This window comes from Caenispirillum bisanense, assembly GCF_039523075.1.
Lineage (GTDB): Bacteria > Pseudomonadota > Alphaproteobacteria > Rhodospirillales > Rhodospirillaceae > Caenispirillum > Caenispirillum bisanense.
In genome coordinates, this window is sequence record NZ_BAAAEP010000038.1 from 1 (window position 1) to 46,700 (window position 46,700).

The window sequence follows — 46,700 nt, forward strand, 5'->3', positions numbered from 1 at the left end:
GCCTCTACCACCAGCCCCGTCCAGCCGCCCGGCCAGCAGGTCGGCACCGCCCCGGCCAAGCCGGCGCCGGTGGGTGAGCCCCCGGCCCGCGCCGGCGGGCGCTTCGCCTGGCCGGTGAAGGGGCCGGTGCTGGCCGGCTACGGCCCGGCCGGTCCGGGCCTGCACAACGACGGCATCAACATCGCGGTCCCCACCGGCACCCCGGTCAAGGCGTCGGAGAACGGCGTCGTGGTCTATGCCGGCAACGAGCTGAAGGGCTTCGGCAACCTGCTGCTGCTCAAGCACGACGGCGGCTGGATGACCGCCTACGCCCACAACAGCGAACTGCTGGTGCCGCGTGGGGCGACGGTGAAGAAGGGCGACGTGATCGCCAAGTCGGGCGCCACCGGCAACGTCGACCGGCCGCAGGTTCACTTCGAGCTGCGCAAGGGCACCAAGGCCGTTGATCCCACCAAGTACCTGGAGGGCTCGCCCAGCGCTTCCCTCCTGCCCGCCGGCGGCGGCGGCGCCACGCAGCTGGCCGCCCGCTGACGGGCGGGCCGGGCGCCGCACCTTACCGCGATCCAAAAGACGACGCCGCCCCGGGGGGACCGGGGCGGCGTTGTGCTGTCAATCAGCCTGGGCTGCGACCTTCACCGGCCGGCGAAGGTCATGGCTTCCTCGGCGGCGCGGATCAGGGCGCGCGCCTTGTTGGCGCATTCCTGGTACTCGCTTTCCGGGTTGCTGTCGGCGACGATGCCGGCGCCGGCCTGGATGACCATCCTGCCGTCCTTCACCACGCAGGTGCGCAGGGCGATGGCGGTGTCCATGCTGCCGGAGGCGGCGATGTAGCCGATGGCGCCGGCGTAGAAGCTGCGGCGCAGGCTTTCCAGTTCGTCGATGATCTCCATGGCGCGCACCTTGGGGGCGCCGGAGACGGTGCCGGCGGGGAAGCCGGCCATCAGGGCGTCCATGGCGTCGTACTTGGGGTCGATCTCGCCTTCCACGTTGGACACGATGTGCATGACGTGGCTGTAGTTCTCGATGATCATCTTGTCGGTGACCTTCACCGTGCCGACCTTGGCCACCCGGCCGACATCGTTGCGGCCGAGGTCGAGCAGCATCAGGTGTTCCGACAGCTCCTTCGGATCGGCCAGCAGGTCGGCGGCCAGGGCGGCATCCTCGGCCGGGGTGGCGCCGCGCGGGCGGGTGCCAGCGATGGGACGCACGGTCACCGTGCCGTCGCGCAGGCGCACCAGGATCTCCGGGCTGGAGCCGACGATGGTGAAATCGCCCATGTCGAGGTGGAACAGGAACGGCGACGGATTGGTCCGCCGCAGCGCCCGGTACAGCTGGAACGGCGGCAGCGCGAAATCCAGCGTATAGCGCTGCGACAGCACCACCTGGAAGATGTCGCCGGCCAGGATGTACTCCTGGGCCCGCGCCACCATGGCGTGGAAGTCCTCGCGGCTCATGCTCGGCTGCGGCACCGGCAGCGGGCGGTCGGCGCGCAGCGGCTCGCGCCGGTAGGGCAGGGAGCGTTCGAAGTCCGCCACCGCATCGGCCAGCCGCTCCTGGGCGGCATCGTAGGCGGCGCGGGCGTCGACGCCGTCCTGCGGGCGCACCGGCGTGACCAGGGTGACGGTGTCCTTGATGCCGTCGAAGATGGCCATCACCGTCGGGCGCATGAACACCCCGTCGGGGATGCCGATGGTGTCGGGGTTGGTGTCGGGCAGGCGTTCCACCAGCCGCACCATGTCATAGCCCATGTAGCCGACCAGGCCGGCGGCCATGGGCGGCAGCGGCTCCGGCAGGTCGATGCGGCTGTCGGCGATGAGGCGGCGCAGGGAGTCGAAGGCGGTGCCGTCGGGCTCGAAGGCGGCCGGCTCGGTGCGGGCGCGGCGGTTGATCTCGGCGGCATCGCCGCGGCAGCGCCACACCACGTCCGGCTTCATGCCGATGATGGAGTAGCGGCCGCGCACGGCACCGCCCTCCACGCTCTCCAGCAGGCAGCTCATGGGCTGCCCGTCGGCCAGCTTGAGGTAGGCCGACACGGGTGTTTCCAGGTCCGCCACCAGCGTGCGCCAGACCACCTGCGGCTTTCCCTGCGCGTGGAGGGCGGCGAAGGTGGCAAAGTCCGGATGGGCGGTCATGGCGCTGCGAATCCTGAAATCAGCGGTGGGGACGATGGTCCTGGGGCCGCCCCGGAGGATCGGAGCGGCCCCAGGAGCCGGGATCAGAAGGAACGGTTGATGACCTCGCGGTTCACTTCGATGCCGAACCGCTCGGCATAGGCATTGAGGAACTGCGTCGCCAGGTCGTCGGCAACGGCGGTCTGCACCTGGCGCCGGGCCTGGGCGAAGAAGGGCGCCTCGGTCGGCTGCTGCAGCGGGTGGACGGCAGTCAGCCGCGCCACCACCCAGCCGTCGTCACCCTGGGCGACGGCGACGGTGCCCGGCTCGGCGCCGACGAACAGGTCGCCGACGATGGCGTCGGGCAGCATGCCGGCCGGCGTCGGCACCGCATCGGCGGCGCGGGTGAAGCGCGGCGTCTGCACCACCTGGGCGCCGGGGACGCCCTCGGCGGCGGCGGCCGGCGCCGTGCCGGCGCGCAGGGCCTCGGCCACCGCATTGGCCTGTTCCTCGGCGGCGGCGGCCAGGGCACGGCCCTGCCACAGCGCCTGCACCTGCTCGCGCACGCTGTCGAACGGCCGCGGCGTCGGCGGCGTCACCTCGTCGACGCGGACGATGAAGTAGCCCTGGCCGAGTTCCTGCAGCAGCGACTCGCGGCCGCTCTCCAGGTCGAAGGCGGTGCGCAGGAACTGCTCTTCCTCCGGCAGGCCGCTGACCGGGCGGCCCTGCGGGTCCTGGCCGCGGCGGTCGGTGGCGGCGACGGTGAGCAGCGGCAGGCCGGCCTGTTCGGCGGCTTCCTCCAGGGTGGCGCCGCCGCCAAGGGCGTCTTCCACCGCGGCGGTCACGTCATAGAGGGCGTCGATGGCGCGATCCTCGGCCAGACGGCGGCGCAGGTCGTCACGCACGTCCTCCAGGGCCGGGGTGGTGGCGGCGCGGATCTCCGCCACCTGGAAGACGTGCCAGCCGAACGGCGTCTGCACCGGCGCGCTAACGCCGCCTTCCGGCAGGGTGAACACCGCATCTGCGGCCTCGGCCGGCAAGCCGTCGCGGCTGACGGCGCCCAGGTCCATGGGGCTGGCGCCGGCTTCGGACGCGGCGGCGGTGAGGGTGCGGCCGGCCTGAGCGGCCTGGGAGATGGTCTCGGCGGTCTGCTGATCGTCGACCACCACCTGCTGCACGATGCGGGTTTCCGGCTGGCGCAGGTCTTCGATATGGGCGTCGTATTCGGCGCGGATCTGGTCGTCGCTGATCTCCACCCGCTCGGCCAGCTGCGACGGGCGCATCACCAGCGCCGTCAGGCGGCGGTACTCGGGCGCCGTGAAGGCGGGCAGGGAGTCCTGGTAGACCTCCTGCAGCGCCTCGTCGGACGGCGCCTGCGGCGCCGGCTGGGCGTCGGCGGCGATGAACACCGCCACCGCCTCGCGCTCCTCGCCCTGGTAGGCGACCAGCGGCGCCACCAGCGGCGCCGGCGCCACGGCACCGGCAGCGGCGGAACCCAGCAGGGCGTCGCGCACCATGTCGCGCTCCAGGTCGAGCAGGAAGCGCTCTTCATTCAGATTGTTCTGCTGCAGCACGCGGGCGAACAGCACGCGGTCGAACTGGCCCTGGGCGTTGCGGAAGGCCGGCACCTGCTGCAGCTCGCGGTTCAGCTCGCCGTCGCTGATGACGATGCCGAGATCCTTGGCCGCCGCCTCGACCACCGCCTGGCGGGCCAGCTGGGCGATAGTGGCATCGAGCAGCCCGAGTTCGCGGGCCCGTTCCACCGTCATCTCGGGGCCGACGGCGCGGCGCATGCGGTCCACTTCCTGGCGGAAGGCGGCCTGCACGGCCTGCGGCGACACCTCGACATCGCCGACCTTGATGGCGGCCGGGTTGCCGCCCACACCGCGCACCACGTCGCCGATGCCCCAGATGCCGAAGCTGAGGATCAGGAGAATGAAGAGGACTTTGGCGGGACCTGTGGAGGCACCCTTGCGAAGCCTGTCGAGCATGGTGCGGGGACGTGTCCGTCTCTGTGGAAAGTCTTTGGGTCCGGCATCTTATGGGGCGGGAGCCGGCCCGGCAACCCGAGAAAGTCCCCGCCGTCGGCAGGAGATGGCCCGCCCGGCGGCGGTGGTCAAGCGTTGGCGCCTGTGGTAGAGCTTCCGCCACCCGATTCAAGGAGGGATAGAACCATCATGACCGCGCGCCGTCCCCTGATTGCCGGCAACTGGAAGATGAACGGCCTCCGCGCCGACGGCCTGAAGCTGGTGGAGGGTCTGCTGACCCACCTGCGTTCCGGCCAGCAGGGCTTCGACATGCTCGTCTGCCCGCCCATGACCCTGGTGGGCGATGTTGCCGCCGCCGCCACCGGCTCCGCCCTGCTGGTCGGCGGCCAGGACTGCCATTCCCATGAGAAGGGCGCCCACACCGGCGATACCTCCGCCTGGATGCTGAAGGACATCGGCGCCAGCTTCGTCATCGTCGGCCATTCCGAGCGCCGGCAGGACCATGCCGAGGGCAACGCCGTGGTGAAGGCCAAGGCCGCCGCCGCCCACGCCGCCGGCCTGAAGGCCATCGTCTGCATCGGCGAGACGCTGGACCAGCGCGACCGCGGCGAGGCCCTGGCGGTGGTCACCAGCCAGCTGCTGGAAAGCCTGCCCGACGGCGCCACCGCCGACAACACGGTGGTCGCCTATGAACCCGTGTGGGCCATCGGCACCGGCAAGGTGGCGACCCCCGACGACGTGGCCGAGGTGCATGCCGAGATCCGCAAGCAGGCGCACACCCGCCTGGGCGACGAGGCGGCCCGCCTGCGCATCCTCTACGGCGGCTCGGTGAAGCCCGACAATGCCCGCGAACTGCTGGCCCTGGCGGACGTCGACGGCGCCCTGGTGGGCGGTGCCAGCCTGAAGGTGGAAGACTTCTGGGCCATCGCCCAGGCCTGCCCGTAAGCGCCTTCGTGCCGGTGCCGCAGGGCAGGGCGGATGATTTACCCCTAGCCTTGCGGCGCGCGGCGCACTAAAACAGCGCTCGACCATTTCGGACATGGCGGACGGGGCCGGCCCCCTTTCAGGATCGGCCCGCGTCCGCGTTTGGGTTTTGGAAGACCGATGATCACTGTCGTACTCGTCATCCATCTGCTGATCTGCATTGCGCTGGTCGGACTGATTCTCCTGCAGCGGTCCGAAGGCGGCGGGCTCGGCATGGGCGGCGGCGGCGGCGGTGGCGGCCTCATCAGCGGTCGCGCTGCCGGCAACGCGCTTACCCGCACCACCGGCATCCTGGCCGCGTGCTTCTTCGTCACCAGCATGACGCTGGCGCTGCTCGCCAACGAGGGCCGCTCGCGCGTCGACACCATCCTCGACCGCGCCCCGGCCACCACGGCGCCGGCCGGCGAGGGCGAGGCGGCGCCGCAGCCTCCGGCGAGCGATGCGCCGGCCGCTCCCCAGGCGCCCATTTCCGGCGGCTGAGTTATCCGCTTCGGAGGCGGCCCCACAGGCCGCCTCCCGCAGTTCTTACGTCTGTCGAGACGGGGCCGCCGCCGCGGTGCGCGGGGCGGGCCCATGTGATTCGAGGTAAGGTTAGGCTCCCATGACGCGCTTCATCTTCATCACCGGCGGTGTGGTCTCCTCTCTCGGCAAGGGCCTGGCCTCCGCCGCGCTCGGGGCCCTCCTGCAGGCTCGCGGCTACAAGGTGCGGCTGCGCAAGCTCGACCCGTACCTGAACGTCGACCCGGGCACCATGAGCCCGACCCAGCACGGCGAGGTCTACGTCACCGACGACGGCGCCGAGACCGACCTCGACCTCGGCCACTACGAGCGCTTCACCGGCGTGCCGTCCAAGCGGTCGGACAACGTCACCACCGGCAAGATCTATTCGACCGTGCTGGCCAAGGAACGCCGCGGCGATTACCTGGGCGGGACGGTGCAGGTCATCCCCCACGTCACCGATGCCATCAAGACCTTCGTCCTGTCGGACATCGACGACGAGGACTTCATGCTGGTGGAGATCGGCGGCACCGTCGGCGACATCGAGGGCCTGCCGTTCCTGGAGGCCATCCGCCAGCTCGGGAACGAGCTGGGCTCGCAGCGCACCATGTTCATCCACCTGACGCTGCTGCCCTACATCCCGACCGCCGGCGAGCTGAAGACCAAGCCGACGCAGCATTCGGTGAAGGAACTGCTGTCGGTCGGCATCCAGCCCGACCTGCTGCTGTGCCGCGCCGACCGCCAGATCCCCGACGGCGAGCGCCGCAAGGTGGCCCTGTTCTGCAACGTGCCGTATGAGAACGTCATCCCGGCGCTGGACGTCTCCACCATCTACGAAGTGCCGATCTCCTACCACGAGGAGAAGCTCGACGTTCAGGTGCTGAAGCACTTCGGCATCGAGGCGGCGCCGAAGGTGGACCTGTCGCGCTGGGAATTCGTGCGCGAGCGGGTGACCAAGCCGGAAGGCGAGGTGACCATCGCCGTGGTCGGCAAGTACACCTCGCTGCTCGACAGCTACAAGTCGCTGGCCGAGGCGCTGACCCACGGCGGCATCGCCAACAACGTGAAGGTGAAGCTCGACTGGATCGACGCCCAGGTGTTCGAGAAGGAAGACGCCGCCTATCACCTGGAGAACGTCGGCGGCATCCTGGTGCCCGGCGGCTTCGGCGAGCGCGGCGCGGAAGGCAAGATCAAGGCCGCCCAGTTCGCCCGCGAGCGCAAGGTGCCCTACCTCGGCATCTGCTTCGGCATGCAGATGGCGGTGATCGAGGCGGCCCGCAACATGGCCGGCCTCAGCAAGGCCAGCTCGTCGGAATTCGGCCCGACGGAGGAGCCGCTGGTCGGCATCATGACCGAGTGGCTGCAGGGCAACACCCTGGTGCGCCGCAAGGCCAACGACGACCTGGGCGGCACCATGCGCCTCGGCGCCTATGAATGCCACATCAAGCCGGGCACCCTGGCGCATCAGGTCTACGGCAGCGAGCGTATCATGGAGCGCCACCGCCACCGCTACGAGGTCAACATCAACTACCGCGACCGCCTGGAGGACGCCGGCCTGCTGTTCTCCGGCATGTCGCCCGACGGCCTGCTGCCGGAGATCGTGGAGCACCCGGACCATCCGTGGTTCATCGGCGTGCAGTTCCACCCGGAACTGAAGTCCAAGCCCTTCGAGCCGCACCCGCTGTTCACCGCGTTCGTCAAGGCGTCGATCGAGCACTCGCGCCTGGTGTGAGGGTTCGCCGTCCGTCCCGTGCGGACGGCGACCACCCTGCTGACTGCGGACCCCTTCGAGAAGGATGGCCTGAATGACCGCCGCCGCCCCCGTGCGTCACGTCTCCGCCGGCTCCGTCACCCTCGGCAACGACCTGCCGCTCGCCCTCATCGCCGGCCCGTGCCAGATGGAAAGCCGCGAGCACGCGCTTGAGGTCGCCTCGGCGCTGAAGGAGATGACGGCGGCCCTCGGCATGGGCTTCATCTACAAGTCCAGCTTCGACAAGGCCAACCGCACCAGCCTTTCGGGCAAGCGCGGCCTGGGGCTGGAAAAGGCGCTGCCGGTGTTCGCCGAGATCCGCGAGTCGCTCGGCCTGCCGGTGCTGACCGACATCCACACGGCGGAGCAGTGCAAGCCGGTGGCCGAGGCGGTGGACATCCTGCAGATCCCCGCCTTCCTCTGCCGCCAGACCGACCTGCTGATCGCGGCCGCCGAGACTGGCGCCGTGGTCAACGTCAAGAAGGGCCAGTTCCTGGCGCCGTGGGACATGAAGAACGTGGTGGCGAAGCTGGACGACAGCGGCAACCGCAACGTCATTGTCACCGAGCGGGGGGCGTCGTTCGGCTACAACACGCTCGTCACCGACATGCGCGGCCTGCCGCAGATGGCGCACGACACCGGCTGCCCGGTGGTGATGGACGCCACCCACAGCGTGCAGCAACCCGGCGGCCAGGGCCAGAGCAGCGGCGGCGACCGCCGCTTTGCGCCGGTGCTGGCGCGCGCCGCCGTGGCGGTCGGCATCGCCGGCGTGTTCATCGAGACCCACCCGGACCCCGATTGCGCGCCGTCGGACGGCCCCAACATGATCCCCCTGCGCCAGATGCCGGAGCTGCTGGCCCTGCTGCAGAAGATCGACGCGGTCGCCAAGCAGCACCCGGTGGTGCTGGGCTGACAGTCTGTCAGGAGGCCCTGCGCCGACGCAGGGCCTCCAGTGCTGCATCGGCGAGAAAGGCGCTGCGGTTCGTCGTCACCGCATCGATTGCCGAAAGCAGCGTCGTATCAATGGTGATGTTGATGCGCGCTGTCCGTCCGGCAACGCTGGCGGTCGCCAGAAGTATCGCCGCGACCTGAATATCTGCATCGGCCTCGACCTCCTGAAGGAGAGTTGGGCGGGGGAAGGTCTCTCCGTCCTCGGCCATGCCCTTCAGGTGCAAGGCGAGAGCCTGCTGCGCGTCCACGAAGCAGTCCTCCACCGTTTCGCCGGCGGCCGCACAGCCGGGAAGGTCGGGGAAGAAGGCGCCAAAGCCCCCTGCTTCGCCGGTTTCGATGACGACGGGGTAGGTATGCTGCATGGGGATCCTCTTGCGGCAGGACAGGGCGCAGGCGATGGTCGCGTCACGGCAAACTATACACACATCTCCACATCGCGCCATACCGCGACCACCCATACCCCTCCCGGGGCGTTTTCATTCTGTCACCCGACGTTGCCTTGCCAACCGGCCGCCGGGGGGCTATGACGGAACCCGTTCAAAGACCCACCCAATCCATTTCGAGGGCTGGACTCGCCATGACTGCCATTATCGACATCCACGGCCGTGAGATTCTCGACTCCCGCGGCAATCCGACCGTCGAGGTCGACGTGATCCTGGAGAGCGGCGCCTTCGGTCGCGCTGCGGTGCCGTCGGGTGCGTCCACCGGCGCCCACGAGGCCGTGGAACTGCGCGACGGCGACAAGGACCGCTACCTCGGCAAGGGCGTGCTGAAGGCCGTGGACAGCGTCAACGGCGAGATCTACCAGGCCCTGTCCGGCATGGAAGCCGAGGACCAGCTGGTCATCGACCAGACCCTGCTCGACCTGGACGGCACCGAGAACAAGGCGCGGCTTGGCGCCAACGCCATCCTCGGCGTGTCGCTGGCGGTCGCCAAGGCGGCGGCGGAAGAGGCCGGCCTGCCGCTCTACCGCTACATCGGCGGCGCCTTCTCGCACACCCTGCCGGTGCCGATGATGAACATCGTCAACGGCGGCCAGCACGCCGACAACCCCATCGACATCCAGGAATTCATGATCATGCCGGTGTCGGCCGACAGCATCGCCGATGCCGTCCGCATGGGCTCCGAGGTGTTCCATAACCTGAAGAAGAAGCTGCACGCCGCCGGCCACAACACCAACGTCGGCGACGAAGGCGGCTTCGCGCCGAACCTGAAGTCGGCCGACGAAGCGCTCGGCTTCATCATGCAGGCGGTCGAGGCGGCGGGCTACACCCCCGGCGACGACATCATGCTGGCGCTCGACTGCGCCTCCACCGAGTACTTCAAGAACGGCAAGTACGTGATGGAAGGCGAGGGCAAGACCTTCTCGGCGGAAGAGAATGTCCGTTACCTGGAAGACCTGTGCAACCGCTACCCGATCCTCTCCATCGAGGACGGCATGTCGGAAGACGACTGGGAAGGCTGGAAGATGCTGACCGACGCCCTCGGCGGTCGCGTGCAGCTGGTGGGCGACGACCTGTTCGTCACCAACCCGGAGCGCCTGGCTGACGGCATCGCCAAGGGTGTCGCCAACTCCATCCTGGTGAAGGTCAACCAGATCGGCACCCTGTCGGAGACCCTGCAGGCGGTCGAGATGGCCCACAAGGCCCGCTACACCGCCGTGCTGTCGCACCGCTCGGGCGAGACCGAGGATTCCACCATCGCCGACATCGCGGTTGCCACCAACTGCGGCCAGATCAAGACCGGCTCGCTGTCGCGCTCCGACCGTCTGGCGAAGTACAACCAGCTCATCCGCATCGAGGAAGAACTGGGCAACGCCGCCGTCTACGCCGGCCGCAGCATCCTGCGCGGCTGATCGCCGGGCTGGTACGGGACTGAAGGAAGGGGCGGTGCCTGCGGGTGCCGCCCCTTTCCTGTTGCGTCCGTGCTCTGATCCTTCGCCGCCCCGTGCAGGGCTTCAGGTGACGCAACGGCTGGCTGGGGCAGTGGCGCCACCTCAGGTAGACAATTGCCTATCTATCTATCATAGTTCCTGGTGCTGACAGGGAGTCAGAGATATCCAGGGAGGTATGGATGGCGAAAGACACTAACAAGCAGAAGAATGTCGACAAGCTGGGGGCCTACAGCTCCTCGCAACTCAAGGCGCTGGAGAAAGAGGCCACCAAGAAAGATTTGGTCCCGGGTTCCAAGGAGTTCAATCAGTACATTCAGGACGCGATCCAGAAGAAGACCGGCGGCAAGTCGCTCGGTCATGCCAGCGGCTCGCGCGGTTCGGCTCAGAACAACGCCACCTCGGGTCTGTTGAAAAAGAAAAAGGAGTAGCGGTTCCTACTCCAGGGGTCTGTCACAGGCCGCCGGACGAGCGCCCCGCGGCTCCCGGCGAGTAATGGAGGTTGCGGGGGAGGCGGTTCCGGTGGACCCTGGTGCGCCATAGCCACCAGCCCGGCCGGATTGCCCATGCCCGTCTCTCCCGACCTTCTGCCGCCCGACCCCATGACGCCCTATCCCATGCCCGGCCAGCGGCGGGTCGGGTTCCTCAAGCCGCTGCTGTCCAACCCGCTGATCGAGGTCGGCGAGTACACCTACTACGACGATCCCGACGGGCCGGAGCACTTTGAGAAGAACGTGCTCTACCACTATGATTTCATTGGCGATCGTCTCCTCATCGGGCGGTTCTGCGCCATCGCCTGGAAGACCACCTTCATCATGAACGGCGGCAGCCACCGCACCGCCGGCCCGTCCACCTATCCCTTCCTCATCTTCGGCGGCGGCTGGGCCGGGCGGTTCGAGGGCGAGATCGAGTTCCCCCACAAGGGCGACACCCGCGTCGGCAACGATGTCTGGCTCGGCTACGACAGCCTGGTGATGCCTGGCGTCACCATCGGCGACGGCGCCATCGTCGCCTCGCGGGCGGTGGTGACGGCCGACGTGCCGCCCTATGCGGTGGTGGCGGGCAATCCGGCGCGGGTGGTGCGCATGCGGTTCCCCGACGCCGACATCGAGACCCTGCTGCGCCTGCGCTGGTGGGACTGGTCGGTAGAGGCCATCACCCGCCACCTGCCGCTCATTTCCGGCGGCTCGGTGGCGGCGCTGGCGGAGGCGGCGGCGCAGGAGGGGCGGTGACGCCGGCGGCGGAGTCGGAATCCGCCCGGCGGCACCCACATGGCCTGGATGGGCGGCGCCTGCCGCCGTGACAACCGGAGCCCTACCCGTGCCGAGTCCCGTCCTGCCCCGCCGCCTGCAACTGCTGCCCGCCCTTGCCGTCGCCCTGTCGGCGGCGCTGCTGCTTCCCGCCGCCCCGGCGGCGGCCGACACCCCGGAGGCGGAGCGGCCACGGTGGGCGGCGACCCTCTACGGCGGGCCGATCTCCACCAACGACACGTCGGACATCCTGCTGGAAGGCAACCTGCGCTACCGCGGGCCATGGGTGGTGATGGGGGCCCTGCGCCGCGACGTGCTTGATCTGTCGGACAGCGTCAGCGTGGTGCTGGAGGGGCAGGCCGGGCAGCACTTCAACAGCTCCAACCACCAGGAACTGAACGCCCTCTACGGCATCACGTGGCGGTGGGACGGCGGCAGCCTGACCGGCCTGCACGGCCTGTCCTACGCCACCAAGGTGCCGCGCTTCGTGCAGGAGGAAGACGACCCCAACGGCAGCCCGTCGCAGTGGATGTCCTACCTGGGTGGGGAACTGGCCTTCGACCTGCCGGGGCGGGAGCGCACGGCGGCGGTGTTCCGCTATCACCACCGCTCCAGCATGTTCGGCACCTTCCCCGGCGTGCAGGATGAAATGAACCTGTTCGCCCTCGGCCTGCAGGTGCGGTTCTAAAGGCGAAGCGCTTACAGCGGCAGGCGGGGGCCGATGGTGGCCGCCTCCCACGCCAGCAGGAAGTCGCCCTGCCGGCTCAGCCACGCCATCTGCTCGCGGCCGGTGATGTCCAGGCGGGCGGCGAACTCGCCCATCAGCCAGATGTGGCGGATGGCGACGAAGGCATGCACCGCCTCCAGGTCGGCGCGGCCGATGGGCCGCAGGCGGCGGTAGCCGTCGACGAACCCATGCCACACCCGATGGCGCCGTCGCCCGAACGACACCTGCGCCCACAGGTGGACGGCCAGGTCGTAGGCGAGATAACCGAAGCCGCTGTCGTCGAAGTCGAACAGCATGGCCTGCTCGCCGCCGCCGGGACCGCCCGGCTGCAGGCGGGCGTTCAGCCCGTGGCAGTCGCCATGGCAGCGGGTGCGGCTGAGCGGCTCCAGCGCTGCCACCGCCGCCGCCAGCCGGCCGACCAGGGGTCGCAGCACGGCCCTGGCGTCGTCGGTCAGGATCGATGCGGAGAGCAGGCGGTCGGCGGGGCGGTGCAGCAGGTGGTCGAGGTCGAGGCGGACCCGTCCCGCCTCCCGCTGCGGCCAGCGGTCGGCGGCATCGTGAAGGCGGGCCAGCGTCATGCCCTGCAGCGCCGCGTCATCGGCCGAGTCGAGGTCCGGCACGCGGCCTTCGGCATGATCGAACAGCACGGCAGGGCGGATGCCGTCCGGGCGCGGGAAGCCGGTCACCATGCGGCCGTCGCGGGCCGGGCGGGCCGCCGCCACCGGCACGCCGCAGCCCTTCAGGTGGGCGAGGAAGGCGGCTGCCGCCTCGGCATCGGGGTCGCCGCGGCCCCGGTGGCCGGAGATGCGGAGGATGGCGCGGTCGCCGGTGGCGGTGGTGACGGCGTAGACGTCGTTGAAGCCGCGGTTCAGGAGCGCGCAGCGGACCGGCGCGGCCACGGCGTAGTGCGCCGCCACGAACGCGGCGGCGGTGTGGGGCGCGGCGACGGCATGGGCGAAGGAAGGCGGGGGCTGCACGGCCGGCGGTCCTCTCTGCAACGGGAGCCCTGCTGCAACGGTCGGGGCGGCGGCGCGGTCCGGCAAGGGCCGCTTGCGGCCTTGCCGAAGGTCATAGCCCGACTTTCGGGTGAGCCTTCTCCGCCACACCGCGCGACTCGTTGAATCTGCTCATAAAGAGGAATTGACGCGGCAATCGCGGCGTGATTCTCTCTATCCCATGACCCTGATGAACGAAATACGCCGCCGCTTGCGCTATGCCGTCACGCCCCTGATCGGGATGGGGGCGGTGGTGTATTTCAGCTACCACATCGTCCAAGGTGATCGCGGCCTGATCGCCTGGGTGCATCTCAAGAACGAGATCGCCAAGGCTAAGGAAATCCGCGACGACGTGCATGCCGAGAAGGTGGAGCTGGAGCGCCGCGTCATGCTGCTGCGCCCCGACAGCCTGGACCCCGACATGCTGGAAGAACGCGCCCGCATCATGCTCAACATGGGCCGCGTCGAAGACCGCGTGCTGCCGGCCGACCGTCTCTAGACCCCGGCGCCGCCCCCGCGATTTCGCCCCGCCGGCGGAGCATCCCGATCCGGGGCTCCGCCGTTTTCGTCTCTGCATCCGCCTTTTCTCCCGCCCGTCGGCCTACCCGGACGGGCGGTGAGGGCAGGGCGGCCCGGGTTATTTCCATAAACTTTCTGCCGGCGCCGGCGCACGATCCGGCGCATCCGGCCGCCTGCGTGCGACACAGCATGTCCTTTGCCGCACTGCGCTCAGCATCATTCCTCTGCGATGCCAGCAACTTAACCGTATTTCGGTTAACATCGCTTTGTGCATTGCAAAACAAGGACTTACCGCGAAGCCGCACTTGCAAAACGGCCCGTGATCGATAATTTCAGAGGATCACCGGCCGGCCCGCGGCCGCCATCCGCCGTCATTCCGGGGAGGAAACATGGCTACTCAACGGCGCAAGCCCAGGTCCCCCGCCCGCCAGGGCGACGTCTCCATCACCCCTGACGACCTCAAATCCTACTACCGCGACATGCTGCTGATCCGCCGCTTCGAAGAGAAGGCGGGGCAGCTGTACGGCATGGGCCTGATCGGCGGCTTCTGCCACCTCTACATCGGCCAGGAAGCGGTGGTGGTGGGCGTGCAGGCCTGCGCCAACCCCGGCGACACCATCATCACCAGCTACCGCGACCACGGCCACATGCTGGCGACCGGCATGGACCCGAAGGGCGTGATGGCCGAACTGACCGGGCGCCGCGGCGGCTATTCCAAGGGCAAGGGCGGCTCCATGCACATGTTCAGCCGCGAGAAGGGCTTCTACGGCGGCCATGGCATCGTCGGCGCCCAGGTGCCGCTGGGCACCGGCCTCGCCTTCGCCCACAAGTACCGGGAAGACAACGGCGTGTGCTACTGCTACCTGGGCGACGGGGCCGTCAACCAGGGCCAGGTGTACGAAAGCTTCAACATGGCCGCCCTGTGGAAGCTGCCGGTGGTCTACATCATCGAGAACAACAAGTACGGCATGGGCACCTCGGTGGAGCGCCACTCGGCCCGCCCCGACCTGCACGAACGCGGCCATGCCTACGGCATTCCCGGCAAGGCGGTGGACGGCATGGACGTCACCACCGTGCGCCAGGAAACCCAGGACGCCATCGACTACGTGCGCGAGGGCAACGGCCCCTACATCCTGGAAATGAAGACCTACCGCTACCGCGGCCACTCCATGTCGGACCCGGCCAAGTACCGGACCAAGGAAGAGGTCTCCAAGATGCGGTCGGAACACGACCCCATCGACAACGTCCGCAAGAAGCTGCTCGACGGCGGCATGAGCGAGGACGCGCTGAAGGAGATCGACCGCGAGGTGAAGGCCATCGTCTCCGAGGCGGCGGAATTCGCCCAGAACAGCCCGGAACCCGATGTGTCCGAGCTGTACACCGACATTCTGGTCGACGCCTGAGGCGATAGGAGCGCACCGTAACCATGGCTACCGAAATTCTGATGCCCGCCCTGTCGCCGACCATGACGGAGGGCAAGCTCTCCAAGTGGCTGAAGAAGGAGGGTGACGCCGTCGCCGCCGGCGACATCATCGCCGAGATCGAGACCGACAAGGCCACCATGGAGTTCGAGGCGGTGGACGAAGGCATCCTCGGCAAGATCCTGGTGCCCGAGGGCACCGAGGGCGTCGAGGTCAACCGCCCCATCGCCGTGCTGCTGGAGGAAGGCGAGGACGCTTCCGCCGCCGAGGCCGCCGCCGCCAAGGGTGACGCCCCGGCCACCACGCCGGTCCCCGCCAAGCCGGAGGAGCAGGCGCCGCCGTCCGGCCGCAACACCGCCCCCGCCGAACAGCCGGGCGCCGCCGACCTGGGCGACCTCTACGAGCCGGTGATCGAGACCACCACCGCCTATGCCCCGCCCATGGAGGCGGAACCGACCTACGAAAAGTTCAAGCGCCAGACCGTGCGTGAAGCCCTGCGCGACGCCATGGCCGAGGAAATGCGCCGCGACGAGGCGGTGTTCCTGATGGGCGAGGAAGTCGGTCAGTACCAGGGCGCCTACAAGGTCAGCCAGGGCCTGCTGGACGAATTCGGCGACAAGCGCATCATCGACACGCCGATCACCGAAATGGGCTTCGCCGGCCTGGGCGTCGGCGCCGCCTTCGCCGGGCTGAAGCCGATCGTCGAGTTCATGACGTTCAACTTCTCCATGCAGGCGATCGACCAGATCATCAACTCGGCGGCCAAGACCCTGTACATGGCCGGCGGGCAGATGGGCTGCCCCATCGTCTTCCGCGGCCCCAACGGCGCCGCCGCCCGCGTCGCCGCCCAGCACAGCCAGGACTATGCGTCGTGGTACGCCCACTGCCCGGGCCTCAAGGTTCTGGCGCCGTGGTCGGCCGCCGATGCCAAGGGCCTGCTGAAGGCGGCCATCCGCGATCCCAACCCGGTGGTGTTCCTGGAACACGAGATCCTCTACGGCCAGAGCTTCGACGTGCCCGACGTGGAAGACTTCGTGCTGCCCATCGGCAAGGCCAAGGTGGAGCGCGCCGGCAAGGACGTGACCATCGTCGCCTACTCGCGCATGGTCGGCGTGTCGCTGGACGCCGCCGCCCTGCTGGCGGAAGAGGGCATCGAGGCGGAGGTCATCAACCTGCGCACCATCCGCCCGCTCGACGTCACCACCATCATCGCCAGCGTGCGCAAGACCAACCGCATCGTGGTGGTGGAGGAAGGCTGGCCGTATGCCGGCATCGGGTCCGAGATCAGCGCGGTGATGATGGAGCAGTGCTTCGACTGGCTGGACGCCCCGGTGCGCCGCGTCACCGGCGCCGACGTGCCCATGCCCTACGCCGCCAACCTTGAGAAACTCAGCCTGCCGCAGCCCGAGAAGGTCCGGGATGCCGCCAAGGCCGTCCTCTACAAGTAAGCCCGGCGAAGGAGACAACGCACCATGGCGACGCAGATCCTGATGCCGGCGCTTTCGCCCACCATGACGGAGGGCAAGCTGGCCAAGTGGCTGAAGAAGGAAGGTGACACGGTGGCGGCCGGCGACATCATCGCCGAGATCGAAACCGACAAGGCCACCATGGAGTTCGAGGCCGTCGACGAAGGCGTCCTCGGCAAGATCCTGGTGGCGGACGGCACCGATGGGGTGCAGGTGAACCAGCCCATCGCCATCCTGCTGGAGGAGGGCGAGGACGCCAGCGCGCTCGATCAGGCGGCCGCCTCGCCGGCCCCCGCGAAGGCCGAGCCGGCCGCTCCCGCCGCCGAGGCGCCGAAGCCGGCCCAGGCCCAGGCTCCGGCCGCCGCGCCGGCTGCCAAGGGCGACCGCGTCTTCGCCAGCCCGCTGGCCAAGCGCATCGCCCGGGAGGCGGGGCTCGATCTCGCCCAGGTCACCGGCAGCGGCCCCAAGGGCCGCATCGTGAAGGCCGACGTGGAGAAGGCCAAGGCGGAGGGCACCGGCAAGGCCGCTCCCGCCGCCGCCGCTGCGGGCAAGGCGGAGACCGCCCAGGCCGCGCCGCAGGCTCCTGCCGCCGCCAAGGCGGTCGCCAGCGCGACGCCGGAGCAGGTGGCCATGGGCCGGCCCTTCCGCCTGGAGCCCAACTCGGGCATGCGCAAGACCATCGCCCGCCGCCTGACCGAATCCAAGCAGACGGTGCCGCACTTCTACCTGACCATCGACCTGCGCATCGACGAACTGCTGAAGCTGCGCAAGCAGCTGAACGACAAGGGCGGCGACGCCTTCAAGCTGTCGGTCAACGACCTGGTCATCAAGGCCGTCGCCGTGGCGCTGCGCCGCGTGCCGGCCGCCAACGCCAGCTGGACCGACGAGGGCATCCTGTACTGGGAGGACGTGGACGTCTCCGTCGCCGTGGCGACCGATGGCGGCCTCATCACCCCCATCCTCAAGAAGGCCGACCAGAAGGGCCTCGCGACCCTGTCCAACGAGATGAAGGACCTGGCCAAGCGCGCCCGCGCCGGCAAGCTGAAGCCGGAGGAATACCAGGGCGGCGGCTTCTCGGTCTCCAACCTCGGCATGTTCGGCATCCGCGAGTTCGCGGCCATCATCAACCCGCCGCAGGGCTGCATTCTGGCCGTCGGCGCCGGCGAGCAGCGCCCGGTGGTGGTGGATGGCGCGCTGACCGTCGCCACCATGATGACCTGCACCCTGTCGGTCGACCACCGCGTGGTGGACGGCGCCGTCGGGGCGGAATTCCTGGCCGCCTTCAAGGCGATCGTGGAAGACCCGCTCACCCTCATGCTGTGACGCCGACAGGCGGGAAGGAGACCTGATCCATGGCCGAAAACACCTTCGACCTGGTCGTCGTCGGCGCCGGTCCCGGCGGTTACGTGGCCGCCATCCGCGCTGCCCAGCTCGGCATGAAGACGGCGATCGTCGAGCGCGAGCACCTGGGCGGCATCTGCCTCAACTGGGGCTGCATCCCGACCAAGGCGCTGCTGCGCTCGGCGGACATCTACCGCACCTTCAAGCACGCCAAGTCCTTCGGCCTCAGCGCCGAAGGGGTGGGCTTCGACCTCGATGCCATCGTCAAGCGCTCGCGCGGGGTGGCGGGGCAGCTGTCGGGCGGCGTCAAGCACCTGCTGAAGAAGAACAAGGTCACCGTCTTCGACGGCCACGGCAGCCTCGCCGGCAAGGGCAAGGTGCATGTGGAAAAGGACGGCAAGGCGGTGGCCGACATCTCCGCCAAGCACATCATCCTGGCGACCGGCGCCCGCGCCCGCACCTTCCCGGGCCTGGAAGCCGACGGCAAGCTGGTGTGGACCTACCGCCACGCGCTGGTGCCCAACACCATGCCGAAGAAGCTGCTGGTGGTCGGCTCCGGCGCCATCGGCATCGAGTTCGCCAGCTTCTTCGCCGCCTTTGGCACCGAGGTGACGGTGGTGGAGGTGCTCGACCGCATCGTGCCGGCGGAGGACGAGGAAATCTCGGCCTTCCTCAAGAAGGCGCTGGAGAAGGACGGGCTCAAGATCAAGGTCAACACCAAGGTCGCCGAGCTGAAGAAGGGCACCGACAGCGTCACCGCCGTGCTCGACGAGAACGGCAAGAAGAGCGAGATCACCGTCGACCGGGTGATCCTGGCCGTCGGCATCCAGCCCAACGTCGAGAACATCGGCATCGACGGCCTGGGGCTGACCCAGGACAAGGCCGGCTTCATCCAGGTGGACGGCTACCTGCGCACGGGCGTCGAGGGGCTTTATGCCATCGGCGATCTGGTGCAGGGGCCGTGGCTCGCCCACAAGGCCAGCCACGAGGCCATCATCTGCGTCGAGAAGATCGCCGGCCTGCCCGACGTCCACCCCATGGACCGCAGCCGCATCCCCGGCTGCACCTACTGCCACCCGCAGGTGGCGTCGGTCGGCCTGACGGAGAAGAAGGCCAAGGAGCAGGGGTACGAGGTGAAGGTCGGCCGCTTCCCGTTCATCGGCAACGGCAAGGCCATCGCCCTGGGCGAGCCGGAGGGCATGGTCAAGACCGTGTTCGACGCCAAGACCGGCGAGCTGCTGGGCGCCCACATGATCGGGGCCGAGGTGACGGAATTGATCCAGGGTTATTCCATCGCCAAAACCCTGGAGACGACGGAGGCGGAATTGATGCATACCATCTTCCCGCACCCGACGTTGTCGGAAATGATGCACGAGTCCGTGCTTGACGCCTTCGGGCGCGCAATCCATTTCTAGGGCACCATGAGCGACACCCCGATCACCACCCCCGCACCGCAGCCGGACGCCGAGGCGAAGCCCGCGCACCAGCGCAAGCCGTCGTGGATTCGCGTCAAGGCCCCGACCTCCAAGGAATACGGCGAGACGCGCCAGCTCATGCGCAAGCTGTCGCTCAACACCGTGTGCGAGGAAGCGGCCTGCCCGAACATCGGCGAATGCTGGAAGAACCGGCATGCGACGGTGATGATTATGGGGGATACCTGCACCCGGGCGTGCCGGTTCTGCAACGTCAAGACCGGCCGCCCGAACCGCCTCGATCCCGACGAGCCGAAGAACGTCGCCGAGGCGGTGCGGGAAATGCACCTGCGGCACGTCGTCATCACCTCGGTCGACCGCGACGACCTGGACGACGGCGGCGCCGACCATTTCGTGAAGGTGATCGGGGCGGTGCGCGAGCATGCCCCCGGCACCACCATCGAAATCCTGACGCCCGACTTCCGCAACAAGGAAGGCGCCATCCGCAAGGTGGCGGAGGCGCGGCCGGACGTGTTCAACCACAACCTGGAAACCGTGCCGCGGCTGTATCAGGCCATCCGCCCCGGTGCCCGCTACTTCGGCTCCCTGCGGCTGCTCGATACGGTCAAGGATGCGGCGCCCGACGTCTTCACCAAGTCCGGCATCATGGTCGGCCTGGGCGAGACGAAGGAAGAGGTGCTGCAGGTGATGGACGACCTGCGCTCCGCCCGTGTCGACTTCCTGACCATCGGCCAGTACCTGCAGCCGACGCCCAAGCATGTGGCGGTCGACCGCTTCGTCACGCCCGACGAGTTCGAGGATTACGCCCGCATGGCCCGCGCCAAGGGCTTCCTCATGGTGTCGGCGTCGCCGCTGACCCGGTCCTCCTACCACGCCGACCGTGATTTCGAGCAGCTGAAGGCGGCGCGCCTCGCCCAGCTGGGCAAGACCGCTCCGGCGGCGGAGTAACGGCGGCATGCCCACGCACGCCGAGAAACGCTTCCTGCCCTATACGCCGCCCGAGCTGTACCAGCTGGTGGCCAATGTGGAGAGGTACCCCGAGTTCCTGCCGTGGTGTCTGGCGTCGCGCATCAAGCGGCGCGAGGGCCATGTGTTCTGGGCCGACCTGGTGATCGGCTTCAAGATGGTGCGGGAAAAGTTCACCAGCCGGGTGGCGCTGTCGCCCGAGCAGTGCCGCATCGACGTCACCTATACCGACGGCCCGTTCAAGTACCTGAACAACCACTGGGTCTTCGAAGAGGCCGAGGGCGGCACGCTGATCGACTTCTATGTCGACTTCGAGTTCCGCTCCATCGTCCTGCAGAAGATCATGGGCGCCCTGTTCTCCGAGGCGGTGGCGCGCATGGTCGCCGCCTTCGAGAAGCGCGCCCATGCGCTCTATGGCGAGCGTCCCGGCGGGCGCATCGTCAGCACCCGCTGACGCTTACAGAGTGGTCAGCTTCCGCTGACGCCGGCGTTCCTCAGTCTCCGCTCACCACGTCCACCGCCTCGGTTTCCTGCCGCAGCAGGTCGAGCGCCGCCCTGACGCTGGCAAGGCGGACGGCGGCGCGCGAGCCGGGGAACAGGAAGCGCTGCGCCCGCGGCGGCTGCCCGCGGCGGCACACCCCGATCCACACCGTGCCGACCGGCTTCTCGGCGCTGCCGCCGGTGGGGCCGGCGACGCCGGTCAGCGACACCGCCAGATCGGCGCGCGAGCGGGCGATGGCGCCGGCTGCCATGGCCTCCGCCACCGGCTGGCTGACGGCGCCATGCGACTCGATCAGCGCCGCCGGCACGTCCAGCATGTCGCTCTTGGCGTCGTTGGAATAGGTGACGAAGCCGCGCTCGGTGACGCTGGAGTAGCCGGGCACCGAGGTCAGGCAGGCGGCCACCAGCCCGCCGGTGCAGCTTTCGGCGGTGGCGATGCGCATCTTGCGGTCGGAACAGCGGCCGAGAACGTCGCGCGCCTGATCCAGCAGGGCGGCGTCGAAGGATTCGGCCGGGTCGAACAGGGTGTCGGGCATGGGCCTCACGTCCACAGGAAGATCAGGAACAGCCACAGCAGCGGCGTGCTGAAGCCGGCGGCCAGGATGTCGTCGATCATCACGCCGAACCCGCCGCTGACACGCCGGTCGGCCCAGCTGATGGGCCAGGGCTTGAGCATGTCGAAGATGCGGAACAGCACGAAGCCGACCAGGTAGGGAACCAGCTCCGGCGGGGCCACCGACAGGGTGATCCACTGCGCCGCCACCTCGTCGATGACGATGCGGCCGGGGTCCTTCAGGCCGGCCAGCCGGCAGTAGACGTCCGACGCCCACCAGCCGATCAGGAACACCGCCACACCGGCCGGGACCAACATCCACGGCGCGCCCAGGGTTGCAATGACCCAGGCGAAGGGCAGGGCGGCCAGCGAGCCCATGGTGCCCGGCACAACCGGGCTGAGGCCGGCGCCGAACCAAGTGACAACCATGGTCAGCGGCCAGGGCAGCGGTATTTGTCGCGCCGATACCGAATCGCGCGCATGAAGCGGATCGAAAGACGAAGTCATGAAGTCTATGGATTCCGGCAGGGTGAGCGGTTTTCCTTGCAACCTTCTACAGCCCACGGCTAGAGTGTGGGCGCCTTGCGAAGGGTGGTCTACCATGCCGCATTCGGATGGGCGCGTCGAGTGACGGTCGGACTTGCCTCCGCTGTGGGGCTGCCGGGGTCACCCGGACCGTGAGGGCGGTCCGGCCGAGGGGCGCGATCCCTGCGGTAGAGGGGGTGCCGAAGGTACGTTGCTGTTGGTAACCTGCCGGTGCCGGCGGGTGTCCCTCGGGTGTCGCGGTCCTGCTGGTCGGGACGCCCGGCGCGGGATGCTTGCCCATTCGCGAGGCCGGAGAGACAGTTGCCAACGGGAAGACCATGTCGCAATTCGATCCGCAACAGCGTAACCTGAGCAGGCTCGGCCTCTTCCTGCGCCGCGCCTTCCCCGAACGGCAGATCATCCTGCGCTCGGGCGAGCGGCTGCGGTCGCTGCGGTTGTCCACCGCCAGCCAGGTGGCCCTTGTGGCCGCCGGTCTGGCCGTGGGCGGCTGGGTGACGTACTCGTCCTACTTCGTGATTGATCACGACCGCATCGTCGCCGCCAAGGAAACCGAGATCAACCGCGCCCGCGCCGCCTACAAGGGGCTGCTGGCGCAGGTGTCGGTCTACAAGGAACGCATCGGCTCCATCACCTCCAGCCTGGAACGCAACCACGCGCACATCGTCTCGCTGGTGGACCAGAACACCAGCCTGGACGAGCGCCTGGCCACCATGCGCGAGGAACTGGCCTCCACCGCCGAGGAGAAGGAGCGCATCGAGAAGCAGAGCGCCGACCTCGCCGGTGAAATCAAGAAGCTGAAGACCGAGATCGCCAGCGCCGCCCGCCAGGGCGACGAGCCCGCCGTCGCCGGTGCCGGCGCCGCCGCTGCCACCTCGGGCGTCGAGCTGGCGGCAGTTGAGGTCGATCCCGGCGACGTGGTCGGCCTGCGCCGCGCCCGCGCCGACCGCGAGCGCGAAGACCTCTACGCCCAGCTGCAGATGCTCGAAAGCGACCTCGGCCGTTCCCCCACCACCGAGATCGTCGCCACCGACCTGGACGGCATCGAGGTGGAGCTGCGCCGCGTCATCCTGCAGCGCGACCTGGCGCAGGCGGAACGCGACGGCCTGACCAAGCGCATCGGCGACCTGGAAAAGCAGCTGGCGGAGATGGAGAACACCCAGCTGGCGCTGTTCACCCGCTTCTCCGAACTGGCGTCGGACAAGATCGGCGAGGTGGAGAAGTCGCTCGCCCGTACCGGCATCGACCTGCCGGCGCTGGTGGAGAAGGCCAACCGCCGCTACGGCCAGGGCGGCCCCTTCGTGCCGGACGATGCCCTGCGCGAGCGCGAGACGCCGCTGACCCGCAGCCTGGACCGCGTCAGCCTGCGGCTCGACCATCTGGACACCCTCGGCCGTGTCGCCCGCCAGCTGCCGCTGACCGCGCCGCTGGCGGAGGACTTCCGCATCACCTCCACCTTCGGTCCCCGCCGCGACCCGGTGAACGGCCGCAGCGCGGTGCACGAAGGGCTGGATCTGGTCTCCAAGTACAAGAGCCAGATCATGGTGACCGCGCCTGGAAAGGTTGTTTACGCCGGATGGCGTGGCCGGTATGGTCGTATGGTCGAGATCGATCACGGCATGGGGATCCGCACCCGCTATGCTCACCTGGCGAAGATCACCGTCAGGAAGGGCCAGCGGGTGGACCGCGGCGACGAGGTCGGGCTTCTCGGCAACAGCGGGCGCTCCACCGGCGCGCACCTGCACTACGAGGTGCTGGTGGACGGGGAGCCTCAGGATCCCATGAAGTTCATCAAGGCCGGCAGCGATGTTTTCAAAGGCTAGCAAGACCCCGGCGCGGGACACCCGCGGCGACAACACCGCAGTGAAGTCGGTTCCCTCCATCATCAGCGCCGACCTGACGGTCACCGGCGATCTGGTCAGCCGCGGCGAGATCCAGGTCGACGGCACCATCGAGGGCGACGTCGAGTGCCGCATCCTGATCATCGGCGCCCATGGCAGCGTCACCGGCGAAATCACCGCCGATGATGTCCGCATCCACGGCTCGGTGTCCGGTCAGGTGCGCGCCAAGTCGGTGTTCCTGGCGGCGACCGCCCACATGGTCGGCGACATCACCCACGAAAGCCTCGCCATCGAGCCGGGCGCCTTCATGGAAGGCCACTGCCGCCGCATGCAGGAGGTGCCGGCCACCGCCGTCACCGTGCCGCTGGTGCTGGCCGACAGCAAGAAGTCCGAAGCCGCAGCCGCCGAGCCGGAGAAGGCCGTGGGCTGACCCGCCCGCCGCTCCGCCAGCCGCAGCAAGATCAAGGGCCGGTTCCCGTCGGGGAGCCGGCCCTTTCCTTTGTCGTGACACTGTGCGGCGGTCCGCGTCAGAACGGCGACGGCGTTTCCTCCAGCGCCTGCTGGAACACCGCCGCATCGACGTTGCCGCCGGAGCACACGACGGCGATGGTGCGGCCGTCGCGCGGCACCTTGCCGGACAGCACGGCGGCCAGCGCCACGGCGCCACCCGGCTCCACCACCAGCTTCAGCAGGTGGAAGGCCATGGCCATGGCGTGGCGCGCCTCGGCATCGCTGACGGCGATCCCGCCCGCCACCAGCCGGCGGGCGATGGGGAAGGTGATGTCGCCGGGGGTGGCGGCCATCAGGGCGTCGCACTGGGTGCTGCCGCCGGGGGTGTTGCTGACGTGGTGATCGGCGGCCAGCGACCGCGCCATGTCGTCGAAGCCCTCCGGCTCCGCCGCCATCACCTGGGTGTGGGGGCTGCGCTCGGCCAGGGCGAGGGCGATGCCGGCCAGCATGCCGCCGCCGGACACCGGCACCAGCACCTGATCGACCACCGCTGCGCCGGCCTCCGCCGCCTGCTCGGCCAGTTCCAGGCCGATGGTGCCCTGGCCGGCGATGACCAGCGGCTCGTCATAGGGGCGCACCAGCGTCGCGCCGGTCTCGGCGGCGAGGGCGGCACCGATGGCCTCGCGGCTTTCGGTCCAGCGGTCATAGGTGACGACGCGGGCGCCCTGGGCCTTGGTGGAGGCGATCTTGATGGCGGGCGCGTCGGCGGGCATGACGATGGTCGCCGGCACGCCGTAGAGCCGCGCCGCCGCCGCCACCGCCTGCCCGTGGTTGCCGGAGGAGAAGGCGACGATGCCCTTCGCCCGCTGCGCCGCCGGCAGGGCGGAAACGGCGTTGTAGGCACCGCGGAACTTGAAGCTGCCGGTGCGCTGCAGCGGCTCGGCCTTGACCAGCAGGCGGCAGCCGAGGCGGTCGTTCAGCAGCGGGCTTTCCAGCAGCGGCGTGCGGACGGCGGTGCGGGCGAGGCGGTCGGCGGCGGCGGCGATGTCGGCGAAAGTGGGCTCGGTCATGATGCGGGGGTCACCAGATCGGCAAGGGGGGCGAGGGTGGTCAGCTCCGCCTCCGGTCCGGCCGGCAGCCGGTCGCGCGGCTGGCCGGTGCGGTTGACCCAGATCGCCCGGAAGCCGAAGGCCGCCGCGCCCGCCACGTCCCAGCCGTTGGAGGACAGGAACAGGATGCGCGCCGGTTCCAGGTCCAGGCGGTCGCAGGCGAGGCGGTAGACCCGTGGATCGGGTTTGTAAACCGCCAGTTCATCCACCGACAGGGCCACTTCCAGCAGGTCTTCAAGCCGGGCATGACGCACCGCCGCCTGCACCATGGCCGGCGAGCCGTTGGTCAGCACGGCGCGGCGGATGCCCTTGTCCGCCAGCGCCCGCAACACGGCCGGCACCTCGGGATAGCAGTCGAGCCGCAGGTAGAGGTCCATGAGGGCGGAATACAGCCGGTCGTCGGGATCGGCGATGGCGAGGCTTTCAAGGGCGAAGCGCAGGGCCTCGCCGGTCACCTGCCAGAAGTCGGCATAGCGGCCCATCAGGCTGCGCAGCCAGGTGTATTCCAGCTGCTTCTGCCGCCACAGGGCGGCCAGCGGCTGCCAGCGGTCGCCCAGGTGGTCCTGCAGGTGGCGGGCGGCGGCGGCGACGTCGAACAGGGTGCCGTAGGCGTCGAAGACGCAGGCGCCCACCGGCACGGGCGCGGCGGCGGAAATGGTCATGGCGGCGGAGCCTCCCCGGCGGTTGCGGCGTGGTGGGTCATCCACCGTAGCCGACAACCGCCGGGGAGGGAATCAGCCGCCGTCAGCGCCGCAGGTCGCCCTCGATGTTGAAGGCGATGTCGCCGACGCCCAGGCGCTGGCGGTAGACCTGCACCCCTTCCAGCACCCGCTGCACGTAGTTGCGGGTTTCCGAGAACGGGATCAGCTCCACCCAGTCCACCGGGTCGACGCCCGGCGTGCGCGGGTCGCCGAACCGCTGCACCCACTGGCGGGAGCGCGACGGGCCGGCGTTGTAGGCGGCGATGGCGAGGATGTAGGAGCCGCCGAACTCGTCGATCAGCGACCGCAGGTAGTTGGAGCCCAGCGCCACGTTGAAGGCCGGATCGGTCAGCAGCCGCGCTTCGGAGAAGTCGAGCGACAGCTTGCGCGCCTCGCTCTTGGCTGTCGCCGGCATCAGCTGCATCAGCCCGCGGGCGCCGACGCGGCTGATGGCGCCGGTGTTGAAGTTGCTCTCCTGGCGGATGATGGACATCACCAGCGCCCGCTCCAGCCCGTCGGCACTGGGGTGGTGGGCGACGGGATAGCCGCTGTCGAGCAGCACCACCCCTTCCTGCGCCGCCCGGCGGGCCAGGGCGACGGAGGTGTGGGTCTGGCCGATGGCGTCGGACAGGCGGGCGGCCAGCAGCTTCTGGCCCGGCGTGCGGCCTTCCGCCTGCAGCTGCAGCAGGAACACGGCGGCATCGTCGGCGCGGCCGATTTCCGCCAGCCCCTGCGCGACGCGGACGATCTCCTTCTTCTCGAAGGCGGCGATGTCCTCGGTGGTGGGCTGCGGGTCCGGGGGCAGGCGGCGGGCGGCCTTGTCCCCCAGCCTGCCGGCGGCAAGCTGGCCGTAGTAGGTGGTGCCGTGCTCGGCCGCCTTCATGTACCAGCTTTCGGCCTTGGCGGCGTTGCCCATGGCCTCCTCCGCCCGGCCGGCCCAATAGGCGCCGCGCGACAGGCTGATGGGGGTGGTGACGTTGGCGTAGAGCTTTTCGAAGTGGGGCAGGGCGTTCTGCGGCTGTTTCAGGAACCGCAGGGCGATCCAGCCCGACAGCCATTCGCCGTCGGCCAGGGCGGACCCGGCCTGCGCCTCGTGGCCGTTGATGTAGCGGTAGGCGTTGGCGTAATCGCCCACGTCCAGCGCCTCGCGCGCAAGGATGGCGCGTTCCCGCCACCACAGTTCGGGGCGTCCCTTGTCGGCATTGCGATGGCCGAGCAGCTCGATGGCGCCGGCGGTCATGCCCTTGGTGCGGCGCCAGCGCAGGCGCTCGTATAGCAGGCCGGGGTCGTCCGCCAGCCGTGCCGGCACCCGCGACACCGCCGCATCGATCCCGCCGGCGTTCTCGATGAGGGCGATGCGGGCCTGGGCGAGGGCGCGATGGTCGGCATCCACCAGCCGCATCATGCGGCGGGCGCCGTCCAGGTCGCGGTCCCACAGCATGCGGTCGAGGCGGGCCACATGGTCCTCCGCCCGCAGGTGCTGGCCGAAGCGGGCTTCGAAGGACTTTTCCTGGGCGCTGCCGAAAGTGGCCTCGCGCCAGGCCTTGCGCACCGTCGCCGTCAGCTCGTCGCGGCGGCCGAGCTGGTCGAGGGCCTGCGACAGCGCCATCCAGCCGTCGGCGCTGACCGGCTGCTTGTCCTGGAACCAGGCGTAGATCTGGGTGGCGTCCTCGCGCAGGCCGATGGCTTCCTCGGCCCGCCGCAGCAGGGTGGTGCGCTGCGGCCAGTCCGGGTTGTCGGAGGCGAAGCGGGAGATCTCGGCAAAGCTCAGGCCCGACCGCGGCTCCAGCATGCGGCGCCACTGCAGCGCCTTGGCCAGCGCCGGGTTGCGCGCCGCCTTGGCGGCGGTCAGCGCCTCGTCCCAGGCGCCGCGGTCGGCGGCGGCATAGGCGCGGGCGTAGATCGCCTCGTCGGCCGGCGACAGTTCATCGGCCCGGGCGGGCAGGGTGGCGGCAATCACGGACAGGGCCACGACGGCGGCCCGCAGCACGGCAAAGCGTGTTGTCACCTTGACCTCGACAGCGAAAACGTTCGGAATTCCTGGGCTTGCCTGGGCCGGGCCATCAGCGGCGCGCGCCTTCCCCAGCGCCGCCGGATGCCCGCGGTCCATCCGCCCGAACTTTCGCACAGAACCCGCGCCACCGGCAACAGGATGCGGCGGTTGCAAACATGAAGATGCGGTAACGATGGATGCTTGCGGCGGACCCCCGGGCCGTCTAGTTTCATCGTCTTTTCACGGCTTATCGCGTGCGCACGGAGCAAGACATGTTCAAGGGGTGCATCACCGCGCTCATCACGCCCTTCCGCGACGGCAAGGTCGACGAGAAGGCGTTCCAGGAATTCGTGGCATGGCAGATCGCCGAAGGCATTCACGGCGTCGTGCCCATGGGCACCACCGGCGAATCGCCGACGGTGCTGCATGAGGATCATGCCCGCGTCGTCTCCCTGTGCGTCGAGGCTGCCGGCGGCAAAGCGCCCGTCATCGCCGGCACCGGCTCCAACTCCACCGACGAGGCCATCTGGCTGACCCGCCGCGCCAAGGACGCCGGCGCCGACGCCGCCCTGGTGGTGACGCCGTACTACAACAAGCCGACCCAGGAAGGCCTCTACCAGCACTTCAAGGCCATCCACGATGCGGTGGACATTCCCATCGTCATCTACAACATCCCCGGCCGCAGCGTCGTCGACATGAGCGTCGACACCATGGCCCGGCTGGCCAAGCTGGCGAACATCGTCGGCGTCAAGGACGCGACGGCCGACCTCGTGCGGCCGCTCAAGACCCGCGTCGCCATCGGACCGGACTTCTGCCAGCTGTCGGGCGAGGATGCCACCGCCACCGCCTTCCTGGCGCAGGGCGGCCACGGCTGCATCTCCGTCACCTCCAACGTGGCGCCGAAGCTGTGCTCGCAGATGCACGAAGCCTGGCAGCGCGGCGACCTGGAAACCTGCTTCGCCATCCGCGACCGGCTGATGCCGCTGCACGACGCCATGTTCGTCGAAACCAGCCCCGGCCCGGTGAAGTACGCCGCCAGCCTGCTCGGCAAGTGCGACGGCTCGGTCAAGCTGCCGCTGGTCGAAGTGTCCGAAGCCACCAAGGAGCGCGTGCGCAACGCCATGGTGAGCGCCGGCATTATCAACTGACGTCATGGCAAAGAAAGAAAACCCGAAAAGCGAGCTGATCAGCCACGGCACCGTCGCCCAGAACCGCAAGGCCCGCCACAACTACGAGATCGTCGACACGGTCGAGGCGGGTCTTGTGCTCATGGGCTCGGAGGTCAAGAGCCTGCGCCTGGGCCGTGCCAACATCGCCGAAAGCTTCGCCGCCCCCCAGGGCGGCGAGCTGGTGCTCATCAACAGCTACATTGCGTCCTACGCCGGCAGCAAGACCTTCGGGCATGAGGAACGGCGCAAGCGCAAGCTGCTGCTGCACAAGCGCGAGCTGAACCGCCTGCACATGGCGGTGGCCAAGGACGGCATGACCATCGTGCCGCTGTCGCTGTACTTCAACCAGCGCGGCCTGGCGAAGGTGCAGCTGGGGCTCGCCAAGGGCAAGAACGTGGTCGACAAGCGCCAGTCGGTGAAGAAGCGCGACTGGGAACGCCAGAAGGCCCGCATCCTGCGCGACAAGGGCTGACCCCTCCGCCGCAGAGGGTGGCAGACACAAAGAGACCGGGCCGGCGATCCCCTCGCCGGCCCGGTTTCGTTTCTCCCTACGCCGCCACGGCGGCGTTGAGGTAGCCGGTGAGGGTGTTGACCACGTTGTCGCCCAGGGCGGCCACCGCATAGCCGCCTTCCATCACGAACAGGGTCGGCAGGCCCATGCGGCCGATGCACTCGCCCATGCGGCTGTAATCGGGCGTGGCGAGCTTGAAGTGGCTGATGGGGTCGTTCTCGTAGGTGTCGACGCCCAGGCTCACCACCACCACGTCGGCGCCGAAGGCCTTGATGCGGCGGCAGGCGTCGTCCAGCGCGTCGGCATAGCCGGTGCTCCAGCCGGTGCCCCAGCGCATGGGATAGTTGACGTTGAAGCCCTCGCCGGCGCCTTCGCCGGTCTCGTCGGCATAGCCGAGGAAGAACGGGTACTCCTGCAGCGGGTCGGCATGCAGCGACAGGAACAGCACGTCGGGGCGGTCGTAGAAGATCGCCTGGGTGCCGTTGCCGTGGTGATAGTCGACATCCAGCACCGCCACCCGGGCGGCGCCCTGGTCGCGCAGGTACTGGGCGGCGATGGCGGCGTTGTTGAGGAAGCAATAGCCGCCATAGAGGTCCGCCGCCGCATGGTGGCCCGGCGGCCGGCAGAGGGCGAAGGCGTGGCGCTTGCCCTGTTGCACCAGCCGGGCGGCGGTCAGCGCCACGTCGGCGGAGGCGCGGGCGGCCTGCCAGGTGCCGGCGGTGATCGGCGTGCCGGCGTCGAGGGAGTAGTAGCTCAGCAGGCCGTCGATGGCTTCCGGGATCTTCTGCCGCATGGTCCGCACCGGCCAGTTGAGCGGCAGCGCGTCGTAGGGGCCGTGGGCGTCGATCCAGCGGTCCCAGGCGGTGCGCAGGAACGCGACGAACTCCGGCGTGTGGACGCGGGTGACGGCGGCATCGGGGAAGCTGTCGGGCGCCAGCAGCGGGCCGAAGCCGGCGGCCTCCACGGCGGCGCGCACGGTTTCCGCCCGCTCCGGCTTTTCCACCGGCGGCTGCATCTGGCCGCCGATCAGTTCATAGGCGCCGTTCTGCAGGGCATGCAGCTCGGAAAACACGACGTCCATGCGGAAGCTCCCGTTGTATTTGTTTGACAGGATGCTCCGAGAGTGTCGGGTTTCCGGGCCGAACTCAAGCGCCGGGATAGGAAATCTTCAACACCTCCAGCACCTCCACCGCCGTCGGGGTGCGTACTTCCACCTCGTCGCCCACCTGCGCCTTCAGCAGGGCGCGGGCCACCGGCGACAGCCAGTTGATCTTGCCGGCGTTGAGGTCCGCCTCGTCGACGCCGACGATGGTGACGGTGCGTTCCTCGTCGCGGCTGTTCACATAGGTGACGGTGGCGCCGAAGTAGACGCGGCTGCGGTCCGTCTGGGCCGAGGGGTCGACCACCAGCGCGTTGTCGAGCCGCTTGCGCAGGAAGCGGATGCGCTTGTCGAGGCGGCGCAGTTCCCGCTTGCCTTCGATGTAGTCGGCGTTCTCGCTGCGGTCGCCCAGGCTGGCGGCCCATTCCACCACCCGCACCACCTCTGGCCGGCGGTCGCGCCAGATGTGGTTCAGCTCGTCCAGCAGGGCCTTGTGCCCGGCGGGGGTCATGTAGAACTTGCCGCCGGTGGGCAGGGGGCCGGCGTCGTCGTCGTCGTCATCGTCGTCATGACGGGCGGCCATGGGCGAGTCGCTCCCTTGGCTGGGGTGGGTCGGGGGACCCGTACTGCCGTAAAAGCAGCAGTCGATGCAAGCGGTTCATGATTCCTCAACGGTTGCGGGGGTACTCCTTGTCGAAAGTCAAACTGCGCCCGGTCAACCGGGCGCATGCTGCGTCGGTCGGCTGACCGTCGTGAGCCGGAGGGGAACGCCATGCTGTCACTGATGTCGCGCGGACGCATCCGCACCCGTATCGCCGTTGCCGTTCTGGTGCCCATCCTGGGGCTGATCGTATTCGCCGCGATGCAGCTCAACCGCTCCTACCAGGGCATGGTCGAGACGGCGGCGCTGCGGCAGGTGGCGGGCGTGGCGCCGGCCATTTCCGCCCTGGTGCACGAACTGCAGAAGGAGCGCGGCGCGACCTCGGGCTATCTCGCCTCCCGCGACGATGCCTTCCGCCGCCTGCTGGAGGACCAGCGTCGGCTGTCCGACGGCGCCCTGGCGACTCTGCGGCCGCAGCTGGCCGAACTGCGCCGCGCCAGTGCCGACCGTATTCTGCTGACCCAGGTGGACAAGCTGGAGCAGCGGCTGGGCGATCTGGCCGCCACCCGCTCCGGCGCCGACAGCGGCAGCACCGAAGTGCCGGCCGTCATCGCCTGGTACACCGGCACCATCGCCGCCAACCTGGAGGTGATCGGCCGCATGGGCGTGGTCGCCTCCAATGCCGAGGTGACGCGCGGCGTCGCCGCCTATCTCGGCTGGCTGCAGGCCAAGGAACGGGCCGGCATCGAGCGGGCCACCGGATCGGCCGGGTTCGGCGCCGGCGCCTTCCCGCCCGCCCTGCACGAGCGCTTCATCGGCCTGCAAGGCGCCCAGCAGGCCTTTACCGCCACCTTCGAGACCTTCGCCACCGACGCCTGGAAGGAAGCCGCCGCCGCCGTCGCCCGCAGCCCGGTGACGCAGGAGGTGGACCGCATGCGGCGCATCGGCATCGAGAGCATGGGCGGCCCGACCCAGGGCGTCGAGGCGCCGGTGTGGTTCAAGACCACCACCGCCCGCATCGACCTGATGAAGCAGGTGGAAGACCGCATCGCCGCCGACCTGATCGCCCAGCTGGAGGATCTGGCCGGCACTGCCCGCACCGGCTTTACCGTCACCCTGCTGGTGTCGCTGGCCTTCGTGGCGGCGACGCTGCTGCTGGTGACCGTCATCGTGCGCGGCATCGTCGGCCCGGTGCGCGCCCTGACGCGGGAAATGGCGCTGCTGGCCGATGGCGACACCTCCATGGTGCCGGCCGGACTCGACCGCACCGACGAGGTGGGCGACATGGCCCGCGCGGTGGAGGTCTTCCGCGACCACATGATCCGCGCCGACCGTCTGGCCGAGGAACAGCGGCAGGCGCAGGAGGCCCGTGCCGCCCGCGCCGCCCATATCGAGGACCTGACCGCCGATTTCGACCGCGTGGTGACCTCGCTGCTCGACACCGTGGCGGCCGCCGCCGGCGACCTGGAAACCACGGCGGAAACCATGTCGGCCATCGCCGAGGAAACCAGCCGCCAGGCGCTCGCCGTCTCCGCCGCCGCCGAGGAAGCGAGCGTGAACGTGGAGACGGTGGCCGCCTCGGCGGAGGAACTGCACGCCTCATCCACCGAAATCGGCCGCCGCGTCACCGAGAGCAGCACCGTCACCCGCAAGGCCGCCGCCCAGGCGGAGGAAACCGCTGGCGTCGTTTCCCGCCTGGCCGACAGCGCTCAGAAGATCGGCGAGGTGGTCAGCCTGATCGCCGACATCGCCGACCAGACCAACCTGCTGGCCCTGAATGCCACCATCGAGGCGGCACGGGCGGGTGATGCCGGCAAGGGCTTTGCCGTGGTGGCGAGCGAGGTCAAGGCCCTGGCCGGCCAGACCGCCAAGGCGACCGAGGACATCAGCCGCCAGATTGCCGAGGTTCAGACCGCCACCGGCCACGCCGTCGATGCCATCGCCGCCATCGGCGACATGGTGCGCGACGTCGACCATGCCGCCTCGGCCATCGCCTCGGCGGTGGAGGAGCAGAACGCCGCCACGGCGGAAATCGCCCGCAACATCGGCCAGGCCTCGGCCGGCGCCAACGACGTGTCGGCCAACATCGGCGGCGTCACGGCGGCGGCGGGCGAGGCGGGCAAGGCGGCCGGCGGCGTGCTGCACGCCTCGGAACGCCTCACCCGCGACAGCACTCAGCTGCGCGAGACGGTGCGCCGCTTCCTGGCCGACGTGCGCTCGGCCTGAGGGAAGGGGCGGCGCCTCCGTCGCGGGCGCGGTCAGCCCTCGGCCGGCGGCAGGCTCTGGCGGTGGCGGCGGATGATGGCCGCCACCCCAGCCACCGTCGCCGCCCGTCCGTCGACGTAGCGGGTGGCGTGGCCGCAGTAGGTCAGCGCCCGCTGGTAGGGGCCGCGCAGCACCTCCGAACACACCAGCAGCACCTCGCGGCCGCCGGAATGGTAGTGGTCGTCCATGGCCCGCACTTCGTGCCCGATCAGCAGGCCGGAGAGGAACGGCGCGATATGCTCCGGCTTCAGCCCGCCGTAGAGGTAGCGGGAGCGGGCGGTGAACACGTGGTCGAGCAGGCCGCCGTCGTGGGTGGACTGCTCCAGCCCCTGTTCGAAGGCGGCGTCGTTCCACGGCGCCTTGCGGTCCGCCGGCTTGCCGAGGATGGTGTGGTCGAGCAGGGTGTTGTAGATCTCGCCCGTCATGTTGGTGGTGAAGCGGATCAGGCAGCCGTCCTTGGCCTCGGCCCATTTGCTGTGGTTGCCGGGCAGGCAGAGGATGGCGTCGCTGTGGTCGGTCAGCGACAGGGCGCCGAAGATCTGCACTTCCTCGCCGCGCATGACGTCGATGCGGCCGTCGTCCTCCTCCACCCGCACGCCGGGGATGATGAAGGCGTCGGGCATGTTGGGCACTTCGACCACGCAGGTGGCGAGGTCGTCCGGCCCCTGCGGCAGCGCCGGCTGCGGCGCCTCCAGCCAGCCGATCTGCGAGCCGACCATGCCGGCCATGTAGACCGGCGGCCGCACCGCGCGGCGCGGGTTGTCACGCCAGCGCGACAGCACCGCCCGGCAGTATCCCGGCAGCTCCTGGCGGGCGAGGTCGCGCATGCCGCGGCCCTCGGGGATTTCGCCCTGCACCTCGCCGGTGTCCAGGTTCACCAGCCAGGCGCGGAAGTTCTTTGCACCCCAATCGACAACGATGGCCGCGGCCTCGGTGTCCGCCATGTCACCCTCCACTCCTTGGTCTTGTCCCGCCCTGGCGCAACGTCGTGGACCCGGCGGGAGATCGGGGCGTTATTAGCACCACACGGACCGCGCGAAAAGGCGCGCCGCGTCGCTGATTAACGCAGGTTGAAGGAGGTAGTCTTGGGTATCATCGCATGGATCATTTTCGGCCTCATCGCCGGGGCCATCGCCAAGCTGATCATGCCGGGCAAGGACCCGGGCGGCTTCATCGTCACCATCCTGATCGGCATCGTCGGCGCCGTCATCGGCGGCTTCATCGGCCAGGCGCTGGGCTTCGGCGGGGTGGACGGCTTCAACCTGGGCAGCATGGTGATCGCCGTCCTGGGCGCTATCGTGCTGCTGATCGGCTACCGCGTCATCAAGGGCCGCGCCTGAGGCGGCATGACGGAGCGGGGGCGGGCATCCGTCCCCGCCGTTGCCTCAGGTGACGGTGATGCAGGTGCAGGGTGCCAGCGTCGCCACCCGGTTGGAGACCGAGCCCAGCATCAGCCCGTCGCCCAGGCCGGTCTTGCCGAGCACGATGCAGTCGATGGCGTGCTCCTTGGTGTAGTCCAGCAGCACCCGCGACGGCTTGCCGCGCTTCACGGCGCCCTTGATGCCGGTCGCCCCCAGGTCGCGGGCGCGGGCCACGCCCATGTCGACGATCTCCCGCGCGATCTGCTTCAGCGCCTCGTCGGGGGCCGACAGGCCGGCGCGTGGCCGCACCAGCGAGTGCGAGCTTTCGAAGTGGCCGTAGTGGCGGTAGACCGACACGATGTGCAGGCAGGCATCGAACTTGTCTTCCAGCTGCACCGCCAGTTCCAGCGCCTTCATGGCCCGGTCGGAGCCATCCAGCCCTACGAGGATGTTGTTGAAATACACGGGCTTCCTCCCTGGTCTTGAGAAGTCTCCTCAGCGGAAGGCGAGGTCGCGCAGGAACAGCGCGATCTGCGGGAAGGCGATCAGCAGCACCGACGACAGCAGCAGCATGACGATGAACGGCGGCGTGCCGCGGATCACCTCCACATAGGGCCGGCGGAAGATGGCGATGCCGGTGAAGATGTCGCAGCCGAAGGGCGGCGTCGCCGAGCCGATGGCCACCTGCAGCGTGACGATGGTGCCGACCAGCACCGGGTCGAGCCCCGCCCCCTGCACCAGCGGCGCGAAGATCGGCACCAGCACCAGGATCACCACGATGGGGTCGACGAACATGCAGCCGATGAAGAAGGCGATGGAGATGGCCACCAGCACCATGGTCGGGCCGGCATTCTCCAGCCCCAGGCTGCCGATGATCGCCTGCGGCACCATGGCGAAGCTGATGATCCAGGAAAACGCCGCGCCGGCGCCGACCAGGATGAACACCACGGCGGTGATGAGACCGGTGGACAGGGCGATCTCCGGCAGTTCGCGCAGTGTGACGGCGCGGAAGATCAGCACCTCCAGGATCAGCGCGTAGGCCACCGCCACGGCGGCGGCCTCGGTCGGGCTGAAGATGCCGCCGTAGATGCCGCCGATGATGATGACCGGGAACCCCAGCGGCCACAGGGCGCCACGGATGGCCTTCAGGCGCTCGCCCCAGGTGGCGCGGGGCTGGGTGGGGATGCCTTCGCGGATGGCGAACACCACCGAATAGGCGGCGAACATGGCCAGGATCATCAGCCCCGGCCCGATGCCGGCGATGAACAGCTCGGCGATGGAGGTGCCGGAGATGACGCCGTAGATGATCATGCCGATGGACGGCGGGATCAGGAAGGCAATGTCGCTGGCGTTGATGGTCAGCGCCATGACGAAGCTGTCCTTGTAGCCGGCTTCCACCATCTTCGGCCGCAGTGGCCCGCCCACCGCCACCACCGTCGCCTGGGTGGAGCCGGAAACGGCGCCGAACAGGGTGCAGGTGACGGCCGCCGTCACCGCCAGCCCGCCCTTCAGATGGCCGACGAAGCGCAGCACCAGGTCCAGCAGCCGGTCGGCGGTGTGGCCCTTGGTGACGATGTCGGCGGCCAGGATGAACATGGGCACGGCAATCAGCGCCGACGGGCTGACGCCGCCGATCATCTGCTGCACGATGTTGGTAGTCGGCATGCCCGGAAAGAAGGCGATGAAGGCGATGATGGTCGCCGCCAGCAGCGGAATCATCATGGGGAAGCCGAGCAGCAGCAGCCCGATCATCACCCCCAGCATGACTGCGGTCATGGGGTTGGTCTCCTCTGCGGCCGGCTATTCGCGGTCGGCGCCGCTCTGCGCCATGGTGTCGTCGATATCTTCGTAGGTATCGATGGTCTCCCACGACAGCCAGACATCGTCGCTGTCGCGCAGATTGCGCAGCACCGTCAGGGCGTACTGGATGCCGGTGAGGAAGAAGCCGAAGGGCACCCACACATAGGTCAGGTACAGCGGCACCTGCAGCGCCGGGGTGACGCGGCGGGAGGTGGCGACCGACATCACGTATTCCAGGCTCACCCACGCCAGCCAGAACATGACGGCGCCGGTGACGGCGGCGATGACGATCATCAGCCCCTTGCGGGCGCGGTCGCCCAGCTGGTCGTAGAAGGCGGACATGCGGATGTGGCGGCCGCGGCGGGTGGCGTAGCCAAGGCCGACGAAAGTCACCAGCACGATCAGGAACTGGTTCAGCTCTTCCGAGAAGTACAGGCTCTGGCCGAAGATGTAGCGGCTGACCACATTGGAAATGGTGTTCAGGAACATCGCCAGAATGCCGTAGGCGAGGATGAAGCTTTCAACCTTCGCCAGGATGCGATCAAGCAGCGTCACCGCCGCCAATGCCGGATGGCGTCGCCCGCCGCCCTCCGGCGGACCCGAGCGTCCGTCCATGCGCCGTCCTCCTGTGTCTCCCCTTGCCCCGGGGGCCGCAACTCCCACTAGCAACGTCGAACCGGCGTTCCCGTTGCGGCGTTGTGGATGATGATCGGGCGCGCCCGCCCCATGACCGGCAACGCCGCACAAGGCTAGGTCAGAACACTCGCAGGATCAACCGCCATGACCGCCAGATGGCCGCAGCCCGCCTCCAGACATGCGGAGGATGGGTGCGGCAGGGCACCAATATCACCCCTCGCTTCGCCGCGACTCGTTGCTGTGCGGGGTGAAGCGGCAATTTCACGCAGCCACGCAACGGGCCGGATTGGACTGTCACGGGCTGATCATAATTCTGTCGGTGGAGAATTTATCCTTGCGCCGGTTTTTCCGGCGTTGCTAGCATGGTGGACCCAGAGCGCAAGCTCGCCCCTTCGGTCGTCGCGCAGGAAGCCCGGCGGCCGCGGCTCCCGGCACCGCCTTCGGCGCGGCGCGCTGCCCCCACCGGCGGTCGCGGGGAGCCGCCCACTCGGACCCAACCGAAGGAGAGCCTTCCCATGACCATCCGCACCCTCGGCACGGCGATCACTGCCGCCGCCGCCATCGTCGCCGCATCCGCCAGTCTGTCGGCGGCCCAGGCCGAGACCTGGAAATTCGCGCTGGAGGAGATCGAAGGCAGCGTCCAGGACCAGTACGCCAAACGCTTCAAGGAACTGGTGGAGGAGCGCACGGGCGGCGAGGTCACCGTGCAGATCTACCCCTACGGCGCGCTCGGCACCTCGTCGCAGCTGACGGAACTGGTGGCCAACGGCACGCTGGAATTCGCCAATGCCTCGCCGGGCCATCTGGCGACCATGGTGCCGGAAATCGGCGTCTTCAACCTGCCCTACATCCTCAGCAGCCAGGAGGAGGTGAACAAGCAGGTGCTCACCGAAGGCAGCACCGTCTACGAGATGCTGGCCCCGCGGTTCGAGGACAAGAACCTCAAGCTGATCACCATGTACCCGGAAGGCGAAATGGTGTGGACCACCAACCGCGAGGTCCGCAGCCCCGACGACATGCGCGGCTTCAAGATGCGCACCATGACCTCGCCGATCCTCACCGAGTCCTACAAGGCCATGGGCGCCGACCCGACGCCGATGCCCTATGGCGAGGTCTACGGCGCCCTGCAGCTGGGCCAGATCGACGGCCAGGTGAACCCGGTGTTCGCCATCGAGGAAATGAAGTTCTACGAAGTGTCGGACTACATGATCTGGGCGGGCGAGCAGGAATTCACCACCACCGTGGTCACCAACGCCAACTTCTTCAACGGCTTGCCCGATGATCGCAAGAAGGTGGTGGAAGAGGTGACGGCGGAACTGGCCGACTTCATCTTCGAGGTGAAGCAGCAGTACGCCCAGGAACGGCTGGAGAAGATCAGGCAGGCCCGGCCCGACCTGCCCATGATCGAGCTGTCCGAGGAAGAACGCGCCCGCTTCCAGGAGGCCGCCATGCAGGCCCGCGACGTCTACATCGGCATGACCGGCGGTGCCGGCGGCGAGGGCGAGCAGGTGCTCGAAGCCCTGACGCGCGAGATCGAGCAGCTGGAAACCGACGGCTGATCAGGCTCTGGAGCCCTGCGGCGGCGGCGACGCCATGCCGCTGCCGCAGGGCGATCCCGGTGGTATCAGTTCAGGTTGAGACCCGCCGGCGGTGCCGGGCGGCCGCGGCGACGGGTCGGCGGGGCCAGGGCGCGGCAGGCGAGGTCGTTGATGCGCACCAGCCGCATGGCCAGCGTGCCGCCGCATTCCAGCGGCCGCAGGGTCAGGGTGCGGCAGGTGATGGTGTCGGCCACGCGCAGCAGGCGCGGCACCAGCGCCGGCGGAACATCGCTCAGCAGCCCTTCGCGGGCGGCGGAGGCCAGCGCCAGCCACAGCGCCGTATCGGCGGCGATGGCCCGCGTCAGCTGGTCCGGCGTGGTGGCGCAGGCGATGCGCTCGCTGGCGTCGAACAGGGCGACGGCGATGTCGTGGGCGGTGATCGGGGCCGGGTCCGGCGCCTGCGGGCCGGACGCCGGACGAACATGGATGGCGTACATCAAAGCCTCCCGGATGAGCATGTGAAACGGCGGAAGCGCGGGTCGGTTCTCAGACCGGCGCCACCATCCGGGGAGGGGGCAGCAGCGGCCGCATCGGCAGCGCGTGCAGGCGGCGGTCCGCTTCGGGCCAGCCGAGGGAGGTCGACAGCCGCGCCGGCGGCTGCAGCACCGAGGTGGCCCGCCCGAAGCCTTCGCCAAGGGCGGTGCCGCGTTCGGTCCCGTCATCGTCGCTCATGCTGGCGGCCCGTTCGGCGGCGAGCACGTCGCCATCGATCAGGTCATCCACCACCGCCATGTCCAGGCACGCCTGCCCGACCGCCGCAACGGCGGCGGACGGCCGCAGCTGCGGCACCAGCAGCGCAAGCAGGACGATCAGAATGACGATGGCCGGTCGAAGCATGGGCGTCGCGGACCTCCTGGCCGCGATCATAGGCGCGGCGGGGCCCGCTGCCTATCCCTTTCGACCGGCACCGTCTTCACGAGTGCGTCAGCGTGACAAATGGGAGACACCTGCCGCCGCCTTGGCCTCGCGCCGGCGGGCGTGCAGCACCGGCTCGGTATAGCCGCTCGGCTGCTGGCGGCCGAGGAACACGAGGTCGCAGGCAGCGCGGAAGGCGACGCTGGCGGCGAAGTCGGGCGCCATCGGCCGGTAGGACGGGTCGCCGGCGTTCTGGCCGTCCACCACCGCCGCCATGCGCTCCAGCGTCGCCCGCACCTGGTCCGCCGTGACGATGCCGTGGTGCAGCCAGTTGGCGATGTGCTGGCTGGAGATGCGCAGGGTCGCCCGGTCCTCCATCAGGCCGATGTCGTTGATGTCGGGCACCTTGGAACAGCCGACGCCGTGGTCCACCCAGCGCACCACATAGCCGAGGATGCCCTGGCAGTTGTTGTCCAGTTCGGCCTGCACCTCGGCCGCCGACCAGTTGGGGCGGTCGGCCAGCGGCGGCGTCAGGATGTCGGCCAGCGCCGCGCGCGGGCGGCTGCGCAGCGCCTCCTGCCGGGCGCTGACGTCGACCTCGTGGTAGTGCAGGGCGTGCAGGGTGGCGGCGGTGGGCGAGGGCACCCAGGCGGTGCTGGCGCCGGCCTGCGGGTGGGCGATCTTCTGCGCCATCATGTCGGCCATGCGGTCGGGCATCGCCCACATGCCCTTGCCGATCTGCGCCCGGCCGCGCAGGCCGCAGGCGAGCCCGATGTCGACGTTCCAGTCCTCGTAGGCCCTTATCCACGCCGCCGTCTTCATGTCGCCCTTGCGCACCACCGGGCCGGCTTCCATGCAGGTGTGGATCTCGTCGCCGGTGCGGTCGAGGAAGCCGGTGTTGATGAACACCACCCGTTCCTGCGCCGCCCGGATGCATTCCTTGAGGTTGACGGTGGTGCGCCGTTCCTCGTCCATGATGCCCATCTTCAGGGTGTTGCGCCGCAGGCCGAGGGCGTCCTCCACCCGGCCGAACAGCTCGCTGGCGAAGGCCACTTCCTCCGGCCCGTGCATCTTCGGCTTGACGATGTAGACCGAGCCGCTGCGGCTGTTGCGGTAACGGCCGTAGCCGCCCAGGTCGTGCAGGGCGATGGCCGCCGTCACCATGGTGTCGAGGATGCCCTCGGGGATCTCCGAGCCGTCCTGCAGGCGCACGGCGTCGATGGTCATCAGGTGGCCGACGGTGCGCACCAGCATGAGCGAGCGGCCGGGCAGGGTGATGGTCTCGCCGTCGCGGCCGGTGAAGGTGATGTCCGGGCTCAGGTGGCGCTCCAGGGTGCGGCCGCCCTTCTCGAACACCGCCGTCAGGTCGCCGCGCATGAGGCCGAGCCAGTTGCGGTAGACCGCCACCTTGTCCTCGGCATCGACGGCGGCGACGGAATCCTCGCAGTCCATGATGGTGGAGACCGCACTTTCCAGGATCACGTCGGCAATGCCGGCCGGGTCGCTGCCGCCGATGGGGTGGCTGCGGTCGATGCGGATTTCGGCGTGCAGGCCGTGGTTGACCAGCAGGATGGCGGCTGGGTCGGTGGGATCGCCGCTGAAGCCCGCCAGGCGGTCGGGGTCCTGCAGGCCGACGCGGCTGCCGTCGCGCAGGGTGACCGCCAGTTCCTCGCCATCGACGGAATATCCGGCGGCATCGGCATGGCTGGCGCCGTCGCGCAGCGGGGCGATACGGTCCAGCGCCTCACGGGCGCGGGCGATGACCAGGGCGCCGCGCTGCGGGTCATAGCCGCCGGCCCCGCCGCCATCCGCCGGCGGCGCCACCGCATCGGTGCCGTAGAGGGCATCGTAGAGGCTGCCCCAGCGGGCATTGGCGGCATTGAGGGCATAGCGCGCGTTGCTCACCGGCACCACCAGCTGCGGCCCGGCCAGAACGGCGATCTCGGCATCGACGTCGGAGGTGGTGACCTGGAAATCCGGCCCCTCCGGCAGCAGGTAACCGATGTCGCGCAGGAAGGCGGTGTAGGCGTCGCGGTCGAAGGGCTGGCCGCGGTGCTCGCGGTGCCAGGCGTCGATCTGCGCCTGCAGGCGGTCGCGGGTCTCCAGCAGGGCGCGGTTGCGCGGGGCCAGGTCGTGGGCGATGGCGTCCAGGGCCTGCCAGAAGTCGTCCGGCTGGACCGGGGTGTTGCGCAGCGCCTCGGTATTGATGAAGTCGTGGAGCGGCTTGGCGACGCGCAGGCGTCCGGTGTCGATCCAGTCGGTCACGATGGCCATGTCCCTGTCTGTCGTTTCGAGGCCGGCGGCGCCGGGGCGGGCCGCCGTTATGTGCTTGAGGATCGGGCCCCGCCGCCTCTGCCGCAAGGGGCGGCTAGGGCTGCTGCGGGCCGCGCAGCCGGGCAGGGCCGGTGAGCGTGCGGGTGCGGCGTTCAAACTCGCGGCTGTCGAAGCGGGCGTCGCGGCCGAGCGGCATGGAGGCGGCGACCCGGAACAGGGCCGGGTGGATGTCCGGCCCGTCGGCGCCGCCCAGGGTGAACAGCGGCCGGCTCCAGGCGGCGGTCGCCATCAGCTCGATCAGCGCCAGCAGGCGGAAGCACAGGGCGATGCCATGGGCGGTGTCGAGCCCCACCAGCCGGTTGATGCCGGCCACCCAGACGCGGGCGTCCATGTCCTCGAACAGCAGCGTCACCTCGCCGCCGGGGCCGCGGAAGGTGACGCCGGCGGCATCGTCCCAGGCCGCCTGCAGCCCCATCTCGGCGGCGACGGTGGCGGCGTCCCAGGCCCGCATCAGGTCCCCCGGGGCGACAGCCGGCAGGGCGTCCGGCGTCACCGGGCTGTCGATCAGGATGCGGCTGCCGGTCATTGCGCCGGATGCAGCCGGTCCGCGGCGTCCACGTGGCATTCCAGGTGCAGTTCGCCGGCGGTGTTGGCGGCGGTGTTGAGGCAGCGGTCGACGGCGGCGGGCGGGATGGCGACGTCGAACCGCACCACATACTGCCCGTCGCCGCCATCCGGGACATGCTCGGCGCTCATGCGCACGATGTTGGCCTCGTACTGGCCGAACACCTCGGCCATGCGGGCGACCAGACCCGGCCGGTCGCCGCCGCGCACGAACACCCGGTGGGTGACGCGGCCGCCGGCGTCGGCCACCGGATCAAGGCCGAAGGGGCGCACCTCGATGCGGGCGTCGGCAGCTTCGGGCAGGGCGGCGAGGGCGGCGTGGATTTCGTCGGCCGTCACGTCCTCCGGCGCCTCGCACACGGCGCTGAACTCGGCGGCGGTGCCGAGCACGGCGAAGGAGGTGTCGCCAAGGTTCACCCCCAGTTCGAACAGCCGCCCGGCCACGGCGGCCACCAGGCCGGTGCGGTCGGGGCAGAACAGGGTGACGAGAAGGTGCTGGGTCATGGGGGCGGCTCGCTTGTCTGCCTGGGACGGGGCGGGCGGTGGGGGCGCCGGGCCAATGGCGCGCCGGACAGAAACGCGCGGCGGCCGTCGCCGATCATGCCGTGCCGGCAGGGGCGGGCGCAAGCCGGGTGCCGGAGCAGGATTTCGTTAAAGATCGGTTGACGAACGGTGAATGGTGCCTAAACTAAAAGGGTAGACGTGTATCTACGATTACTTGCTTCCACACGCCTATCCGAAGGGTCTACCCCATGTCCGTCGCAGCCGGCAAGGTCGGCGCGCCTATCGCGAGCGCCACAACGGCCCGCCTTCCCGTGGCGGGGCGGTCGACGTTCGCTACTGGCGAGGCGATGCCGGTGGCGGACATCTTCGCGAGCGGTGGCGCCGGCCCGGACGACGATGCCGTCCGCGACGACGACTGGCACGGCGGCGGCGGGGCGGAGTACCGGCAGCCCAAGGCGCGCAAGCCAATCATCGTGTCGCGCTTCACCAGCGTGCTGACCACCTACGAGATCGACCGCTTCCTGTTCCAGTTCCGCATGATCGCCAACGACCCGGTGCCGCTCATGCCCATCGGGTCGGCGGCGCACCGCTACGAAAGCAATTACATCGTCCTGCGCTACGGCACATCGCTGCACGGACGGCACTACAACCACCTTCACTGACGGGTGAAGGAAGGGCGGCGGAAAAAGACGGGGCGGCCAGGGGCCGCCCCGCTGCCTTTCGGCCCCCATGAGCGTCAGGCGGCGCCTACTTCTGCTGCCACTGACCGGCCGGGGTCATGACGAAGGTGCCGGGCGGAACCTTGTTGATGAGCGACTGCCCGGCCAGCTTCTGCACCTCGGAAACCGGCACGCCGCGCTGTTCGGCGATGCGGCGGTATTCTTCCATGCGCTGGGCGTTGATGCGGGCGGCCAGGGCCTCCGCCTCGCCGCCGCCCTGCACGGGCGCCAGCAGGCCGTCGAAGCGTTCCCCCACCAGCCCCTGGGCGCGGGCCTGATCCAGGTCGAGCGCCGCCGCCGGGCCGACGGCGGCAAGGGCGCAGCCGAGGCCCAGCAGGGCAACGGCGGCAGTGCGGCGCAGGCGGTGCAGCATGGTCATTCCCTCCGACGATGGGGCCGGCATCAGAACAGGTCCCCGCGTTCCTTGAACAGGTCTTCAACGTCCTTCTCGACTCGGACGCGGATTTCCTGCTCGATCTTCACGTTCAGGTTGATGACGATGGGCTTGTCCGGGGCTTCCACCTTCACCGTCGGCTGGCAGGCCGCCAGAAGCAGCACCGCCGCCACGGCCATGGCGGAAGTCGGCAGAAGGACCGGGCGGAGGGGCGGGCGGATCATCAGGCTGCTCCGTGCGGCGGGACCGGCGGAACGCACCGTCCCGCTTCTGCTAATGAACTCATAGATAATGGCAAAGGGATGGCGAGCCTAGCCTTTTTGCTCACGGGTTCACCTTGAACTGCTCCATGCGCTCGCGGATGCGGTCGGGCACGCGGTAGCCGGACAGGCCGGCCTGCAGCGCCTTGGCCAGCTCGCCGCTGATGCTCAGGTTGAACTCCACCGGATAGCCGTCGTAGAAGCCGGGGTTGGAGCCGGCGATGTGCAGGCGCACGGTCATCTGCCCGCTGGCCCGCCCGTCCACCGTCAGCGACAGATCCTGATAGCGGAAATCGCGGAGCGCCTGCAGCACCAGATCGACGCTCTCGCCGCCGCCGAGCAGGGCGGCGGGCACTTCCTCCGGCCGGTAGACCAGACGCTCCGACATGGTGCTGCGCAGGACGGCGTTGTCGATGATGACGTCGCCGTCCTCGAACCGCAGCGGCACCGTGCCGGCCAGCTGACCGCGCGCCCGCAGGCCGTCGATGCCGGCCAGATCCACCAGCGGCCCGAGGCCCATGCCGTGGACGTCCAGGGTGGCGCCGCCGCCGTCGAGGCTGAGCGGGATGGCGGTCGGCCGCGCCCGGATGGTGCCGCCGGCCAGGGTGGCGGAGGCGTCTTCCAGGTGCAGGGTGTCGCGCTCGATCTCGAAGGTCGCCACGGCATCCAGCAGCGGCAGCCCGGCATCGACGGCGGCCACCGACACCTGCTGCCGCGGCGGCGTGCGCAAGGGGCTGAGGCCGGTCAGCACGACGACCCCGTTCACCCGCGTCAGCCCGACGAAACCCTGTGTGAGATTAACGTCCTGCAGCAGCACCTTGAGGTTCGGCCGCAGCACGCCGGCGGCGGTCCAGGCGAGGCTGCCGTCCACCGCCACGGCACCGCTGACCCCTTGCGCCAGGGTACCGAGCAGGCCGTGCAGGTGTTCCGGCCGCAGTGCCTGGGGGTCGAACACCTGCCGCAGCACCGCCACCGTCAGCCGGCCGCTGCCGTCGGTCAGGCTGACGCTGCCGCGGGCGCTGGCGACCAGGGTGTTGCCGACGTCGCGCAGGTCGCCGCTGACCGCAAGGGCGTCGGCCGCCGTGTCGTCGGGGCGGGCCTGGAGGGTGAGGCGGTAGGGCCGCAGCGGCGAGCGGGCGGCGGCCTCGGTGCTCTCGCCGGGCAGGGCATCCAGCCGGCCGGCCAGGGTGACGGCGGGGCCGTCGGCGGCCAGCGCCGCCTCCAGGGTGGCATCGCGCAGATCGACCCCGGCGATACGGACGCTGCCGCCGCTGCCGCTGACGGTCGCCACCGCCGGCACGCCCGCCCCGGCCACGGCGGCGGTGACGTCCACCTGGGCGAAGGCCAGCCGCGCCGGCCCCTGCGGCGTCGTCAGGTCGATGGCGGGGGCGGCGAAGGCCCCCCGCAGGGTCACCTGCGGCCCGCCGTCGACGCCGCGATCCAGCCGCAGCAGCGGCCCTTGCGGGGCCGCCAGGGTCAGCGTCACCGGGCCGGTGGCGGCGATGCCCTCGGCGAGGCGCAGGTCTTCCAGCACCAGACGGCCGCTGTCGGCGAAGACGGCGCCGGTGAGACCGGGGGTGGCGGTCAGCCGCACCTCGGCGGCCAGACGGCCTCGCCCGGCGGTCGGTCCGCCGAGCACCAGCGTTGCCGCCTCCGCTTCCAGGGTGCCGGTGGCGGTCAGGCCCTCCGGCGTCAGGGTCAGGGTGCCGTCGGCCAGGGAGGCGCGCAGCGGCGTGGCGCCGACGGTGACGCCCTCCACCGTCGCCGCCATGCCGCGCAGGGCCCCGCCGAACCCGCCGTCGCCGAGGCGCAGGATGCCGGCGGCGGCGTTGGCGGCGGCGGCCTGATCGCGGCGGCCGGTGAGGGCGAGCCCGTCGGTGGTGAGGGCGCTGCTGCCGTCGCTGTCGAACAGGCTGGTGACGGTGGCGACGGGCGGTCCGCCGGCGGCGGACGACAGGGTGAGGTGCAGCGGCCCGTCGCCGCCGAAGCCGGCCAGCAGCGCCGCCGGCCCGGCGGGGGAGGCGGCGGCGGGCAGACCCACCCGCTCG

Annotated in this window: 47 protein-coding genes; 24 read left to right on the top strand and 23 right to left on the bottom strand. The window is 69.6% G+C overall.

Annotated features, from left to right (window positions below):
• The coding region (locus ABD056_RS15745) for a murein hydrolase activator EnvC family protein (RefSeq protein WP_343868144.1) at positions 1–531 on the top strand (531 nt) is incomplete at its 5' end.
• 101 nt (positions 532–632) lie between these two features.
• On the opposite strand, the gene trpE is transcribed toward ABD056_RS15745, so the two are convergent.
• Together trpE and ABD056_RS15755 are read right to left on the bottom strand one after the other, a co-directional pair.
• Entirely contained in the window at positions 633–2,132 is a 1,500-nt protein-coding gene (gene trpE, locus ABD056_RS15750; RefSeq protein WP_343868146.1) for an anthranilate synthase component I, read from the bottom strand.
• A gap of 83 nt (positions 2,133–2,215) precedes the next feature.
• Positions 2,216–4,102, bottom strand: a complete 1,887-nt coding sequence (locus ABD056_RS15755; protein WP_343868148.1) for a peptidylprolyl isomerase — start codon at positions 4,100–4,102, stop codon at positions 2,216–2,218.
• A gap of 186 nt (positions 4,103–4,288) precedes the next feature.
• On the opposite strand from ABD056_RS15755, the gene tpiA reads away from it, so the two are divergent.
• The 4 genes from tpiA to kdsA all read left to right on the top strand — a co-directional run bounded on the left by tpiA (position 4,289) and on the right by kdsA (position 8,244).
• A complete protein-coding gene (gene tpiA / locus ABD056_RS15760; RefSeq protein ID WP_343868150.1) occupies positions 4,289–5,044 on the top strand; it encodes a triose-phosphate isomerase in 756 nt (251 codons plus the stop codon).
• Between the two features lie 159 nt (positions 5,045–5,203).
• Entirely contained in the window at positions 5,204–5,563 is a 360-nt protein-coding gene (gene secG / locus ABD056_RS15765) for a preprotein translocase subunit SecG (protein WP_343868152.1), read from the top strand.
• Between the two features lie 121 nt (positions 5,564–5,684).
• Complete coding sequence (gene pyrG / locus ABD056_RS15770) at positions 5,685–7,313, top strand: CTP synthase (protein WP_343868154.1); 1,629 nt, start codon at positions 5,685–5,687, stop codon at positions 7,311–7,313.
• Between the two features lie 73 nt (positions 7,314–7,386).
• Complete coding sequence (gene kdsA, locus ABD056_RS15775; protein ID WP_343868156.1) at positions 7,387–8,244, top strand: 3-deoxy-8-phosphooctulonate synthase; 858 nt, start codon at positions 7,387–7,389, stop codon at positions 8,242–8,244.
• Between the two features lie 7 nt (positions 8,245–8,251).
• Here the strand turns inward: kdsA and ABD056_RS15780 are convergent, their stop codons facing one another.
• On the bottom strand, positions 8,252–8,644 hold the full coding sequence (locus tag ABD056_RS15780; RefSeq protein ID WP_343868158.1) for a type II toxin-antitoxin system HicB family antitoxin: 393 nt from the start codon (positions 8,642–8,644) through the stop codon (positions 8,252–8,254).
• Between the two features lie 215 nt (positions 8,645–8,859).
• Between ABD056_RS15780 and eno the strand changes: the two genes are divergently transcribed.
• The 4 genes from eno to ABD056_RS15800 all read left to right on the top strand — a co-directional run bounded on the left by eno (position 8,860) and on the right by ABD056_RS15800 (position 12,111).
• Complete coding sequence (gene eno, locus ABD056_RS15785; protein WP_343868160.1) at positions 8,860–10,137, top strand: phosphopyruvate hydratase; 1,278 nt, start codon at positions 8,860–8,862, stop codon at positions 10,135–10,137.
• Positions 10,138–10,355: 218 nt separating this feature from the next.
• Complete coding sequence (locus tag ABD056_RS15790) at positions 10,356–10,604, top strand: hypothetical protein (protein WP_343868162.1); 249 nt, start codon at positions 10,356–10,358, stop codon at positions 10,602–10,604.
• Positions 10,605–10,739: 135 nt separating this feature from the next.
• Entirely contained in the window at positions 10,740–11,405 is a 666-nt protein-coding gene (locus ABD056_RS15795) for a CatB-related O-acetyltransferase (protein ID WP_343868164.1), read from the top strand.
• Positions 11,406–11,493: 88 nt separating this feature from the next.
• Positions 11,494–12,111 (top strand): hypothetical protein, encoded by a 618-nt coding sequence (locus ABD056_RS15800; RefSeq protein ID WP_343868166.1) that lies wholly within the window; start codon positions 11,494–11,496, stop codon positions 12,109–12,111.
• An 11-nt stretch (positions 12,112–12,122) separates the two neighbouring features.
• Here the strand turns inward: ABD056_RS15800 and ABD056_RS15805 are convergent, their stop codons facing one another.
• Positions 12,123–13,127, bottom strand: a complete 1,005-nt coding sequence (locus ABD056_RS15805) for a phosphotransferase enzyme family protein (protein ID WP_343868168.1) — start codon at positions 13,125–13,127, stop codon at positions 12,123–12,125.
• Between the two features lie 208 nt (positions 13,128–13,335).
• Here ABD056_RS15805 and ABD056_RS15810 point away from each other — a divergent pair, with 208 nt between their 5' ends.
• The 7 genes from ABD056_RS15810 (at position 13,336) to ABD056_RS15840 (ending at position 20,745) form a co-directional block, all read left to right on the top strand.
• Positions 13,336–13,644 (top strand): FtsB family cell division protein, encoded by a 309-nt coding sequence (locus ABD056_RS15810; RefSeq protein ID WP_343868170.1) that lies wholly within the window; start codon positions 13,336–13,338, stop codon positions 13,642–13,644.
• 409 nt (positions 13,645–14,053) lie between these two features.
• Positions 14,054–15,067, top strand: coding sequence for a pyruvate dehydrogenase (acetyl-transferring) E1 component subunit alpha (pdhA, locus tag ABD056_RS15815; RefSeq protein ID WP_343868172.1), 1,014 nt, complete (start codon positions 14,054–14,056; stop codon positions 15,065–15,067).
• A 23-nt stretch (positions 15,068–15,090) separates the two neighbouring features.
• On the top strand, positions 15,091–16,533 hold the full coding sequence (locus ABD056_RS15820; RefSeq protein ID WP_343868174.1) for a pyruvate dehydrogenase complex E1 component subunit beta: 1,443 nt from the start codon (positions 15,091–15,093) through the stop codon (positions 16,531–16,533).
• Positions 16,534–16,557: 24 nt separating this feature from the next.
• Positions 16,558–17,874, top strand: coding sequence for a pyruvate dehydrogenase complex dihydrolipoamide acetyltransferase (locus tag ABD056_RS15825; RefSeq protein WP_343868176.1), 1,317 nt, complete (start codon positions 16,558–16,560; stop codon positions 17,872–17,874).
• A gap of 29 nt (positions 17,875–17,903) precedes the next feature.
• Positions 17,904–19,307 carry a dihydrolipoyl dehydrogenase gene (gene lpdA / locus ABD056_RS15830; RefSeq protein ID WP_343868178.1) on the top strand — a complete coding sequence of 468 codons (1,404 nt, stop codon included), beginning with the start codon at positions 17,904–17,906 and terminating at the stop codon, positions 19,305–19,307.
• Positions 19,308–19,313: 6 nt separating this feature from the next.
• Positions 19,314–20,273, top strand: a complete 960-nt coding sequence (gene lipA / locus ABD056_RS15835) for a lipoyl synthase (protein WP_343868180.1) — start codon at positions 19,314–19,316, stop codon at positions 20,271–20,273.
• Between the two features lie 7 nt (positions 20,274–20,280).
• The gene (locus ABD056_RS15840; protein ID WP_343868182.1) at positions 20,281–20,745 is read left to right on the top strand and encodes a type II toxin-antitoxin system RatA family toxin; all 465 of its coding nucleotides are present in this window, start codon (positions 20,281–20,283) and stop codon (positions 20,743–20,745) included.
• Between the two features lie 40 nt (positions 20,746–20,785).
• Here the strand turns inward: ABD056_RS15840 and ABD056_RS15845 are convergent, their stop codons facing one another.
• Positions 20,786–21,328, bottom strand: a complete 543-nt coding sequence (locus tag ABD056_RS15845; protein WP_343868184.1) for a CinA family protein — start codon at positions 21,326–21,328, stop codon at positions 20,786–20,788.
• A 5-nt stretch (positions 21,329–21,333) separates the two neighbouring features.
• Complete coding sequence (locus ABD056_RS15850; RefSeq protein ID WP_343868186.1) at positions 21,334–21,774, bottom strand: phosphatidylglycerophosphatase A family protein; 441 nt, start codon at positions 21,772–21,774, stop codon at positions 21,334–21,336.
• A gap of 434 nt (positions 21,775–22,208) precedes the next feature.
• On the opposite strand from ABD056_RS15850, the gene ABD056_RS15855 reads away from it, so the two are divergent.
• Together ABD056_RS15855 and ABD056_RS15860 are read left to right on the top strand one after the other, a co-directional pair.
• The gene (locus ABD056_RS15855) at positions 22,209–23,711 is read left to right on the top strand and encodes a peptidoglycan DD-metalloendopeptidase family protein (protein ID WP_343868188.1); all 1,503 of its coding nucleotides are present in this window, start codon (positions 22,209–22,211) and stop codon (positions 23,709–23,711) included.
• Positions 23,695–24,159 carry a bactofilin family protein gene (locus ABD056_RS15860; protein ID WP_343868190.1) on the top strand — a complete coding sequence of 155 codons (465 nt, stop codon included), beginning with the start codon at positions 23,695–23,697 and terminating at the stop codon, positions 24,157–24,159. Before ABD056_RS15855 ends, ABD056_RS15860 begins: the two co-directional genes overlap by 17 nt.
• A gap of 97 nt (positions 24,160–24,256) precedes the next feature.
• On the opposite strand, the gene ABD056_RS15865 is transcribed toward ABD056_RS15860, so the two are convergent.
• The 3 genes from ABD056_RS15865 to ABD056_RS15875 all read right to left on the bottom strand — a co-directional run bounded on the left by ABD056_RS15865 (position 24,257) and on the right by ABD056_RS15875 (position 27,961).
• Entirely contained in the window at positions 24,257–25,249 is a 993-nt protein-coding gene (locus tag ABD056_RS15865) for a threonine ammonia-lyase (protein ID WP_343868192.1), read from the bottom strand.
• Positions 25,246–25,950 carry a haloacid dehalogenase type II gene (locus ABD056_RS15870; protein WP_343868194.1) on the bottom strand — a complete coding sequence of 235 codons (705 nt, stop codon included), beginning with the start codon at positions 25,948–25,950 and terminating at the stop codon, positions 25,246–25,248. The genes ABD056_RS15865 and ABD056_RS15870 overlap by 4 nt, the downstream gene beginning before the upstream one ends.
• Positions 25,951–26,032: 82 nt before the next feature.
• Positions 26,033–27,961 carry a lytic transglycosylase domain-containing protein gene (locus ABD056_RS15875; RefSeq protein WP_343868196.1) on the bottom strand — a complete coding sequence of 643 codons (1,929 nt, stop codon included), beginning with the start codon at positions 27,959–27,961 and terminating at the stop codon, positions 26,033–26,035.
• Between the two features lie 293 nt (positions 27,962–28,254).
• Between ABD056_RS15875 and dapA the strand changes: the two genes are divergently transcribed.
• The gene (dapA, locus tag ABD056_RS15880; protein ID WP_343868198.1) at positions 28,255–29,130 is read left to right on the top strand and encodes a 4-hydroxy-tetrahydrodipicolinate synthase; all 876 of its coding nucleotides are present in this window, start codon (positions 28,255–28,257) and stop codon (positions 29,128–29,130) included.
• A gap of 4 nt (positions 29,131–29,134) precedes the next feature.
• Positions 29,135–29,623 carry an SsrA-binding protein SmpB gene (gene smpB / locus ABD056_RS15885; protein WP_343868200.1) on the top strand — a complete coding sequence of 163 codons (489 nt, stop codon included), beginning with the start codon at positions 29,135–29,137 and terminating at the stop codon, positions 29,621–29,623.
• Positions 29,624–29,699: 76 nt separating this feature from the next.
• On the opposite strand, the gene ABD056_RS15890 is transcribed toward smpB, so the two are convergent.
• Both ABD056_RS15890 and greB read right to left on the bottom strand, forming a co-directional pair.
• A complete protein-coding gene (locus tag ABD056_RS15890) occupies positions 29,700–30,743 on the bottom strand; it encodes a histone deacetylase family protein (protein ID WP_343868202.1) in 1,044 nt (347 codons plus the stop codon).
• A gap of 64 nt (positions 30,744–30,807) precedes the next feature.
• On the bottom strand, positions 30,808–31,344 hold the full coding sequence (gene greB / locus ABD056_RS15895; RefSeq protein ID WP_343868204.1) for a transcription elongation factor GreB: 537 nt from the start codon (positions 31,342–31,344) through the stop codon (positions 30,808–30,810).
• Between the two features lie 189 nt (positions 31,345–31,533).
• Here greB and ABD056_RS15900 point away from each other — a divergent pair, with 189 nt between their 5' ends.
• The gene (locus ABD056_RS15900; RefSeq protein ID WP_343868206.1) at positions 31,534–33,588 is read left to right on the top strand and encodes a methyl-accepting chemotaxis protein; all 2,055 of its coding nucleotides are present in this window, start codon (positions 31,534–31,536) and stop codon (positions 33,586–33,588) included.
• 32 nt (positions 33,589–33,620) lie between these two features.
• Here the strand turns inward: ABD056_RS15900 and ABD056_RS15905 are convergent, their stop codons facing one another.
• Positions 33,621–34,571 (bottom strand): 2-dehydro-3-deoxygalactonokinase, encoded by a 951-nt coding sequence (locus ABD056_RS15905; RefSeq protein WP_343868208.1) that lies wholly within the window; start codon positions 34,569–34,571, stop codon positions 33,621–33,623.
• A gap of 141 nt (positions 34,572–34,712) precedes the next feature.
• Between ABD056_RS15905 and ABD056_RS15910 the strand changes: the two genes are divergently transcribed.
• A complete protein-coding gene (locus ABD056_RS15910) occupies positions 34,713–34,967 on the top strand; it encodes a GlsB/YeaQ/YmgE family stress response membrane protein (RefSeq protein WP_343868209.1) in 255 nt (84 codons plus the stop codon).
• A 45-nt stretch (positions 34,968–35,012) separates the two neighbouring features.
• Here ABD056_RS15910 and ABD056_RS15915 read toward each other — a convergent pair whose 3' ends face one another.
• Genes ABD056_RS15915 through ABD056_RS15925 form a run of 3 tightly spaced genes read right to left on the bottom strand, consistent with a single transcriptional unit; the run spans position 35,013 to position 37,403 of the window.
• On the bottom strand, positions 35,013–35,453 hold the full coding sequence (locus ABD056_RS15915) for a universal stress protein (protein ID WP_343868210.1): 441 nt from the start codon (positions 35,451–35,453) through the stop codon (positions 35,013–35,015).
• 30 nt (positions 35,454–35,483) lie between these two features.
• Positions 35,484–36,764: a TRAP transporter large permease gene (locus tag ABD056_RS15920; RefSeq protein ID WP_343868211.1), complete on the bottom strand. Its 1,281-nt coding sequence runs from the start codon at positions 36,762–36,764 to the stop codon at positions 35,484–35,486.
• A gap of 24 nt (positions 36,765–36,788) precedes the next feature.
• Positions 36,789–37,403 carry a TRAP transporter small permease gene (locus ABD056_RS15925; RefSeq protein WP_343868212.1) on the bottom strand — a complete coding sequence of 205 codons (615 nt, stop codon included), beginning with the start codon at positions 37,401–37,403 and terminating at the stop codon, positions 36,789–36,791.
• 536 nt (positions 37,404–37,939) lie between these two features.
• Between ABD056_RS15925 and ABD056_RS15930 the strand changes: the two genes are divergently transcribed.
• On the top strand, positions 37,940–38,983 hold the full coding sequence (locus tag ABD056_RS15930; protein ID WP_343868213.1) for a TRAP transporter substrate-binding protein: 1,044 nt from the start codon (positions 37,940–37,942) through the stop codon (positions 38,981–38,983).
• 65 nt (positions 38,984–39,048) lie between these two features.
• On the opposite strand, the gene ABD056_RS15935 is transcribed toward ABD056_RS15930, so the two are convergent.
• The 5 genes from ABD056_RS15935 to ABD056_RS15955 form a co-directional block, all read right to left on the bottom strand.
• Entirely contained in the window at positions 39,049–39,459 is a 411-nt protein-coding gene (locus ABD056_RS15935) for a hypothetical protein (protein WP_343868214.1), read from the bottom strand.
• Positions 39,460–39,508: 49 nt separating this feature from the next.
• Entirely contained in the window at positions 39,509–39,859 is a 351-nt protein-coding gene (locus ABD056_RS15940) for a hypothetical protein (protein ID WP_343868215.1), read from the bottom strand.
• A gap of 87 nt (positions 39,860–39,946) precedes the next feature.
• The gene (locus ABD056_RS15945) at positions 39,947–42,142 is read right to left on the bottom strand and encodes a malate synthase G (RefSeq protein ID WP_425545045.1); all 2,196 of its coding nucleotides are present in this window, start codon (positions 42,140–42,142) and stop codon (positions 39,947–39,949) included.
• Between the two features lie 103 nt (positions 42,143–42,245).
• The gene (locus ABD056_RS15950) at positions 42,246–42,737 is read right to left on the bottom strand and encodes a hypothetical protein (RefSeq protein ID WP_343868217.1); all 492 of its coding nucleotides are present in this window, start codon (positions 42,735–42,737) and stop codon (positions 42,246–42,248) included.
• Complete coding sequence (locus tag ABD056_RS15955; protein ID WP_343868219.1) at positions 42,734–43,279, bottom strand: glycine cleavage system transcriptional repressor; 546 nt, start codon at positions 43,277–43,279, stop codon at positions 42,734–42,736. Before ABD056_RS15955 ends, ABD056_RS15950 begins: the two co-directional genes overlap by 4 nt.
• A gap of 353 nt (positions 43,280–43,632) precedes the next feature.
• On the opposite strand from ABD056_RS15955, the gene ABD056_RS15960 reads away from it, so the two are divergent.
• Complete coding sequence (locus ABD056_RS15960) at positions 43,633–43,941, top strand: hypothetical protein (protein ID WP_343868220.1); 309 nt, start codon at positions 43,633–43,635, stop codon at positions 43,939–43,941.
• Positions 43,942–44,026: 85 nt separating this feature from the next.
• On the opposite strand, the gene ABD056_RS15965 is transcribed toward ABD056_RS15960, so the two are convergent.
• The 3 genes from ABD056_RS15965 to ABD056_RS15975 all read right to left on the bottom strand — a co-directional run.
• Entirely contained in the window at positions 44,027–44,371 is a 345-nt protein-coding gene (locus ABD056_RS15965) for a YdbL family probable chaperone protein (protein ID WP_343868222.1), read from the bottom strand.
• 29 nt (positions 44,372–44,400) lie between these two features.
• Positions 44,401–44,616 carry a YnbE family lipoprotein gene (locus ABD056_RS15970; protein ID WP_343868224.1) on the bottom strand — a complete coding sequence of 72 codons (216 nt, stop codon included), beginning with the start codon at positions 44,614–44,616 and terminating at the stop codon, positions 44,401–44,403.
• Positions 44,617–44,716: 100 nt separating this feature from the next.
• The coding region (locus ABD056_RS15975; RefSeq protein ID WP_343868226.1) for an intermembrane phospholipid transport protein YdbH family protein at positions 44,717–46,700 on the bottom strand (1,984 nt) is incomplete at its 5' end.

What these genes read in the sequence shown, in the direction of transcription:
- trpE (WP_343868146.1), bottom strand. Translation starts at nt 2,132, where the DNA reads ATGACCGCCCATCCGGACTTTGCCACCTTCGCCGCCCTCCACGCGCAG.
- ABD056_RS15755 (WP_343868148.1), bottom strand. Translation starts at nt 4,102, where the DNA reads ATGCTCGACAGGCTTCGCAAGGGTGCCTCCACAGGTCCCGCCAAAGTC.
- tpiA (WP_343868150.1), top strand. Translation starts at nt 4,289, where the DNA reads ATGACCGCGCGCCGTCCCCTGATTGCCGGCAACTGGAAGATGAACGGC.
- secG (WP_343868152.1), top strand. Translation starts at nt 5,204, where the DNA reads ATGATCACTGTCGTACTCGTCATCCATCTGCTGATCTGCATTGCGCTG.
- pyrG (WP_343868154.1), top strand. Translation starts at nt 5,685, where the DNA reads ATGACGCGCTTCATCTTCATCACCGGCGGTGTGGTCTCCTCTCTCGGC.
- kdsA (WP_343868156.1), top strand. Translation starts at nt 7,387, where the DNA reads ATGACCGCCGCCGCCCCCGTGCGTCACGTCTCCGCCGGCTCCGTCACC.
- ABD056_RS15780 (WP_343868158.1), bottom strand. Translation starts at nt 8,644, where the DNA reads ATGCAGCATACCTACCCCGTCGTCATCGAAACCGGCGAAGCAGGGGGC.
- eno (WP_343868160.1), top strand. Translation starts at nt 8,860, where the DNA reads ATGACTGCCATTATCGACATCCACGGCCGTGAGATTCTCGACTCCCGC.
- ABD056_RS15790 (WP_343868162.1), top strand. Translation starts at nt 10,356, where the DNA reads ATGGCGAAAGACACTAACAAGCAGAAGAATGTCGACAAGCTGGGGGCC.
- ABD056_RS15795 (WP_343868164.1), top strand. Translation starts at nt 10,740, where the DNA reads ATGCCCGTCTCTCCCGACCTTCTGCCGCCCGACCCCATGACGCCCTAT.
- ABD056_RS15810 (WP_343868170.1), top strand. Translation starts at nt 13,336, where the DNA reads ATGAACGAAATACGCCGCCGCTTGCGCTATGCCGTCACGCCCCTGATC.
- pdhA (WP_343868172.1), top strand. Translation starts at nt 14,054, where the DNA reads ATGGCTACTCAACGGCGCAAGCCCAGGTCCCCCGCCCGCCAGGGCGAC.
- ABD056_RS15820 (WP_343868174.1), top strand. Translation starts at nt 15,091, where the DNA reads ATGGCTACCGAAATTCTGATGCCCGCCCTGTCGCCGACCATGACGGAG.
- ABD056_RS15825 (WP_343868176.1), top strand. Translation starts at nt 16,558, where the DNA reads ATGGCGACGCAGATCCTGATGCCGGCGCTTTCGCCCACCATGACGGAG.
- lpdA (WP_343868178.1), top strand. Translation starts at nt 17,904, where the DNA reads ATGGCCGAAAACACCTTCGACCTGGTCGTCGTCGGCGCCGGTCCCGGC.
- lipA (WP_343868180.1), top strand. Translation starts at nt 19,314, where the DNA reads ATGAGCGACACCCCGATCACCACCCCCGCACCGCAGCCGGACGCCGAG.
- ABD056_RS15840 (WP_343868182.1), top strand. Translation starts at nt 20,281, where the DNA reads ATGCCCACGCACGCCGAGAAACGCTTCCTGCCCTATACGCCGCCCGAG.
- ABD056_RS15845 (WP_343868184.1), bottom strand. Translation starts at nt 21,328, where the DNA reads ATGCCCGACACCCTGTTCGACCCGGCCGAATCCTTCGACGCCGCCCTG.
- ABD056_RS15850 (WP_343868186.1), bottom strand. Translation starts at nt 21,774, where the DNA reads ATGGTTGTCACTTGGTTCGGCGCCGGCCTCAGCCCGGTTGTGCCGGGC.
- ABD056_RS15855 (WP_343868188.1), top strand. Translation starts at nt 22,209, where the DNA reads ATGTCGCAATTCGATCCGCAACAGCGTAACCTGAGCAGGCTCGGCCTC.
- ABD056_RS15860 (WP_343868190.1), top strand. Translation starts at nt 23,695, where the DNA reads ATGTTTTCAAAGGCTAGCAAGACCCCGGCGCGGGACACCCGCGGCGAC.
- ABD056_RS15865 (WP_343868192.1), bottom strand. Translation starts at nt 25,249, where the DNA reads ATGACCGAGCCCACTTTCGCCGACATCGCCGCCGCCGCCGACCGCCTC.
- ABD056_RS15870 (WP_343868194.1), bottom strand. Translation starts at nt 25,950, where the DNA reads ATGACCATTTCCGCCGCCGCGCCCGTGCCGGTGGGCGCCTGCGTCTTC.
- dapA (WP_343868198.1), top strand. Translation starts at nt 28,255, where the DNA reads ATGTTCAAGGGGTGCATCACCGCGCTCATCACGCCCTTCCGCGACGGC.
- smpB (WP_343868200.1), top strand. Translation starts at nt 29,135, where the DNA reads ATGGCAAAGAAAGAAAACCCGAAAAGCGAGCTGATCAGCCACGGCACC.
- ABD056_RS15890 (WP_343868202.1), bottom strand. Translation starts at nt 30,743, where the DNA reads ATGGACGTCGTGTTTTCCGAGCTGCATGCCCTGCAGAACGGCGCCTAT.
- greB (WP_343868204.1), bottom strand. Translation starts at nt 31,344, where the DNA reads ATGGCCGCCCGTCATGACGACGATGACGACGACGACGACGCCGGCCCC.
- ABD056_RS15900 (WP_343868206.1), top strand. Translation starts at nt 31,534, where the DNA reads ATGCTGTCACTGATGTCGCGCGGACGCATCCGCACCCGTATCGCCGTT.
- ABD056_RS15905 (WP_343868208.1), bottom strand. Translation starts at nt 34,571, where the DNA reads ATGGCGGACACCGAGGCCGCGGCCATCGTTGTCGATTGGGGTGCAAAG.
- ABD056_RS15920 (WP_343868211.1), bottom strand. Translation starts at nt 36,764, where the DNA reads ATGACCGCAGTCATGCTGGGGGTGATGATCGGGCTGCTGCTGCTCGGC.
- ABD056_RS15925 (WP_343868212.1), bottom strand. Translation starts at nt 37,403, where the DNA reads ATGGACGGACGCTCGGGTCCGCCGGAGGGCGGCGGGCGACGCCATCCG.
- ABD056_RS15930 (WP_343868213.1), top strand. Translation starts at nt 37,940, where the DNA reads ATGACCATCCGCACCCTCGGCACGGCGATCACTGCCGCCGCCGCCATC.
- ABD056_RS15935 (WP_343868214.1), bottom strand. Translation starts at nt 39,459, where the DNA reads ATGTACGCCATCCATGTTCGTCCGGCGTCCGGCCCGCAGGCGCCGGAC.
- ABD056_RS15940 (WP_343868215.1), bottom strand. Translation starts at nt 39,859, where the DNA reads ATGCTTCGACCGGCCATCGTCATTCTGATCGTCCTGCTTGCGCTGCTG.
- ABD056_RS15950 (WP_343868217.1), bottom strand. Translation starts at nt 42,737, where the DNA reads ATGACCGGCAGCCGCATCCTGATCGACAGCCCGGTGACGCCGGACGCC.
- ABD056_RS15955 (WP_343868219.1), bottom strand. Translation starts at nt 43,279, where the DNA reads ATGACCCAGCACCTTCTCGTCACCCTGTTCTGCCCCGACCGCACCGGC.
- ABD056_RS15965 (WP_343868222.1), bottom strand. Translation starts at nt 44,371, where the DNA reads ATGCTGCACCGCCTGCGCCGCACTGCCGCCGTTGCCCTGCTGGGCCTC.
- ABD056_RS15970 (WP_343868224.1), bottom strand. Translation starts at nt 44,616, where the DNA reads ATGATCCGCCCGCCCCTCCGCCCGGTCCTTCTGCCGACTTCCGCCATG.